Consider the following 57671-nt stretch of genomic DNA (forward strand, 5'->3'; position numbering starts at 1 on the left):
GTTTCAGGAAGAGTCATAGATAAAGAAACAAAACAACCTTTAGAATACGCTACTGTTGCTTTTTTTAGTAAAAAAGAAAACAAAATTATCACTGGAGGTATTACAGATACTAATGGAAACTTTAATATTTCAATAGAAAAAGGTATTTATGATGTTTCAATAGAATACATCGGATTTAAAAAACTTACAATTCCAAATAAAAAAATTGCAGGTTCATTAAGCTTAGGAACATTTTCATTAGAATTAGATACAGAATCTTTAGGTGAAGTTGAAATTATCGCAGAAAAAACCTCTGTAGAAATTAAACTCGATAAAAAAATCTATAATGTTGGTAAAGATTTAACTGTTAGTGGTGGTAATGTTAGTGATGTTTTAGATAATGTACCATCAGTTTCAGTAGATGCAGAGGGTAATGTGGCTTTAAGAGGTAACGATAATGTACGTATTCTTATTAATGGAAAACCTTCAGGTTTAGTTGGTTTAAATTCCACAGATGCTCTTCGTCAACTACCTGCAGATGCCATTGAAAAGATTGAGGTTATTACCTCCCCTTCTGCTAGGTATGAAGCCGAAGGAACCGCTGGTATTTTAAATATTATTTTACGAAGAAGTAAACTTTTAGGGCTTAATGGCTCTATAACTGCTAACGTAGGACATCCAGATGCTGCGGGTATTTCTGGTAATATTAATTACAGAACTGGTAATGTTAACATCTTCAATACAACATCGTATAGATACAACGAATCTATAGGACATTGGTATAATAATGTTATGTACAATGATATTAATACGCCAGATTTAGATGAAAAAAGAAATTGGACAGATATTAGAAAAGGATTAACAACTAACTCTGGTATAGAATGGTATATTAACGATTCTGCTTCACTTACAACAGCTTTAGTTTATAGTAATAATGATAATAAAAGTAACTCTGTAAACAACCTGGTTTACACCAATAAAATTGATAATACAACTAGTAAAAGTATTAGATTAGACCCAGAAAATGAAGATGGTGAAACCATTCAATACTCAGTAAATTTCACTAAGAATTTCAAACAGACCGATCATAAATTAACTTTCGACTTTCAATATGAAAACACGAATGATAATGATTTATCTTTAATAAATACAAATGGTATCAATACCGAAATCGCTAGTAATTTTGAAGATCAATCTAAAATATTATTACAATCTGATTATGTATTACCTATAGGAGAACAAAGTCAAATAGAAATAGGATATCGTGGTGATTTTGATAACCGATCTACCGATTATAGAGTAGAATTAATCAACACAGATACTGGCAATTTTGAAGTTAATAATGATCTTACAAATGTCTTCAACTTCAAACAATATATAACGGCTATTTACGCACAATATGGCAGTAAAATAGATAATTTTTCGTATTTATTAGGATTGCGAATGGAAAACACGAGAACTACTTTAGATCAGCCTACAAGTGGTGATTTTAACAAAAAAAACATAACAGGATTATTTCCAACAATAAATCTAAATTATGAGATTACTGAAGAAGAAAGTATAATGCTTGGTTATAGCAGAAGATTGCGAAGACCTCGAGGTTTTATGTTAAATCCGTTTCCTTCAAGATCTAGTTTAACTAATGTGTTTCAAGGAAATCCAGACTTAGATCCTACTTATACGGGTAAATTTGAACTTGGGTATTTAAATAGATTTGGAAAATTTACATTAAGCACAGCTTTATATCAATCTCATTCTACTAACGTCATGACTTTTGCTAGTAGAGAAACAGGAGAAATAGTTGAAATTGATGGAGAAAATTTTCCTGTTATAGAAAGAGGCCCTCTTAATTTAGCAACTGATGATAGGTATGGTTTTGAATTTAATTTAAATTATAATCCTTCAAGAAAATGGAGAATTAACACCGATTTTAATCTTTTTAAACTAAAAAGAGATGGCGCGTACAATGGTATTGATTTAAGCTCTAACGTAACGACATGGACAGCCCGCTTAACAAACAAACTTACTTTACCTTATAAAATTGATTGGCAAACTAATATGAATTATAGAGCACCAAGCTCTGATGCACAAAATAATAGAAAAGGAAGGTTTTCTACCAATGTAGCCTTTAGCAAAGATTTGTTTAAAGAGAAGGCTTCAATAGCTTTTAATATTAGAGATGTATTTAATAGCCGAAAGTTTAAAAATTTTATTACTGCTGAAACTTTTACAACCGACCAAGAGATTCAATTTAGAGGTGGTCGTACTTACAATTTATCATTTACATACCGTTTTAATCAAAAGAAAAAACAAGAAAGAAATGGTGGTTTTGAAGGAGGCGGTGTTGAAATGTAATATTTAAAATTAAATTGATTGTGCTATAACGTGGCCTTTATTTCATCAAAACCCTTGACTTCAACTTTGCCTTGTGTAGGTGTCATGTTTCTCCAAACCCAATTGTAATGTTCAATAATTTTTACAGCTGGTAAGTGTGGCCTTTCGCCAGTTGTATGCCCATTCTCAACAACAGTTACGCTATATTTTTTTGTTAAAGCAGACTGAATAGTTGATTCTACACAAAAATCGGTAGCACACCCCGTAATAATCAATTCATTTACACTCAATGCTCTTAATATATCTTGAAGCTTTGAATTATAAAAAGAGTCATTAGCATACTTATCAATTAAAACATCATTTTGTTCAATAATTAAGGCATCTAAATTCTCCCATTCTAAAGAATTCTTTTCAAACTCCCCTGTTCCACTACCATCATGCTGAATATAAATTACAGGATAATTATGTCTCCTAAAAATTGAAGCAAGCTCATTTATTCTACTAACGACTCCATCAGTATCAAATCGAGGTGTTTTAGATGTAAAAGATCCCTTTTGCATATCAATTACTAAAAGTGCTTTTCTATGTTTCATTTTCAATAGTTTAAGTAAAAACAGATGTAAACTAAAAAAGGGAAACTATCTAAATAGTTTCCCTTTTTTATATATCAAAAATATATCTTAAGCTTGACGCTTAGCTTTCTTTTCTTCTTTAATTTCTTTTAACCTTTCAATTATAGAACCTCCAATCCAATAAGGAATTGCAAAGGTTAATAAAAATATCATTAACCAAAACCCTATTGTTAATATGGTTAAAAATGCTAAAAATCCTAAATATTGGTCAAAATCAAACATAAATATAAGTGTCTATTAAAATCTACTGCAAATATAATGCAAAGGTATTTGTTATACAATATCAAATTAAATTTTATTAACAGAGTTTTTAACCATATTCATTTATTAAAAAAAACTTATAAAAACTGATACATATCATACCAATAGAAAGCATAAAACAATTAACTTTACATCTTTAAATTTAATCATTATTAAGATGAGTTTTAGAATAGAAAAAGATACCATGGGCGAGGTAAAAGTACCTGCCGATAAACTTTGGGGAGCACAAACAGAACGCTCTAGAAACAACTTTAAAATAGGCCCTTCGGCGTCTATGCCTCTTGAAATAATTTATGGTTTTGCTTATTTAAAAAAAGCAGCTGCATATACAAATTGTGAATTAGGTGTTTTACCTATTGAAAAACGCGACTTAATAGCTGCCGTTTGTGATGAAATACTTGAAGGAAAACATGATGACCAATTCCCTTTAGTTATTTGGCAAACAGGTTCTGGTACACAAAGTAATATGAATGTGAATGAAGTTGTAGCTAACAGAGCGCAACAATTAGCTGGAAAAGTTATTGGTGAAGGCGAAAAAGCTATTCAACCAAATGATGATGTTAATAAATCGCAATCATCGAATGACACCTTCCCTACTGGAATGCACATTGCTGCTTATAAAAAAATAGTTGAAGTAACTATTCCTGGTGTAAAACAATTACGTGATACACTAAAGAAAAAGTCTGAAGAGTTTAAAAATGTTGTAAAAATTGGACGTACGCATTTAATGGATGCAACGCCTTTAACACTTGGTCAGGAAATTTCTGGTTATGTAGCGCAATTAGATCACGGTTTAAAAGCTTTAGAAAACACATTATCTCATTTAAGCGAATTAGCTTTAGGAGGAACTGCTGTTGGTACTGGTTTAAATACGCCTAAAGGCTATAGCAAACGTGTTGCTGAATATATTGCTGAATTTACAAGTTTACCATTTGTTACTGCTCCTAATAAATTTGAAGCTCTTGCTGCTCATGATGCCTTAGTTGAAACACATGGTGCTTTAAAACAACTAGCTGTTTCTTTAAATAAAATAGCAAATGATATTAGAATGATGGCATCTGGACCAAGAAGTGGTATTGGTGAAATTATTATTCCTGCAAACGAACCAGGTAGTTCTATTATGCCAGGAAAAGTAAACCCAACACAATGTGAAGCCTTAACTATGGTTTGTGCTCAAGTTTTAGGTAATGATGTTGCTGTTTCAGTTGGTGGATTACAAGGACATTATGAGCTAAATGTATTTAAACCTGTTATGGCTGCAAACGTTTTACAATCTGCCGAATTAATTGGAAATGCTTGTGTTAGCTTTGAAGAAAATTGTGCAATTGGTATAGAACCTAATCAAGAAGTTATAACGAAGTTATTAAATAACTCACTAATGCTTGTTACGGCTTTAAATACTAAGATTGGATATTATAAAGCTGCCGAAATAGCAAATACCGCTCATAAAAATGGAACGACTCTAAAAGAAGAAGCTGTACGTTTAGGTTACGTTACTCCTGAAGATTATGATGCTTGGGTAAAACCTGAAGATATGGTAGGTAGTTTAAAATAACTACTCTTTAATATAGTGTATAAAAAAACAGGTAAATAAATTTACCTGTTTTTTTTGGTTGGTTAGCTATCAATCCTTTGTATTTTAAACAAAAGGAAATCAAATCAAATATATCATTTAACTAGTTATCAACTATTAACAAATGTTAATGACTCCTATTTTTTTTCTAATTCGGCTTAATTGAACAGCTGTAATTCCTAAGTATGAAGCAATATGGTACTGAGAAATAAGCTTATCTACGTCAGGATAATGCTTTCTTAATTCTAAATAACGCTTTGTAGCATCCATTGAAATTAATTCTACTAAACGTTTTTCATATTGAGCAAACAGAATACCTAATATATTGATATGCATATCCTTAAGAGCTATATTATTTTCACACAGGTCTAACAACTCATAATAATCAACTTCATAAACCTTACAATCTGTAAGTGTTTCAAAAGTAAAATTAGATGGTTTTTTTTCTCTTAAAGCTGTTAGAGAACCAACAAAACTTGTTGGCAAATAAAAGCTTTTATTAAACTCTTTACCTGCTTCTGTAGATATATAACATCTTATAACTCCTGAAACTAGCATGTAAATTTTAGTTGTCATTTCATCTAACTTAACAATTTGAGTTCCAGCAGGAATTCTTTTAAATTCAGAAATACTTTTAATTTCTTCAAAAGTTTCTTCAGAAATCTTTGAAATAGAATTTAAATAATCAAAATTTATATTCATTCTACTTATTACTTATAGATAGGTTAAATGCTTTCGTTGCATGAATTGTTGTAGTATCAAAAGCTGAATCTAAAACATCGTTCAAATTTATTGCTTTAATTCAGTAAACCCAATTTTTTATTTCGGTATAATTTGATTAACTATTAAGCAAAAAAAAGTCTCAAGCTATTAACTTGAGACCTTAAATTAAGTGTTGTTTTTTTATTTCAAAGTAAATTCAGAAGTTGAAACTAAATATTTTTCATTAAAAACATTAACTATGTAGCGTCCTTTTTCAAATTTATCCTTTCCTTTTGAAGCAACAAACTCACAAATATTAAGAGTTGATTTTTCATAATTAAACTTACTAATAATACTATAGTTTAATGTTTTATCTTCAAACTGAACTTGTTCGTTTAATCCTAATGTATTGTTTTTAGGATCTATTACTTGTACATATAACTCTTGTTCTCCTTCTTGCACTAAAACATTTTTAGCAACAGTAAAACAAACTCTAATTTTGTCTGAACGACTAGCTCTTTCAGTAGGAATTAATTTCCCTGAAGTTCTTTCTATAACTCCAAATCCTTTTAAACCTACAGTTGTTAATAAAGATGCATTTTCAACAACTTCAGCTAAAGCTGTATTTTGTACCAATAAAGAATCTGTAAACATATTACGCTCTTCTAAACGAACACGTGTACTATCCAAAGATGTAGCTAAATATGAATTTTCAACTCTTAACGAATCATTTTGAGCTAATAACACATCCATTTCTTTTTGTAATGATTGATATTTCTTTTTATATCTAAATAAACTGTTAACATTAGTTTCTGCTATTTTTAAAGAATCTATTAATCCTTGAATACGGTCTCTTGCTTCAACTAAACTAGCATTAGCAACTGTATTATCGTTAATAGCTTCAGTATATCGCTTATTCATAGCGGTTAAATCTTTCATTACAGATTGTTTTTCCTTTGTAAGTCTAGCATCATTTTCATTTTTTTCATTTACTAAATTCATTGTATAAAATGCTGTTCCTAAAAATAATACTAAAGCTATTCCCAAAGCTATTTTAAGTCCTTTACTACTTGTGTTGTTTTCCATAATTACTTGTTTTTAATTCTAACGTTATTTAATTCTTAATACTTGTTTTTTTATAATGCTATAAATAAATAATGATGTATTTTTATTCTTCAAAATTTATTATACTCTTATGGATAAACTTGTTTTATTTAATAATACCACTCGAAATAAACTATTAAACAAACGCTCTGGTGAATCCAAATTTGGCGAACATGTTAAAATATTAACCAGCATTTCAAATATATACGAAAATCTTAATAATTTAGATGTTACACATGTAATAATTGGTCTTCCTGAAGATGTAGGTGTATTTGCAAACTATGGAAATACAGGAACTTCAAAGGCGTGGGAAGCAACTCTTAAAGTTTTATTGAATATTCAAAGCAACCAATTTACTAAGGCTAACAAAGTACTCATTTTAGGTCACTTAGATTTTACAAATGAATTATTTAAAACTTCTATTTTAGATCCTTCTAAGAAAAAAGATATTGAAAAAGCCCGAAAAATAGTAGCAGAAATAGATACATATGTGTCTCATATCATTAATCAAATAGTTTTAGCGGGTAAAAAACCTATTATTATTGGTGGTGGTCACAACAACGCTTACGGAAACATTAAAGGCACATCATTAGCTTTAGGCAAACCTATAAATGTGGTTAATTTTGATGCCCATTCCGATTTTAGACCAGAAGAAGGGCGCCACAGTGGTAATGGTTTTAGCTGCGCTTACGCGGAAGGTTTTTTAGAAAAATACTTTGTGTTTGGTTTACATGAAAACTATACTGCTGATACATTACTGCAATCTTTAACAAAGTTCAAGTTTATTAAATACAATACTTTTGAAGCTATTGAAATTAGAAAAGAATTAAAATTTAAAGCAGAAATGGAACGTGCTTTAAATCATATAGAAGAAAAACCTTTTGGTATTGAAATAGATTGTGATGCTATTGAAAACATTCCTAGTAGTGCCATGACACCTAGCGGATTTAGTGTTAATAAAACACGAAGCTTTGTAAATTATTTTGCAAAACATAAAAACGCGAGTTATTTACATATATGTGAAGCTGCACCAACAAAGAAAACAAAAGCTCAGGTTGGAAAATTAATTACATATTTAATTACAGATTTTATTAAAGCGTATGACAATTAATATTATTCCTTTTGAAAAAGCATACTCAAAAGATTTCTATAAATTAAATATAGAATGGTTACAATCTCTCTTTTATGTAGAACCTTATGATGAGGAGGTTTTAAGTAACCCTGAAACCTATATTATAAACAAAGGCGGACATATCTTTTTTGCTAAACTAAATGATACTATTGTTGGTACGGTTGCATTAATGCCTATGGAAAATGAGGAAGATTTTGAATTAACAAAAATGGCTGTTTCACCCAAACACCGCGGATTTAAAATTGGACAACAACTCATGCAACATTGTATAGCTTTTGCAAAAGCTAATAACATGCCAAAACTTGTTATTTATTCTAGTACAAAATTAGATAATGCTATTCACATTTATAAAAAATATGGTTTTAATGAAATAGACATAGAACCTAATAGCCCTTATAAACGAAGTGATATTAAGATGGAATTGGTGTTTTAAGTTCTTTGTCATGTCGACGAAAGGAGACATCACATTACAAATATTTGACGCCTATTGATGAGATTTCTCCTTTCGTCGAAATGACAATCATTTAATTTCCTACCGCCTTCAAAGAATCAATCTGTTTTTGTAATCTTTTAATAGCTTCAGCTTTTTCATCAACCATAGGTATTACACTAACAGAATCTTTTACAATTTCAGGTAAATCAATTTCTTTTGTTTCTTCAACAAAATAATAACCAATTTTTTCGCTAGAACGCCATGCTTCATTTAATTGATCGTAAACCGTTTTATCCCATTGACTTGGGTGTTTTACATCAATCCAAACGACATCACGATACTCACTATCAACCAAAACTAAATCGGGCGTTGCAGAGCCATCAAACTGTTGCGAATCTTCTTTACTTATAGAAGATACGGTTCCCATAAAAAACATACGCTTTTTACCAGCAATATCTTTAATATAGGGTCTAAACTCTACAGGTGTATTTGCCGACCAATCGTATTCTTTTCTAGATTCTTGCACTTTTAATGGCATAGCCGAAACGCCTGCATAACCTTGTTTTTTAGCGGCATGGTTGTAATAATACAATGTATTTGTTCCATCTGATGGTACAAACACACTATAGCTTAAACTAGTTCGCTCACTACCTACAGGCTCTAAACCAAACCAATGATATAATCCGCTATAAGCTCCAGAATTGGTGTCTGAAAAATCAAAATCAGTTACATAAGGTTGCTGATTTTGGTCTTTAGGCATTTCTGGTATTTTCACTGCCGTTTCCATATTCCAAGGTAATGGATCGCTAAAACCTCCTAAAAATTTTAAAGATTCTGCTTGTAACTGAGATACTTTTTCAGATAAAGTATTTTGACGTGTTAAATACGGATGATTTTTCATATCTTCAGGACTAATAAATGTGCCCATACCTATTAAAATACGCTCTATATAATCATTAAAATCGTGTTCGCCATTTTCAATTACCATAACACCTCCAAAAGTTGGATACGGAAATAAAAAACCTTTCCATTTAATTAAACTTACAACTTCTACCCACTGCCCAGTATCATTCTTCATGTAAAACGTATCACTTGGCTCATAATTAAACAGCATCCAAGGATTGAAACGTTGCACAACTGCATTATATGTGTTTCGACTAAATTTTAAAGATTCACCGATAGAAAAAGTAACCGGAATTCTATTTTCACTAGAAAACCTAGGAAACGGTGTGGTACTAGACACTGCAAAAATCTCTTCAGTATTATCAGTCATACCTTGCCACATATACTTTTCGGTAGGTTGAATGGCCATTGTCCATTTATTTTCATCTTCAATTCTTACCAAGTGAGGCAATGATACATCCTTGGTTTCCCCTACACTTTCATTCGCCATAGAAAATATATTTCGTAATGGCTGAATACGTTCATTTTGTGTTAATGGTAATTCATTAATTTCAATTCTATTCAAATTATTAAAAACGTTATATGTTTTCATATAATCATACATTTTAAAATGCCAACCTACAGCATATAAAATCCCAAAGAAAATCACTAATAAAGCTAAAAGACCTAATCTACCTCCTGTAGTAGCCGATTTTCTGAATTTTCGTAAACCAAGAAACAAAACAATACCACTTAATAAAATGATGAAAATGAACTTTCTAACAAATAACAAAGCTGGCTGATAATCGTCGCGCATTACAAATAATACGATTAACAAAATCAACAAAACAATGATGGTGATTGTTTTTTGTTTTTTTCCTTTATTCCAATAATTTTTAATCATTTTATACTTTTTTTAGCACGAATTCACTAATATTTTAAACTGAATACTGTTTACTGCCACTGAAGACTTTACATAAGTCCTTTATCTTTTAATCGCTCTCTAGCACTCTTCTCTACCTTTTTTGGAGCTTCTTTTGGCTCTTGCTCTTCAATTACTTCTGCTTCTTTGGTTTTTAAATCTTCAATAAAGTCTTTTCCTTTATCAATAGTATCACTTACTATATCCTCCAAAGAATCACTTTTTTCTTCAATAACTTTAGAAGATTTAATTACAAAATTAGCAATATAAGTACCTATTAGCGTTCCTGCTGCAAACGAAGCAAATGCCGAAATACCATAATAACTTGCAAATACAGAAATTGGTGTTAAAAATTCGATAATTAAAGCAGCTATTAAAACTAAACTAACAACAAAGATTAACCGAGGTAAAAAGGCTTGTTTAAAAACAAAACCTTTTGGATTATCAGCTGTCATTTGTAGTTCTTTACTATTAACAATTTTATTTAAAAATCGATATGCTCCATTGCCATTAGATTCTCTCCAGTACAAAAAGATTCCAAATAATATGGCTGCAATAAAAATTACTAATTCTAGTCCCATGATGTTAAGTTTGAAGCATGAAGTTGGAAGCTTGAAGCCTCCTACACTTATGCATTAATTTTTTATTTTATTTCTGAATGCTATTGTCATATTCATTAAATCAAAACAGTCTTTATAATATTTTAAAAATTCATCTTCAGAAAAATATTGCCTTCTTTTTGCTTTATGCAAACAAGTAACAACTTCTGCTATTGACCGAATTGAATACCCTAAAAACCTTCTGTATTCTGGTCCAGACTGCAAAATAGAGCCCTCAGAAATATTTAATGCAATAGAATCTGCAGCCCTTTTTAATTGAGAAGATAAATTATAAAGCTCATCTTTAGGAAATTTACGGGCTATATTATTCATATCTTCTCCTAAATCCATTCCTTTTTGCCAAATAATTAAATCTTCAAATTTAAATTTCATGTCCTAAATTATATTCATAAAGATAAAAACTTCTAACTTCATTCTTCTAGCTTCGTCCTTAATTTATTAGTCTATAATCATTAAATATTGTTACTAATTGTTTCAATAGTCCAATCTTTTAGCGAATCGTCCCAAGTTTTAAAACTAGAATAAAACGCTTCTTTATCGTACCAATACCAAAACAACACATCTTTAGCCGATACATTAACTAACAGTTTCCAAATTAAATCTTGATGCTTCGCATCTAACGATGAATGTGGTTGGTGTAGGGCTTCAAAAAGTTTTAAATCGACAATATCGGCTATTTTAAATTCATTGTTTGTTTCTATCTTTTCAAGATAACGTTCTACACTCATTACCTTTTTACGCGATTGTATATCTAATTTATTTAGATAACTTTTATATAAAATAGGATCGTTTAAAATGTCTTTTATAGGGTGTTGTGTATCTTTTAAATATTGAGACATTTCGAATTTCTTAATGCGCTCATATCGTTTGGTTTTAACAACTTTTTCTAAATCGTACTCAATTATTACGTGATCGCGCAATTTTTCCATGAGTTCTGGTTGCTCAATATGATAAATCAACACTTCATAATTAGTGTCTTTTATAGCTTCTTTATACCATGTTTTATCTTCAAAAACAATGATAGGCGTTATAAAATCGCGTAATACATACACACCTCCAAAAGCTCTCGTATAAAAAGAATCTGTAGTGTATTGTAATTCATGTAAATCTAAATCTCTATGACGTAAATCTCCATACGCTTTCGCGGAATTTAATAATTGCTCATGTATGGTTTCATCAATAAAATTATTATCTCTATTAAAAACATTAATAAGTTCTAATTGTTTTTTTTGAATATTGACTAAATCATTGATTAAATGAAAATGAATTGTAACCTTATTATATTTTAAAACATCTAAAGGCTCGTAAAAAGCATCAATTCCTTGATCGAAATCTAAACAAATAGCGCAATCGCGAGTAATGTTCTTTATCTTATCTTCATGAACTTTAAATACATATTTCATGATATCTCTATCAAACGTATGAAAAGGCAAATACACAGGTTTCCCTTTTTGTAAAGGAGAAATAATAATTCCGTGTGGATTTGCTTCTCCATTATTTAGATAAAGAACTTCTTCTTTTTCTTCAGCTATTTCAGGGCTCCAACCTATACCGTCAATATGAAAAGTTGTTAGCTTCGTTTCAGTAAAACCAAGTTTTACTAAGCATTTATTATAACGCTCAACTAACTTTCCGCTTACGGAAATAAGTTCACTTCTGTATAAATTGGATTCTTTTAATTTGTTCATTTTTGTCATTCCTGCAAAGGCAGAAATCTCATTATTTATTGTTACTTATTATTTATTTAAAAATCACAAATAATAAATTTAATCATTTTTAATATTCTCTTTTATTTTAAAACAGATTCCTGCCTTTGCAGGAATAACAACGTTTTACGCCAATAACTTATGAATTATCGCATATTGCAATAATACAATGGTTCTTGTATCTTGAATATCTCCATTATTAAGCATGTCAATTGCTTTTTCAAAAGGAAGTTCTAATACTTCAATATCTTCATGTTCACTTTCTAAACCGCCACCATCATTAACTTTCATGTCATCGGTATACTCGCCAACAAAAAAATGCATTTTCTCTGTCATAACCCCTGGCGATGAATAAGCTTCGTATACTTTCTTTACCTCTTTTAATCTGTACCCTACTTCTTCTTCGGTTTCTCTTATAACACAGGCTTCAGGATTATCTTTATCTAACATACCTGCAGCAATTTCGACTAAAAAGCCATCCTTATTATCATTTTGATAAGTTGGCATTCTAAACTGTTTCGTTAAAATAACCGTTTGTTTTTCTTTATTATAAAGCAAAATACCAGCACCGTCTCCTCTATCATAAACCTCACGCATTTGGTTTACCCAAACACCACTACTCATTAAATAATCGAATTTTACTCTATTAAGAATATAATAATTATCTGAAAGTAGTTTCTTTTCTATATTTTTAATATGATTATCGCTCATTTTCAAATGATCTTCTTGCTTCCGTTTCTATGTTTAATTGATTAACGCGAGCATCTACTTTTCGTTTAAAATCGGTATCAGCAATAGTTGCTACATTATCTAAATAGCGCACCACTTCTTGACGACGAATTTCAGAAAAATTTAAACCTTTCATATTGGCACGCATCAATTCTTGAAGCATATTAAACTTTTTATCATATTCTTGTTTAAAGTAGATTTCTGGATTTTCAAACCAATCTTCTTCCAAATCAAAATCGGTTAAACGTAGTGACACCGTACTTTGAATATTTCTAACATCACGTGATGAAAAGAACGGAAACGCCTTTTGCATTTCTTTATACAAATTAGCATAAAATAAATGTTGATTTGATTTAAACTGTTTTTCTACTCTATCATAAATCTCATGAACACGCGCCTCTGTTGGTTTATCGCTTACATTTAAGATTTCCCCCATGTTTTTTGCCAAACCTTGATCTTGTAGATACGCATAATTTTCTGGTCCTTGCATGTTTACAAAATCGGGCATAGTTTCATCTAGTTTACGCCACCATAAATGATCTTGATCTAAAAAATCATGCTCTGTTCGTGCACCATCAATTTTAAAACGTCCTTGCACACGTGAAATCACTGCTTTATCTAGCATTTCTGGTAAATTTGTAAATAAACCAATAGAACTATTACCGTAATTTACAGCATAAGCACCTTCGGTATACCTTAAAAAGACACCAATAACTTCTTTTACACCTGCAGAAACACCTTGAGCCGTACGCTCTTGTAAATTATTTTCGGCATCATCAATAGGTGCGAAAATTAATTTTGTGGGATCTTGTAATGGTTTCATCCATTCTACCATTTTTTCAGCAGAACCACCTTGAAAGGTACTAATTAAAGTATCTGGCATGGGGTGAAACAAAAACGGAATATCTAAGGTATCGCAATGCTCTTTTAAACGCGTAGCAATTGCAGCAATAAGCATACTTTTTCCTGTTCCAGGAATACCGTAGCCCATAAATACAGGCATAAAACCACCTAGTTCTTGAAACGGATTCTTTTTGGCTGTAAAATCGTAACTCAACATGCGTTCAGTTAAACGACGTGCAAAATGCTTCGCATCACGATTACCTACAATTTGTTCGAACTTAATTTTATTGAATTCGATGCTTTGTGCAGTCCCTTGAAATACATTATTCCAACCTGAAACAGCAAACTCTGAATTTTCAAGTTTATAGGTTCTATCTTCTATACTTGTGGTATATTCTAACGAGCTTTTACGTAACTGAATTTCATCAATTAAAGCTTCAAAATACACGACGGTAAAATCAATCACATCTTTATCGGACTTTACAATTTCTGGATGCCCTAAATATTTGTCATAATAGAACAAACTACATGAGAATCCTTTTATAGGCGACATTAATGAAACCTCTGGAATACCAGCAAATTTTTGCTTCATTACAGATAAATCATCAGATGCATGCGGTTTTAAGTCGTTTAATATTTTATACGAAGCAGCAAATAACATAAATGCTGTTGCTGTGTGCATCTTGCTTTCAAACTCTCGTTTTCCATTATTATCTAATGCCGATTTGTTTTCGTTTAAAGCCGATAATCCAGACGCATCATAATAGCTATCTTTAATCCAGATACCCAATGTAATACCTTCTTGTACTGCGTAAAGCGTTTGATTTAAGTAAATAGGAATGGCTACCGAATCTGGCAATAATCGCTTTTTTAAAGCTAAAATGGTTTTTGAAACCGAAGTTACTTCGGTAGAACTACCATTATTTGCACGTGATAAATACAATAAAATAGATTCGTCTTTAGCGTCCTTGTCTTTATTCTTAGCACGAGAACCTTGCTCCCATTGAATACTTTTTAAATACGATGCTGCTTCATCACGAAGCATATCAAGTTCACTTAATTTTATTGGGAATGTTGAGTTGTGTTCCATTTTCTTTTAGTTTTCAGTCTCAGTCGCAGTTTACAGTAACTGAATACTGCTACTGTTTACTTTTTCAAATCTATTTTCAATCCAGCTACTTCAATAGGTACTTTTGCTAAGCTATCTAATATTTCTGGCGTTTTATTGTATAATAATTGAATAATACGATGCGGTGCAAACACATATTTTTGTTTAAATACATCGTCCCATTTTTGAAGTGTTTGTTTATTAAAAAAACTACCTTCTTTAAATTCGCTTCCCGACTTTACTTCGTTTATTCTTAAAGAAATGGCATACGATTCTAACGGTATTTCTTTTTTTGCAATACTTTGTAAAATAGCATGTGTTACCTCGTTTTCATCTTTTGCAAATACATTATGTATGGGACCTAAATCTATTCGTTTTATAAACTTTGGCGATACTTTTGATAATCTTTTATCAATAGTATACGCCATGGTGTCTAAACTCATATCTCTATCAGATGTGGTTTTTAATACCTCATAAATCTCATCTTTATCATCATTTATACGTTTGCCATCATAATTAAAATACATGAAACATATAAAAGGTCGGTTATGAGATACATCGTAAAAACTCCAACTAACCATTAAATCGGCATCAGAATCTTTTGGTGCATTTATAATTTTTCCTTGAACAAATCGGTTAAATATATATTCCTTTTTTACCGAAGAATAATACACTATTGAAGATGCTTGAAACAACTTACTTTTTTTAATAGGTTGTTTTTTATGCATTAAGGTTTCTAGAAACTCTTCTTTTAAAGTAGAAATGGGCGTTAATTTATTTAAATACTCATTTCGTAATTCTAAATCGTTGAATAAGTATCTAAATTCTAAATAATTAGGAAAACCAGATTCGGTTAAATCTACCTTCATATTATCCTCTTCGTCATACATATATTTAATACGCATGGCTTCAATAGAATACAAAAGTAAATCGCAATATTGTTTGAATAATAACACTTCTTGTTCGTTACAAAGTTGCTCTTTTTGAACAGCAACAATCAATTCTTTAAAAGCAAAATCTATCATTTTATGATAAAAAACGTAATGCTCTTTGGAATCGAGTATGGCAGAATCTAAAGGTGTTACAATGCTATTTATGGACATTTTTTCAATTGATAATTGACAATTGTTAATTAATTTGGGCGTTACTTTTTACTACTCGCTTCCTCCTTTGTCGGTGAGCTCAAACATACCGTTCAATCCCTAACGCAAAACAGAAATAAGATTTAAACTTAAGGCTTATTTAATGAGATTCCCGCCTTCGCGGGAATGACAAAAATTATTTTAACTTAACAAATCGTCGTCGTTAGCTTCTGGTTTTGGTTTTCCTTCTGGTTCGCCATCATCTCCAGATGGTTTATTAGCATCTGCTTTATAGTAATCTTCAAAAATCTCTTTCATATCGATACCGTAACGCTCTGCAAAATTCTTTTGAATCTCGCCATCTTTAGCACGAATTTCTTGTAAAGCCTCGGCATAACTGCTGTAAACACCTTGCATTACTTTTTCGTGTACTGGAATATTATCCATCATATCTTGACGTGCTTTGGCACTTGCCGTATGCATAGATGCTAGGGTTTCTCCAATATGCTCATCGGTTTTTACACCTAAATGCTCTAAAATAGCTGCAAATTCTTGATCGGTTCTTGCTTTTAAAGCCACTACGTAACCATCGTAATATTTAAGACGCTCTTCTGTGTCTGACTTAAGTTTAGCACGATGTGTTTGCAAATTGCTACGTAAAGAGGTTAACACTTTAATAGTTAAATTGTGCTTGTGCACAAAACTGTCTTTACTGGCAGCCAAGGTTGTATACGCATTTTTAAGACCTTCGAGCTCTTCTACTTTTTGTTCTAAAGCAGTCATTTTACCAATAGCCTCTGAATATTCGGTAGATTGTTTATCGGCAATATCTTCTAATTCTTGACGTGCTTGTTTTAATAACGCATATTGCTCTTCTAACTTAGCTTCTACTTCTTTCTTCTTTTCTAAAGCTTTGGTATGATTTTTAGAAGCTTCGACAATCGCATCTTTTAGCTTTTCTTCTACTTCTTTAATCTCTACTTCACGGTTTTTTAAACGTGTAACTGCTGCTTGAGATTTATATGATAATTCGCTTAAAAGCGTTTGCACATCGGCACTTTCTATACGCTCTTGAAACATGGCCTTTGCTTTATTATCGGCACCAGCTCTTACTTTTTCGGCAGCTTTATATTCTTCTTGCTCTTTTTTAATTTTACTTTTTCGTCCCCAAAGGTTATTCCACCAAGTGTCTGGTTTAGCTTCAGCATCTTCTAACTCTATTCTGGCACGTTCTAAAGCTTTTTGAGCATCGTCAATTACTTTTTGCTCTGTAGCATTAAGTGACGAAAACTTCTCGAACATGATTCCAACCTCATCTTGATAATCGGTTAAATCTTTAATAGCATCTAAAAGCGATGTTCTGTCCTTTTCTGCCATATGAACTACATCATCTAAAGTGGCATTTAATATTTTTTGACGGACTTCTGGATCGTCTTCTTGAGACAATTTAGATTTCATAGTGTCTATGGCTTTGCCCCAATTAACATCTACTTTTTCGGTTTTTTCGTTTAAAGAGGTTTCTAATAAATCAAAATCGTCTGACATGTTGATACTCGTTATTTAAAGTTGAACTTATTTTATGGTAAGCAATTTCGTTAAAAAATATCATTTCTAAAAGTAAATATTTACTTTATAAATAATATTTCTAAGTTATCTTGTTTAATCTATTTGTATAATAAATTTTTAAAATGTTACATTTTAAACAACCACTTTAATTTATTTATAGGTAATATATTTATACTAAATATAACCTGCCTTAATTATCTTACTAATTGTGTAATAATAAAAATATAGTATATTTGATTCGTTATTAACATTATTTATGCCTTATATGCTATCTGCATCTTATCCTTTATCCATATTTCTTATAGACCAAGCTACTGTTGTTGTGGTTTTAGCTATAGTAACTGCATTTTTTGCTATTATATTGATTTTAGGGGTTAGAAAATCTTATCTATTAAAAAAAGAAAACAAACGTCTTGATGAAATAAGCGAAAAACTAGCTAAAGAAAAAGAGGAATACAAAGATTTTACTGATGGCCATATGTATGGTGGTAATTAAAGTCTAATTATGAATACAAGATTCAAATCTTCAATTATATTAATTTTTCTATTTTACTCTCTTTTTAGTTTCTCACAAAAATTGAATTGTAAAAATTTCAAAAACGGAGAGTTTTATTACCCTGGATTACCTGATAAAATCACTATTAGAAAAGACAGTATACAAGGAAGTTACAGCAGTGGTAATTTAGAAATGATGTGGGATGTATTATGGAAAAATGACTGTGAATACGAAATTGTTTGCTCTAAAGTTTTTAACAAAAAGTTACCTATAGAAGTAGGTGATAAAATGCTTGTTAAAATAGTTAAAACAAATAAGAAATGTTATTATAGTGAATTAACCGTATTCAACAAATCTTTTCCTGAAGGTATGACTTTACCTGGTGGTCCTTATGAATTGTGTTTAAGTGAAGACAAACGCTAAAAACAATTACTTACATTTTACACTTTATCGAAAACATACCTTCAAGTTTTTATTTAACTTACTAATCTAGTAAATTAGCTTAGTATATTGATAATGTTTCTTAAAAAACTTCAACTTATGGATTCAGTGATTTTAATTACAATATTTGATATTGCTCTATTATTGATTATTTTCTTAACAAAAAATAACGATAATCTTATATACGATGTAACTCCAGAAGAAGAATATGCAAAAAACATTAATGCTTTTAATGAAAACATAAAAGCTATTGATGACATAGATCTTTCAGGTTACAAAGTAGAATTAGGACATTTATATAACAATTAATATCGTACCAATTATGGCGTATCTAGTATTAACCTTTTTCGGAACTTATTTTATAGAAATATTATATCGTCGCATTTTTTTAGAAGAACAATTAAAAAAAAGTTTCAAAAAATTTGAAGTAAATAAAGAGTTTATAATGAATCTTGAAATAAATAATTACAAAGTAGGCTCAGGACATATTTATGAATAGAATTAATACTTATTTATAAAACACAAAAAACCTGCAAATGCAGGCTTTTTGTGTGTCCAATTTTGAAATATATTATCGAACTAATTTCTTGTATTTAATTCGTTTTGGCATTAAATCGCCACCAAGACGTTTCTTCTTATTTTCTTCATAATCAGAGAAAGAACCTTCAAAGAAATATACTTGAGAATCGCCTTCAAAGGCTAAAATATGTGTACATATTCTATCTAAAAACCATCTATCATGCGATATTACCACTGCACAACCTGCAAAGTTTTCTAAACCTTCTTCTAAAGCACGTAATGTATTCACATCAAGATCATTAGTAGGCTCATCTAAAAGCAATACATTACCTTCTTCTTTAAGTGTCATTGCTAAGTGCAAACGGTTACGCTCACCACCAGAAAGTAATTTTACTTTTTTGTTTTGCTCGCCTCCAGAAAAGTTAAAACGACTTAAATAAGCTCTAGAATTCACTTCTTTTCCGCCCATTAAAATTAGTTCTTGTTCATCACTAAAGTTTTGCCAAATGGTTTTCTCTGGATCTATATTAGAATGTTTTTGATCTACATATGCTAATTTAGCAGTATCACCAACTTTAAACTCACCTTTATCTGGAGTTTCTTCTCCCATTATCATTCTGAAAATAGTTGTTTTACCAGCACCATTAGGACCAATAACACCAACGATTCCTGCTTGTGGTAAGTTGAAGTTTAAGTCATCATACAACAACTTATCGTCATAGCCTTTTGCTACACCTACAGCATCAATAACATTGGTTCCTAAACGTGGTCCGTTAGGAATGTATATTTCAAGCTTTTCATCAAGTTGTTTTTGATCTTGACTCATTAACTTATCGTAATTCTTTAAACGCGCTTTTTGTTTAGTTTGACGTCCTTTTGCTCCTTGACGTACCCAATCTAACTCACGCTCTAAAGTTTTTTGACGTTTAGAAGCTGTTTTACTTTCTTGAGCCATACGTTTAGACTTCTGATCTAACCAAGACGAATAGTTCCCTTTCCAAGGAATACCTTCACCTCTATCTAATTCTAAAATCCAACCAGCTACATTATCTAAAAAGTATCTATCGTGCGTTACGGCAATTACAGTTCCTTTATATTGTGCTAAATGATGCTCTAACCAATGTACAGATTCTGCATCTAAGTGGTTGGTAGGCTCATCTAATAGTAATACATCTGGTTCTTGTAAAAGCAAACGACATAACGCTACTCTACGCTTTTCACCCCCAGAAAGTACGCCTATTTTTTTATCACCATCAGGCGTACGAAGCGCATCCATGGCTATTTCTAATTTAGTATCTAATTCCCAGGCACCAGCAGCATCAATTTGATCTTGAAGTTCGGCTTGACGGTTCATTAGTTTTTCCATCTTATCGGCATCAGAGTATACTTCCTCTAAACCAAACATGTCGTTAATCTTATTGTATTCATCAAGAATAGCAACCGTTTCTGCGGCTCCTTCTTTTACAACTTCCATTACCGTTTTATCATCATCAAGTTGAGGCTCTTGTTCTAAATACCCAACTGAATAGTCTTGTAAAAAGGTAACATCACCTTGAAAATTCTTATCAACGCCTGCTATAATTTTTAATAAAGTAGATTTACCAGATCCATTAAGACCTAAAATACCAATTTTAGCTCCGTAAAAGAAACTTAGATAAATATTCTTTAAAACAGGTGTATTTGCACCTTGAAATGTCTTGGTTAAACCAGACATTGAAAAAATTACTTTTTTATCGTCACTCATTATACTCTACCTTTTAAAGCGTTAAATACCCATGCGATTGCAAAAAAACCAAAACCAACAGCTGCAAACCCCCAGCCCGCAACATCATCGTATCTAAAAGCACCTAATGCTATTAATCCTAATCCTACTAAAATCATAATAGTTGTAGCCCAAGCTAAAACCGTATTTTTATTCATTGCCATAATCTTTTGTTTTGATGGTTAGTCGAAACGCAAATATCGTATTTTTATACAAAAAAGCACCTAAAATAGGTGCTTTTTGCAATCAATATAATTTCTGTGTATTCTTTTCTGTTAATTCATAGGAACTTCTATGATAATTAACTCAGCATTTTTAGTTGCTTCTATTAAGATGCTATCCGTTTCTGAAACACCAATAGCATCTCTTTCTTGTAACTTATTATCAGCTACAGTAACCTCTCCATCTACAACAAACACATAAAACCCATTATTTTCATCTTTAGATTCCAATGATATGGAATGACCTGCATTTAAATCTGAACGATAAATATAGGCTTGTTGACTTATTGGCAATGCATCTCCTTCTAATTTATCTTTAGGCGCTACAACAGTTTGAAGTTTGTTTTTTTGATTTACACGTTCAAACTTTCGTTGCTCATAATTTGGTGTTACGCCCATTTCTTCTGGGATAATCCATAATTGCAAAAAGTTTGTTTCATCAGTTTTACTATCATTGAATTCTGAATGTGTTAAACCTGTACCCGCACTCATTACTTGCACTTCTCCAACTTCAATAGCACGTTTATTCTGCATACTATCTTGATGCGATAAAGCACCTTTTAATGGAATAGAAATAATTTCCATGTTTTGATGTGGATGTGTTCCAAACCCCATTTTTGGTTGTACTAAATCATCATTAAGCACTCTTAGCATTCCAAAATTCATACGTTCTGGGTTTTGATACCCTGCAAAACTAAAACTATGGTACGATTTTAACCAACCATGGTTTGCATAACCTCGTGTATCTGCTTTGTGAATTATTGTTTTCATTTCAATCACTTTTTATATCTACAAGGTTAAAAAAACCTTGCTAGACAATTAACTTACTGGAAGAAAGCCCATTTTACCTGCCTGATAATCGCGCATAGCTTCCAAAATTTCTGTTTGTGTATTCATTACATACGGTCCGTAAGTTGCTACGGCTTCGTTAAAAGGTTCTCCAGATAAAAACAACAATTTACTATCTGCTTTTGCTTCAATTACAACACCTTCTCCTTCTTGATTAAATGTTATCATTTGATTTTTATCTAGTTTTAACATTTCAGAGTTATTTACTAAAACACTTCCATTAACTAAATATAACATAGACTGATGTGTTTTTGGTATTTCAAGATTGTAAAGACCTCCTTCTTTAGCGTCTATAACAAAAGCATTTACTGGTGTTTGAGTTTGAATACGTCCATAAACAGCTTGTAACTCACCTGCTACAATTTTAATATTAACTTTTTCATCTTCAGAAGTAACCACTCTAAAATCTTCACTTTTAACATGCTGATAATTAGCAGGAATCATTTTCTTTTCAGCTGGTAAATTTAGCCATAGTTGAATTCCTTCTATATAACCACCTTGCTTCACAAAGTCTTTTGAAGGTCCTTCGGCATGAACAATACCTCGTCCGGCTGTTGTCCATTGTACATCACCTGCCTTCACAATACTTTCATTTCCTAATGAATCGCGGTGCAACTGCTCTCCTTGAAATATAAAAGTAATGGGTTCAAAACCACGATGTGGATGCGGCCCCAAATCAAAAGGATTTTGATCTTTTGAAATATGATAAGGTCCGTAATGATGTAATAATATAAATGGATCTACCATATCAATATTCTGAGTTGGTAGTGGTTGTCTTAATCTTATAGGGCCCATATTTACAAAATCGCTACGCCCTACTGATTTTATTCTATTTGTTTTCATTTTATTTCTTTTTAGTATTTATTTTCCATGGAAAATAAATATGTAAATTTTTTTATCTTATTTTATCTAATAAGTCACTTAACTGAATAGCTTCTGCTTCATTTAAGTTTTCTAAAAGATCGTCTTGAAAGTTTATAGAAATAGCTTCCAAAAGCTCTAAACCTTTTTTAGTAATTTCTATATGTACTACTCTTCTATCTCCAGGACAAGGTAATCTATTAATTAGCTCTTTATCACAGAGCTTATCCATGAGTCGTGTAGCATTAGGAGCACGTTCAACCATACGTTCCTTAATGGTTTGTACATTAATAGCTTCACCAGCACCTTTAAGGATTCTTAAAATATTAAACTGTTGCGGAGAAATTCCAAAAGGTTTAAAAAACGCATTTTGTTTACTACTTATCCAATTAGCTGTATAAATAATATTTAACAAAGCTTTTACCTTATTATTTACAAATTTTGAATTTATATCTTTTGAAAGATCCCCCATTTATCCAGTTTTCAGTTTAAATTCTACGTTTTAAATTATAGTGCTTTCTGTAAAAGCTCTACTTGACTTTTTAATGCTGAATTTAACTCTTCATTGATAATCTTTCCATCAGAAAAATTATCTCCAAAAGATGGAAAAGAAAAATCTGAAACAATATTTCCTCCCATATAAGGAAAACGTCCTTTTGCTATTTCTAAAACTGTAGCACCTCCTCTAGCTCCTGGAGATGTTGCCATTAAAAGCATTGGTTTATCGCTCCATAGCTTACCATCTATTCTAGACATCCAGTCGAACAAGTTTTTAAAAACTGTTGCATAGGCTCCGTTATGTTCTGCTAATGATAAAACAATCCCATCAGACGCCTTTATAATATCTAAAAACTTCTGAGCATTATCTGGAATTCCATGTGCTATTTCATAATCAATTCCGTAAAGCGGTAATTCAAAATCATTTAAATCTAAAACGTTTGTATTTGCGTTTTCAACTAAACTAGCAGCATAAATAGCTAATTCCTTATTAATTGAATTTTTACTATTTGATCCTGCAAAAGCGATTATATTTTTCATGTGTTTCTATTTTTATAGTACAAATGTAAATAAAAAATATTTATATTCCAAGGAATATATTACCATGTAATATTATTTGTGATTTCATTAACATAATATGAATTCAAATAATAAAATTCTTGTTTCACAGGAATGTCAACTTTTGTACATTAGCAACAAACTATTATTATATACATGGACATCAACTTCAATAAAAACGAAGATCATAACAAACTTTTTATTTCCGAACTAAATAAACGTCTAACAAAAGTAAGTTTAGGAGGCGGAAAAAAGCGTATTGAAAAGCTACACAATAAAGGCAAAATGACTGCTAGAGAGCGTATTGATTATCTGTTAGACTCTAAATCTAAGTCTATTGAAATTGCTGCTTTTGCAGGAGAAGACATGTATATAGAACATGGTGGCTGCCCTTCTGGAGGTGTTGTTGTTAAAATTGGATATGTTAAAGGCAAGCAATGCATTGTTGTAGCCAATGATGCTACGGTTAAAGCAGGTGCTTGGTTTCCTATTACTGGAAAAAAGAATTTAAGAGCTCAAGAAATTGCTATTGAAAACAAATTGCCAATCATTTACTTGGTAGATTCTGCTGGTGTGTATTTACCATTACAAGATGAGATTTTTCCTGATAAAGAACATTTCGGACGTATTTTTAGAAACAACGCCATAATGAGCAGTATGGGAATCACTCAAATTGCTGCTGTTATGGGAAGCTGTGTTGCTGGAGGCGCTTACCTGCCTATTATGAGTGATGAAGCTTTAATAGTTGATAAAACAGGGAGTATATTTTTAGCTGGAAGCTATTTAGTTAAAGCTGCTATAGGAGAAACTATAGATAATGAAACGCTAGGAGGTGCTACAACGCATTGTGAGATTTCTGGTGTTACCGACTATAAAGCTAAAGATGATAAAGATGCTTTAGATACCATCAAAAATATTATTGATAAAATTGGTGATTACGATAAGGCAGGATTTAATAGATCGGAAACTAAAAAACCAAAAGAGAACCCTGAAGATATTTACGGAATTATCCCGAAGTCTAGAGCAGACCAATATGATATGTATGAAGTTATTAAACGCTTAGTTGATAACTCGGAGTTTGATGAATATAAAGCGGGTTACGGACAAACAATTATTACTTGCTACGCCCGAATTGATGGTTGGGCAGTTGGTATAGTTGCTAACCAACGTAAATTAGTGAAAACAAAGAAAGGCGAAATGCAATTTGGTGGTGTTATTTATAATGATAGTGCCGATAAAGCCACGCGTTTTATTGCTAATTGTAACCAAAAGAAAATTCCGTTAGTATTTTTACAAGATGTTACTGGCTTTATGGTAGGTAGCAAAAGTGAACACGGAGGTATTATAAAAGATGGTGCTAAAATGGTGAATGCAGTAAGTAATTCGGTTGTTCCAAAATTCACCATTATTATTGGAAATAGTTACGGTGCTGGTAATTACGCGATGTGCGGAAAAGCATACGACCCAAGATTAATAGTTGCATGGCCAAGTGCAGAACTTGCAGTTATGAGCGGAAACTCTGCCGCCAAAGTACTTTTACAAATTGAAAAAGCTTCTTTACTAAAAAAAGGCGAAGAGATTACACCTGAAAAAGAAGCAGAATTATATAATAAAATAAAGAATAGATACGACAACCAAGTATCTCCTTATTATGCGGCTGCTCGTATTTGGACGGATGCTATTATTGACCCATTAGATACCAGAACATGGATTTCTATGGGTATTGAAGCTGCTAACCACGCTCCTATTGAGAAAAAGTTTAATTTGGGAGTTATTCAGGTTTAAATAAAAAAATCGCCTTACAAATATGTATAGGCGATTTATGTTAAAACTATAAGCTTTGATAAGAAGACGCCAACCTTATAAATTCTGCTCTATAGCCATCTTCATCATTTCCTCTTCCTGTTTTAGCTAAAGCAATAACATCATCTATTTTTGAATTGTTATGATATTTTGATTGTCTCAATTGCATACCAAATAACGCCAAAGCCGATGCAAATTTCAAATCTTCAGAGGCTTCTGTAACTTCATCTTTTTGAACATGAACCATTTCAATACTTTTGTCTTCGTCTGGTTTTTTGTATCTAAATTTTACCGTAAACAATTCATCAGAATGGTTATCTTCTACTTGTATTTTTGTGTATTTTAAATCTGAAACATCTTTTAAATATTCACTTTTAACTCCAACAGGAACTATTTCATATAAAGCTGTAACTGTGTGTCCGCTCCCCAATTCACCTGCATCTTTAGTGTCATCTACAAAATCTTCATCTTCAAGCATTCTATTCTCATAACCAATTAATCTATAAGCTTGTACTTTATTAGGATTGAATTCTATTTGAATTTTTACATCTTTAGCAATAGTAAACAGAGTTCCTCCAAATTCTTTTCCAAATACCTTTTGGGCTTCTTGCATATTATCTATGTAAGCATGATTGCCATTTCCTTTATCTGCTAATGTTTCTAGTTTTGAATCTTTATAATTTCCATATCCAAATCCTAAAACAGATAAAAACACACCTGATTTACGTTTTTCTTCAATAAGTTTTCCCATCGCCTTATCACCTGATGCTCCTACATTAAAATCGCCATCTGTAGCTAATATCACTCTATTGTTTCCTCTCTTTTTAAAATTTTCTTCTGCTAGTTTATAAGCCAATTTTATGCCTGCTCCACCAGCTGTTGAACCACCTGAATTTAAATGATCTAAAGCTGCTATTATTTTCTCTTTGTGCTTACCAGAGGTAGGTTCAAGCACCACTCCTGCTGCACCAGCATATACAACAATTGATACTTTGTCTTGCTCCCGTAATTGATTAACCAATAATTTAAACGCCGATTTTAATAATGGCAATTTGTTTTGAGCCCCCATAGACCCCGAAACATCAATTAAAAAAGTAAGGTTTGATGCTAGCAATTCCTCATTTAAATATGTTTTTCCTTGTAGACCTATCTTAACAATTTTAGTATCATCATGCCAAGGTGTTTTTGCTACTTCTGTATTGATTGAGAAAGGATGATCTCCTGTTGGTTGCGGATAATCATAATTAAAATAATTAATCATTTCTTCAATTTTAACAGCATCTGGTTCTATTGCCATTCCATTATTAATCATACGTCTAATGTTACTATACGAAGCTTTATCTACATCTATTGAGAATGTTGATAACGGAGCTAAAGACGTTCTTTCAAAACTGTTCTCTTCAATAACTGAATAACTTTCATTATTATTGATTCTAAAATTACCTTGATGCGTTGTTATAACAATACAACCGTTTTTTGCTATTTCACCAAACTTCTTTTTTGCTTCTGTTTTATTGTATTGTTTTTGTTTATCAATATCATCTTTTTTAAAACTCTCAATAACATAATTATTTTCTTTTTTAATTGGCATACCATCAACTATATACAAAGTCTTTTCTTTATTGTTTTGCTTGCTGTTTTTAGTTGAAATAAGAATTACCCCATTAGGTGCTCTATTTCCATAAATTGCTGACGCATTTGAGTTTTTTAATACATCAATAGCTTTAATATTATTTGAATCTATATTTTCTAATACTTTATAAGAAGAAACAACTCCATCAACAACAACTAATGGTTCTTTTTTATTTGAAATTGAAGCTATTCCTCTAATGCGAATTTTAGATTCTTTACCTGAAGTATTAACTACCGAAACTCCTGCTAAGCTTCCTTGTAAAGCTTTTGGAACAGAATTATTAGATTGAATTTGATTTGCTAATTGACTATGATATGCTTTTTGTTTTTGACGTTTGAGCTCTGACTTAGAAACGGAATGAGAACTTACTGCTGATACAGAACCCGTAATAGAACTTCGTCTCTGTGAACCATACCCAACAATTACAACTTCATCTAAAGACTGAAAATCTGCTTGTAAAGAAAATGATATTGTAGTTAATTTACCCACTGTTCGCTCTTCTGTTACGTAACCTATAAACGAAAACACCAAAACATCTGAGTCTTTTGCTTTTATCTGATATAATCCATCAAAATTTGTTGATACCCCTGTACTACTTCCTTTAATTAATACTGAAACACCTGGAAGTGGTAATCCCGATTCATCTGAAATTTTTCCTGTAACTAATCTTTCTTGCCCATGAATTTGCATTGAAATTGTCAATGCAATAATAAATTTAAAGAGTGCTTTCATAATAGTTGATTTTTATGTTTAGCATAAAACTAAACCCAACTACTCTATTTTAAAACCACCAATGAGTGAAGTGCCTTTTTGAATGAGTGAAAGCATAAAAAAAGAGACTTTTATAAAAAAGTCTCTTTTTAGTTTTTAAGATCCCTGTTTTCACAGGAATTAATTATTTTATATCCGTACCAAAAGGAAACAATAATTGTATGCCTTTTTTCTCAGACATTCTTTTCACCTGTTTAAGCATTTTATAATTTTCTTCGCCTAACTCTTCTTTTAGAAGTGTTTCTTTAGCTTTTACTAAGCCAAAATCCTGTAATATTTTATCTAAATCCTTTTCAAAAACAGGGAATTCTTTAATTTTATAATCCTGTATTTCGGTTGCTTCCGCGGCATATTTTAAAGCTAAATCTAATCCGCCTAATTCATCAACCAAACCATTTTCTAAAGCATCAGTTCCTGTCCAAACACGCCCTTGTGCGATGTTCTCTACTTGCTCTCTAGTTAGATTTCTTCCATCGGCAACACGTTTTGTAAATAAACCATAAACATCAATAATGCCTTCTTTAATAAACGCACGTTGTTCATCATTTAAAGGTTCGAAAAAACTATATGAAACCGCATTTTTATTGGTAACGACTTGTTCTGCATTAACACCTATATTATCAGCTAGCTCCTTTCCGTTTGGTAACATACCAAATACACCAATACTTCCTGTAATAGTTGTTGGTTCTGCAATTATTTTATTAGCATTAGATGCTATATAATAACCGCCTGAAGCTGCGTAATTACCCATAGAAACAATAACAGGTTTTACTTTTTTAGTTAATTCTATTTCTCTCCAAATTAATTCACTTGCAAGCGCACTTCCACCTGGAGAATTAATGCGTAATACAATGGCTTTTATCTTATCATCGTCTCTTGCCTTTTTAAAAGATTTACTCATGCTACCTTGTCCAACATTGTTCTCATCGCCCTCTCCATAAATAATATCTCCTTCGGCATAAATAACAGCAATCTTATTTTTACTTGAATTTGCTTTTAGTTTAGAAGCTACTAATTCGGCATAATCAGCTATTTCTACGGTTTTTAAATCATCATCGAACTCAACATCAATGGCTTGTTTTATTCCGTTTATATATTCATCATGATAGGCTATTTTATCTATAAGTCCTGATGCTTTTGCTAAATTAGAAGTTCTACCTAACAAACTATCTGCAATTGTATTCAAACGTTCTTCAGAAATATTTCGACTTAAAGAAACATCATGCTTTATCTCATTCCAAAGCGAATTTAAATACACCGTAATTTGCTCTCTGTTGTTATCACTCATTTCGTTTGCTAAAAAGGGTTCAACAGCACTCTTGTACTTACCCAATCTAATTACTTCCATCTTAACTCCAGTTTTCTCTTGAAAGTCTTTAAAATATAAACGTTCAGAAGATAATCCTTTAAATTCAAGCACCCCAACAGGATTCATATAAATAGTATCTGCCACCGAACTTAAATAGTAATCTTTTTGGGTATAAATATCGGCGTAAGCCACAATAAACTTACCTGATTCTTTAAACTTAATTAAAGCGTCTCTTAATGCCTTTGTTTGTGAAATACCTGCATCAATAAAGTTATTATCTATTGAAATGCCTTTAATTTTATCGTCGATAGCTGCGTAATTGATAGCATCAATAATATTGAAAAGTCCATTTTTTTCATCGTGATCTAAAACTGGTAAATCTTTAAAAACAGTTTTACCTGCATAGTCTTTTATAGGGAAATCTAATTTTAGTTCTAAAATTGAATTATCCTTAACATGAACAAGTTCTTCAGAATTTGACCCCAAAAGTGCTCCTAAGAAAATTAATCCGAAAAAACAGATGATTAGAAATACAAAAAGACCGGTTATGGTTGATAAAACACGCTTAAAAAAATTCATAATTACTAATTTTCTATTGGTAGTAAAATAAGATAAAACGTTACAGTTTTAATTTAAAAACTGATAGCTTCTAGAGTTTTGGTTCTATGAATCTTTCCTGAAGATGTTTCGATAAACTTATCTATTACAAATACTTCTTTTGGTTTTTCATATTTTCCTAAAGATTCAAAAACCGACGGATCTAAAGTATTTGATTTACTTTCTAAAACCAAAACCAATTTATCGCCTAAAGTATCATCTGGTATAGATGTAATAAAAAATTGTTCTTTTATTTTGCTTCTAAGGTTTTTTTCTATTTGTTCTGGATATAGTTTAATACCTCCAGAATTGATAACATTATCAAATCGTCCTAACCAATCAAAACTAGTATCTGAATGAATTTTAACCAAATCGTTAGTCACTATTTTTTCTTCAGAAAGATGCGGTGCATTAATAACCAAACAACCTCTTTCATCTGTAGAAACCTTAATATCTGGTAAAGTATTAAAACTAGAATTTAAGTCTGTATCTTCAAAATTATTCAACTTTTTTACCGCTATATGAGACACTGTTTCTGTCATTCCATAAGTTTCATAGATATGAGTTTTTTTGTCTTTAATAGACTCTACAATAGCCTCTGACACCTGACCACCACCAACTATAACAGTTTTAATACTCTTTAAATACTTGGCAAAGTATTTAAGTTGCATAGGTGTGAACGCACAAAAATCATAATCTTTTTCGTAATCTATTTGTGGAAGTGCAGTTGGTTGTACCATATCTAACTCTAAACCGAGTACAATAGCTCTAACAATCATCATTTTACCAGCAATAAAATTTGATGGTAAACAATTTAATATTTTATCTCCAGGCTTTAATTTAAAGAAATCTCCCGTTGCTATAGCAGAATTAACCATAGCTTGTTTTTGTATCTTTATATTTTTAGGTTTCCCTGTAGACCCAGATGTTTTAACTATAATATACTCATGTCTATCTAACCAATCTAGTAAAAAATTCCCCAATTCTTGTTGATAAGGCAAGCCTTCTTTTACATAACTATAAGCAACCTCCATAAGGTCCTCATACTTATAACTTAAATTATCTAACTTGAATTTTAAATGTACATTGGTATAATTAGGTATCATATTTTATAATTTATTATTGAATATCGCTTCCTGTTTCGTCAATAAATTTATAGTTTTCTTTCGGTGGTTCCACTACTTTTCCTAATAATTTATCCTTCCAGTTGTCCCATTTATATATTTTAGAAAGAATAAATAGTAAAATTGGAAAAACAACAAAAACAGGAACAACAATTTGAGAAATTCCCATTTCTGAAGGATCAGACAAATCTTTTAAAATAGAATGCGTTTGAAATGCGGTCCAATCTGCTGTTACTAAAAGTGCTGTAAACAAATTATTAGCTGCATGAAACCCTAGCGAAAGCTCTAAACCATCATCCATTAAAGTCATAATTCCTAAAAAGAAACCAGTACCTATATAATAAATCATAATAATTGGCCCTAACTTTTCTACCTCAGGATTCATTATATGCATTAAACCGAAACCTACTGAAGTTATAACAAGTGGCAACCATTTATTTCTGAATATAGTTCCAAAACCTTGCATTAAGTAGCCTCTAAAAAAGTACTCTTCAAAGCTTGTTTGAAGCGGTATTAATACAATAGCTATTATGCAGAGTATTAAAAACGGTTGTAACTGAAAGTTTATTTGATAATCATCTGGTGTTGTAAAATATTCAATTAAAACAAAACTACTTGAAATAACTCCCCAAGCTATAAACATAAGCCAAAAGCGTTTCCAATCTATCTTTCTTCTTGAAGTTGTTAAACTAGTTATTGACTGTTTATGAATTACTTTTGAGGAAAGAAAAACACCAAGTAATCCAAAAGCAAATGAAAGTAGCATTAAAAATAAAAACAAATTACTCCCCAAAACCTCACTCATTTGAGGAATTGTAGTTGGCATATCACCAGATCCCATGACTTTAAAAACTAAAGCAACACCTAAAGGAATCATGCCTATAAATTGCCAAGCAAAAAATATAACAATTAAACCAATTAAATAACGCCACCACTCATGTAAACCCTTAAATGCTTGTTCTATATACATATTTTATATATTAAATTTCCAATTATTATTTTTATTGTAATGTAATGATCCTTTTTTTACCTGTAATGGTGAATCAAAATTATTAGTAAACAATCCACCAGTTCCTAAACCTTGTGGCAAACTACTTTGCTTAGTGTATGTATATTGAGCAATAGCATTAAGTCCTATATTACTTTCAAGTGCACTGGTAATCCACCAACCCATTTTATGCTTTTCAGCTATTTCAATCCATTCATTACTGCCTTTAAATCCGCCAACCAAACTGGGTTTTAAAATAATGTATTGCGGATTTATAGTTTGTAGCAATGTCTCTTTATTTGTTACAGAAAAAATGCCGATTAATTCTTCGTCTAAGGCAATTGGTAAAGGTGTATTTTTACATAAGCTTGCCATAGCTTCTATTTGACCTTGTTTTATTGGTTGTTCAATAGAATGCAAATCAAAATCTGATAATATTTTTAATTTTTCTAAGGCTTCAGAAGGTAGAAAAGCACCATTGGCATCAACACGTAATTCTATATCTTTTGAAGAAAATTCTTTTCTAATCGACTTTATAAGATTGATTTCTGTTTGAAAATCGATGGCGCCAATTTTCATTTTAATACACGTAAAACCCGCTTCAATTTTTTCAATAATTTGTTGTTTCATAAAAGCTTCGGTTCCCATCCAAATAAGACCATTAATAGGAATTGAATTTTCGCCTTCTGTGAATTTAGAAGGAAATAATTCAAATTTATTTTGACTTTCTAAAGATTTTAAAGCTGTTTCTAATCCAAATTGGATACTTGGGAATTCAATTAATTCATCTAATAAAACAGCTAAGCCTAAATGAATGTTTTGGCAAGTCCATTTTAACTTTTCTTCATAATCAGGTCTATCATCAACAGACAAACCTCTAAACAAGCCACACTCACCTATGCCTTGTTTTTCTTTAGATTCTAAAATAAGAAACCACGTTTCCTTTGTTTTTAATATGCCACGAGATGTTCCGCTAGCTTGTTTAAAATTGAGTATGTGTTTTTTATATGAAGCCTTTATCATTTATAATTCTATAGATGCTCCAATTTCTAAAAGCATTAAATCTTTATCTTTTTCGAAGAATTTTCTTTTTGCTGCTTCATGATCTATTTCAATATATCCAAAAGTATCATAATGGCAACCTAAAATTTTATCGCATGCAACAAAATCACTAGCCAGTATCGCATCATCAATACCCATAGTAAAATTATCTCCTATTGGAAGAATAGCTAAATCTAATTTTGTTTGCATAGGTATCAACTTCATATCAAAAGACAAAGCGGTATCGCCTGCTATATAAATATTTTTATGCTCGCCTTCAATAACAAAACCACCTGGTTGACCGCCATAACTACCATCTGGAAAAGATGATGAATGTATAGCATTTACGTATTTAACGGTTCCGAAATCAAAATCCCAAGTACCTCCATGATTCATTGGGTGACCTTCAAGTCCTAAATTACCAAAATGTGTTATAATTTCATAATTAGAAATAATAATAGCCTTAGTACGTTTTGCTATGGCTTCAACATCTAAAATATGATCTTGATGCGCATGTGTTACTAAAATATAATCGGCTTTAAGCGTATTTATATCAATACTAGAAGCATTTGGGTTTCCTGTTATAAAGGGATCGACAAGAATATTAACGTCATCTATTTGAATACCTAAACTAGCATGACCATAAAAAGTAATTTTCATAACTATAGAATTTAAAAGATTAAAACATGACAACTAATATACTACAACAAATGCCCTATTCCCATTAAAATGGCTAATAAGACTGTTGTTAGCGCTAATTTCTTTAATTCAGGATCTAATAATTTTGGATCGGTATTATTATGTACCTTTTTTAAATGAATTAATAAAGGGATATAAGCTATCACAAAAATTAAATTATATGGAGACGTATAATATAAAAGTCCGAATAAACCAGAAAGTATTATTGCTAAACCAATTAATACTTTATGATATATTTTAGATTTTTCACTACCCAACTTAACTGCTATGGTAATTTTATTTGCTTTAGTATCAGAAATAATATCTCGCATATTATTAAGGTTTAATACAGCTGTACTTAATAAACCAATAGTAAGTGCTGGTAAAAAAACCACATGATCTACTTGTTTTGCATAAAGTACATAACACCCTATTATACTTACTAACCCAAAAAATATAAAAACAAAAATATCGCCTAAAGCTCGATAACCATAAGCATTATCGCCTACTGTATAACGCATTGCTGCTACAACAGATAAGGCTCCTAATAAAAAAAATAAAATTGTTAAAAGGAAGTTTTTCACACCAAATGCACTAAAAATTAGTGCTATAGATAAGCCTATACAAATTAAAACGTTTATTTTAATAGCATTAAACATGTCGTCTGGCGATATTTTACCAGATTGAATAGCTCTTTGAGGCCCTACTCTATCGTCATTATCTGTACCTTTTACGCCATCGCCATAATCATTTGCGAGGTTAGATAGTATTTGAAAACTTAAGGTAGTTAAAATAGCTAAAAAACAAACTTTCAAATTAAAAACCCCATTATATTCAGCAAAGCAAGAAGCCAAAATAATTCCTGAAATTGATAAAGGCAAGGTTCTTAAGCGCATGGCAGAAATCCAAAGAAAAAAATTTTTCATCCCCATACTATGGAATCCATTTTTTTACAAAGTTAGGTTTACGTTTCTCTAGAAACGCATTTCGTCCTTCAACAGCTTCTTCTGTCATATATGCTAATCGTGTAGCTTCACCTGCAAATACTTGTTGTCCTACCATGCCATCATCTGTTAAATTCATTGCGAATTTAAGCATCTTAATAGATGTTGGTGATTTTGCTAATATTTCTTGAGCCCATTCATAGGCAGTACTTTCTAACTCGTCATGTGGAATTACGGCATTTACCATTCCCATTTCAAAAGCTTCTTGAGCATTATAATTTCTTCCTAAGAAAAAGATTTCTCGTGCTTTCTTTTGTCCCACCATTTTTGCTAAATATGCCGACCCATAACCACCATCAAAACTCGTAACATCTGCATCCGTTTGCTTAAAAATAGCATGTTCTTTACTGGCTAAAGTTAAATCGCAAACCACATGTAAACTATGTCCGCCCCCAACAGCCCAACCAGGCACCACGGCAATAACCGCTTTTGGCATAAAACGTATTAAACGTTGTACCTCTAAAATGTTTAATCGGTGATAGCCATCTTTACCAACGTATCCTTGTTTTCCTCTTGCTTTTTGATCGCCTCCACTACAAAACGAATACACACCATCTTTAGTAGAAGGGCCTTCAGCAGACAATAAAACAACGCCTATATTTACATCTTCATTAGCATCATAAAACGCATCATAAAGCTCACTCGTTGTTTGAGGTCTAAAAGCATTTCTAACATTTGGCCTATTAAATGCTATTCTTGCAACACCATTACTTTTTTTATAAGTAATATCTTCATATTCTTTAACTGTTTCCCAGTTTACTTGATCCATTTTGTTTATTTTAGTCAAAAATAAATTTTATTTTATTAATAGCTATGTTTAATTTAAAATTTAAGCTTACAAAAGCTTTTATTTAATAGTTTTTATACGATTTTAATCCCCCATTATGAAGCACTTTTTTTTAAACTTTTCACTTTTATTATCTACATTTTTTACCTTTTCACAAGAAACAATAACTCAAAACATATCAATTCCGGCAGAACAAACATATGAATTTACGCCTGTAATTGATTTAAAAACATCTCCTGTTAAAAACCAAGGAAAAACAGGAACATGTTGGAGCTTTTCAACCTCTTCTTTTATTGAATCTGAAATTTATAAAAATTCAAAACAAGATATTGATATTTCTGAAATGTTTAATGTAAGAAAAACATATGAGGACAAAGCATGGAATTATGTTATGAGACAGGGAAAATCTCAGTTTAGCGAAGGCGGATTAGCGCATGATGTAACAAATTCTATTAAAAAATATGGCTTAGTACCTGAAAGCGCATACAATGGTTTTGTAAATAATGAGAATAAGTATGATCATTCAAAAATAGTTTCTGCCTTAAAAGTAGTTTTAGACGCCTACATTAAAAATGGAAAAGATTCTAAATACCCTAACTGGAAACAATCAACTGATTCTATTTTAAATATATATATAGGAAGAACCCCTGATACATTCATTTATAATGGTCATAATTATACGCCAAAATCATTTTTAAAAATGACAAAGTTTAATCCCGATGACTACATCACTTTAACATCATTTACCCAAGTCCCTTTTTACTCTAAATTTATTTTAAACATTCCAGATAATTTTTCTAACGGATCCTATTATAACCTGCCAATAAATAAATTAGTTGAAATAACTGATTATATCTTAAAAGAAGGCCATACTATAGCTCTAGATATCGATGTTTCAGAGAAAACTTTTTCACAAAAATATGGAGTTGCTGTGATTCCGAAAGACATAGAAAACACAAAAAAATCATTAACTTATATTGTGACAGAAAATGATGTAACACAAGAATACAGACAAAACGAATTTGAAAATTACAATACTACTGATGATCATTTAATGCACATAACAGGTATAGTAAAAGATCAAAACAATAAAATGTATTATAAAGTTAAGAATTCATGGGGTTCTAAAGGAAATAGAATAGGAAATGGTGGTTTTATATACATAAGTAAGGCTTATTTTAAATTGAAAACTATTTCTATTTTACTAAAAAAGGATAAACTCCCTAAAAAAACTTATAAAATTTTATCAAAATCTTAAAAAATGGAAGCGTTATTTAAAGTTTTATTACAAATTAAAAATAAGTATAACTACTTATAGCTTTGTAGTCTTTTTTTTAGTAAATTTGTATTGTTAACATTTTTAAACGATGAATTATTGCATTTCATCGAATAATAATGTATTTTAGCAGAATATAAAATCCCAAAGCCTATGTTATTAACAATTACTATTTCAATTTCAATCTTAGTAGCAACTAACTTATTACTTTTAATGTTTAGTTGGAATAAAACAGAAAAAGCAGCCAAAGTAGACAAAAAACCTGTAGTACTTAGACCAGAACTACATCTTGAAGAACAACGTTTAGCTCCAACTGGTAGTTAATTTTTTCAACTATTAACTAAAGTAAATAATAAACAACATATATTCTTTTAAAAATATATGTTCATACTATTCTTTTATATTTCCTGATATAAATTAGTAATTAAAACTACCAAGATATTAATTTTGCACCTAATTCATTTAGAATCACATTAGTCTCACTAAAACATTTATTACCAAACCAATACCCTCTATTAGCACTTAACGGTGAAGGATGACCACTAGTTAAAACATGATGTTTACCTGTATCTATCAATTTTGTTTTTTTCTTTGCAAAACCACCCCAAAGTAAGAATACAATATTTCCCTTTTTCTCACTTATAACTTTAATGACTGCATCAGTAAATTGCTCCCACCCTTTTTTTTGATGACTTCCAGCTTCATGCGCTCTTACTGTTAATGTTGCATTCAATAATAAAACACCTTGTTTAGCCCAATGTGATAAATCACCACTTTCAGGATACGAAATACCCAAATCTGTTTCAAGTTCTTTAAAAATATTAACTAAAGATGGTGGATGTTTCACTCCTTTCTTTACTGAAAAACAAAGCCCATTCGCTTGACCAACATCATGATAGGGATCTTGACCTATAATAACAACTTTAACAGCATCAAAAGCACAATAATTAAAGGCATTAAATATTTCATTTTCAGGCGGGAAACATTCATATGCATCATATTCAGACTTAACAAATCTTAATAAATCTTTAAAGTAAGGTTTACTAAATTCATCTTGCAAATAATCCTTCCAACTCTTTTCTATCTCTATATTCATTCGAAAAATTTAAAATCATACTAAAATAATACTATCTTTAATCCTAATAAAATATTTACCGATTGAAAAAAATAAAATTCCCTACAGCCCAAACTATTTTACTTGTAATTGCTGGTTTAGTAGCCATCTTAACATGGATTATCCCTTCTGGAAAATTTGATTCTTTAGCTTACAATAAAGACAACAATACATTCACCAAAACACATTTAGAAGAAACCACCACCTTAGATGCTACACAAAACACTTTAGACGCCTTAAACATTAAAATTCCATTAGAAAAGTTTACGAATGGTGATATTTGGAAACCTATTAGCATCCCTAACACCTATAAGGAAGTTGAAAAAACACCACAAGGCGTCGCAGCATTTATACAATCGCCCATAAAAGGTATTATTGAAGGTGCCGATATTATTTTTCTCGTCCTTTTTATAGGAGGTCTTATAGGTATTATGAATTACACAGGCGCCTTTGATGCTGGTATTTCATGGCTAGCCGTTGCCTTAAAAGGAAAAGAATTTTTACTAATTATTCTTGTAACAATACTCATTGCCATTGGAGGTACTACTTTTGGTTTAGCTGAAGAAACCATAGCCTTCTACCCCATTCTTATTCCTATATTTCTTGCTGCTAAATATGATGCCATGGTGGCATTGGCGAGTGTTTATATAGGTTCATCCATTGGAACGATGTGTTCTACAACAAATCCGTTTAGTTCTATAATAGCTTCTGATGCTGCAGGTATTAACTGGACAACAGGTTTAACAGGACGATTTGTTATGCTTATTCTAGGTACACTAATTTGTATTATTTACATCATCAGATATGCACAGCGTGTAAAAAAAGACCCATCAAAATCTGTTATTTTCGATCAAAAAGATTCTATAGAAAAAATGTTTGGCAGTAATACCGACTCTTTAATTGTATTAACTTCACGTTTACGTCTTATACTTTTCATTTTCATTATGTGCTTTATCATTATGGTTTATGGCGTATCACAATTAGACTGGTGGTTTATAGAAATGACTGCTGTATTTTTAGTCGGTTCTATTTTAATTGGATTCATAGCTAAAATAAACGAATACATTTTTGTTGACACCTTTATAAAAGGCGCTAGCGATTTGTTAGGTGTTGCCATAATAATAGGTATTGCTCGTGGTATTACGGTTTTAATGGAAAACGGACAAATAAGCGATACCATGCTGTACTATGCAAGTAATGCTACAAACGGCATGAATAAAGGTTTATTTATAAATGTGATGCTTTATATTTATGGAGGCTTATCCTTTTTTATTCCTTCATCGTCTGGAATGGCTGTATTAACCATGCCAATTATGTCGCCTTTAGCCGATGGCGTTGGTATTGGTAGAGAATTTGTTGTTAACGCCTATCAATATGGTATGGGCCTATTTGCATTTATAAATCCTACGGGCTTAATATTAGCATCCTTAGCTATTGTAAAAGTTGGCTATAATAAATGGTTGAAGTTTGTAATGCCGTTAGTAATTATACTATTAGTATTTACTATGCTTGTACTTACTGTGTCTGTGTATTTATAGAATAATTAATATAAGTGTTATACCCAAGCTGACAAAAATGATGAAAGAATACCGAAATAATGGTTCAATTGGAGCTATATTAGATGAATATGAAAAGGCTTTAACTGAAATGGAATATTTAATAACTGATTTGAAAAATGAAGATTTAGCCTTTATTGTAGATAACAAAACGGATGATTCTGATTGTAAATCTATCCAAACAATTTTGACTCACGTTATTAGAGCTGGTTACAACTATGTCATTGAAATCAGAAAGTCTTTTGGAGAAAAAATAGATTTTATTGAACATAAAACATTTAAAACAGCAGAGGAATACGCTCTAGAATTGAAAAAAATGTTTGAATATAATGAGAAACTATTTAAAGATTATCCGAATTTGAACTTTGAAGCATATAAATCTGAAAGAAAAATTTTAACCAAATGGGGACAACTATATGATATTGAACAATTGTATGAACACGCTATTGTTCATGTTTTAAGACATAGAAGACAAATAGAGAAATTCATAATTACACTGAATTAAAAAAGCCTGTGTACAAAAAAGCATAAAATTAATGGCTAGTTTTAGCTTACTAAATTAGTGAACAAACGCACAACTAATATTATAAGTAAACATTCTAGATACAATTTTCTATTGAAAACCACTCAAACTCCCTATTAAAACATACAACAAGTTAATTTAAAATCTTAACAAGTAATTCTTTTAACAAATCACCTTGAGGGACGGCATTCGAGCCTACACCCTTACTTTTTACATCAAACTCTCTAAGGGTTGAAACTACCATACTTACTTTTCGCATCGGATAATTTCTAGCAGCTGATATATATTCATTTACAAAATACGAATTCACCTTTAATGCAGACGCAACATTTCTAGGCGACTTGTCTTTTAATCCATGAAAATGAAGTAATTGCGAGAAAAAATTAAACAACAAAGACACCGTAACAACTATAGGGTTATCCTTTGGGTTGTTAGCAAAATAATTTACAATTTGGTAGGCTTTAACGGTGTTTCGCTCCCCTACAGCTTTACGTAATTCAAAATTATTAAAGTCTTTACTAATACCTATATTTACTTCAATAATCTCTGGTGTAATCTGACTTCCTTCAGGTAAAATAATTTGAAGCTTCTCTAATTCATTATTAATCTTACTTAAATCGGTTCCTAAAAACTCCACAAGCATTTGAGCTGCTTTAGGCGAAATAGTATATTTCTTAGGCGATAAAACCCGACGAATCCAATCGGCTACCTGGTTTTCGTAGAGTTTTTTACTCTCGTAAACAACGCCTGTTTTTTTAAGCGATTTATACAACGCTTTACGCTTATCTAGTTTTTTATATTTATAATTAAAAACGAGAACCGTTGTAGGTTGCGGATTTTGCGCATAAGAAGCCAGTTTCTCAATAGTTCGCGATAAATCTTGAGCTTCTTTAACAATAATAACCTGGTACTCTGCCATCATAGGGTAACGCTTCGCATTTCCTACAATATCATCAATAGATACATCGCGACCATACAAAACCGTTTGGTTAAATCCGCGTTCCTCTTCACTTAAAACACTAGCTTCAATATAATCTGAAATTTTATCAATATAATAAGGTTCTTCGCCCATTAAAAAATAAATAGGTTTCAGTTTGCCTTGTTTTATATCGGTAGCTATTTGTTTTACTTCGTCCAAATCAATAAAAATTTCAAATTATAAAATCCAAAACCCAACATTTTTAGTTTGCTGCTTGGATTTTGATTTATGTAGTTTAACTTTGAAAAAAAATCAATGTGCATTCATGCAAGCATTAAACTTTCCTAAGTTTTCATTTCGATTCAAAAATAGCGAAAATAAAGTTTCTATTTTTGATCCTATTCGTAAAAAGTTTGTGATTCTTCAACCCGAAGAATGGGTGCGCCAGCACTGTGTTTTGTATTTAATTAATGAAAAAGGCTATCCAAAATCATTAATAAATGTAGAAAAAGAACTCACAGTTAACTCATTAAAAAAACGATACGATATTGTGGTTTTTAATCCAGATGGAAGTATTCATCTTATTGTAGAATGTAAATCGACAAAAATTAATGTCGATCAAACCACATTCGATCAAATTGCACAATACAATTTAACCCTAAATGCCAGCTATTTAATGGTTACTAACGGATTAAATCATTATTATTGTCAAATGGATTTCGAAAATGAACGCTATCAATTTTTAAAAGATATTCCAGATTATAAATAATGAAATTTGCCATCGTCATATTAAATTGGAACGGAAAAAAACTACTAGAACAGTTTTTACCATCGGTTATTGAATACTCTCAAGACGCCGATATTTATGTTGCCGATAACGCTTCAACCGATGATTCTATCTCCTTTTTAAAATCAAGCTTCCCTTCTGTAAAAATTATTCAGAATAAAGAAAACGGTGGTTATGCCAAAGGCTATAACGATGCTTTAAAACACATTAAAGCAGATATTTTCTGTTTATTAAATAGCGATATAGAAGTTACAAAAAACTGGCTCGCTCCTATTAAAGACACCTTTACAGGCGAAGCAAACACAGCCATTATTCAACCCAAATTATTAGATTATAAAAACAAAGTCTATTTTGAGTATGCTGGTGCTGCTGGCGGATTTATAGACAAATACGGTTACCCGTATTGCCGCGGTAGAATTTTTGATACCATTGAAAAAGATTCAGGACAATACAACGACACGTCTGAGATATTTTGGGCATCAGGAGCCTGCCTCTTTATTAGAAGTCAGGTATTTCAGGAATTAAACGGATTAGACGCACATTTTTTCGCACACATGGAAGAAATAGACCTGTGTTGGCGTGCTAAAAACGCAGGATATGCTGTAAAATACGTGGGGCAATCTACAGTGTACCATGTTGGCGGTGCAACCTTAAGTAGTTCAAGCCCTAAAAAAACATACCTAAACTTTAGAAACAGCCTATATACACTTACAAAAAATGCCAAAGGCCATATAGCATCTAAAATTTTTGTCAGACTCCTTTTAGATGGCGTAGCAGGTGTCAAGTTTTTATTAGAATTTAAACCCAAACACATCTTAGCCATTATAAAAGCCCATGCTAGTTTCTACGGGCATTTAAAGCACTTATTAAAACAACGAAAGCTTACAAAAAACAAAATTAAATACTACCAAAGAACATCTATAGTCTTTGATTATTTCGTAAATAAAAAAGACAATTACAAAAGATTATAAAAAGTTCGTAAAAGTTTTGTTAACTATGTTAAAAACGGCTTTTTTTTGTATATTTTTGTTACTGTTTAAATTTTAAAAGTTAATCCTATAACAATTATGAAAAAAGTTTTATTACTTAGCGTATCTGCAATGATATTATTAAGTTCATGTGTATCAAAAAAACTATACACAGATCTTCAAGCAAAACAAAAAGAAACTCAAGATTTACTTAATTCTGCAACTGTAAAATTAAACTCTTGTTTAGAAGACAGAGCATCAGCTACAGCTAAAGTATCACTTTTAGAAGGTCAAGTAGACGATTTAAAAAAGTATAACGATAACTTACAAGTATTATCTGCAAAAGGTGCCTCTAACGTAGAAAAAACATTAGAAAGCATTAAAGAAAAAGAATTAAAAATTACACGTTTACAAGATGCATTAACTAAAAAGGATAGTGTAACACTTGCAGTTGTAACAAGCTTAAAACGCGAAGTTGGTATTAACGATCCAGATATTGAAATAAACGTAGAAAAAGGTGTTGTGTTTATCTCAATTGCCGATAAATTATTATTTAAAAGCGGAAGCTACAACGTAACAGCTAGAGCTAAAGAAGTACTTGCTAAAGTAGCTAAAGTTGTAAACAGCAAACCAGATTTCGAATGTATGGTAGAAGGTCATACAGATAATATTCCTTATAAAAAAGATCCTTTACTAGACAACTGGGATTTAAGTGTTAAACGTTCTACATCTATTATTAGAGTATTACAAGAGTTAAATGTTAACCCTGCACAATTAATTGCTGCTGGTCGTAGTTCTTACGTACCTTTAGTAGATAACGATACTGCAGAGAACAGAGCTAAAAACAGACGTACGCGTATTGTAGTTTTACCTAAAATTGACCAATTCTACGATATGGTTGAAAAAGAAATGAAAAATCTTTCTGCTGGTGGAAACTAGTTAAATTTTCAACATAAAATATTTAAAAGCTCAACTATAAAGTTGGGCTTTTTTTATGCGTGTAATTTGGGCGTTATTTTTATTCTGAATTTAGTTCAGGACCAAGGTCAGGCTGGAGTTTATCTTGAGCGAAGTTGAAAGGCTGTATCTTTTGTTTTTTTGTCATTCCTGCGCAGGCAGGAATCAATTCCAAAATCAGAAGTACTTTTAATTATTTGTTTTTAGCCGAAAAAGAAAACAAAAGGATACCGCTCAATCCTTAACGCGGGCTTAGTAACTAGGTTGATAATTTGTAATATAGATTCTACATATCACTTTAATTTATCAGAAAAAATAACTAAATTCGTTTAACGTATGATATTAAATATTCATGCTGAATTTATTTCAGTATTAAAATGATTTCATATCAACGTCGTTATGCATAATACCAAAACAAACTATGAACTATAAAGAAAAATGGAGCTTATTACTTGGAGAAAAAAGGTTTCGAGAAAAATCATCAACAATTAAAAGCGATGGACGAAACACATTTGAAAACGATTATGGTCGACTAATTTCAAGTGCTCCAATTCGAAGATTGCAAGATAAAACCCAAGTATTTCCTTTAGAAGAAAGTGACTATATAAGAACAAGATTAACACATTCTTTAGAAGTCTCTTACTTAGCAAGCTCAATAGGACAAAGTATAGAAAACCTATTACTAAATAAGAACGAACTTGAACCTGAATTAAAAGGCAATATGAGTTCACTATTACGAGTTGCTGGTTTGGTTCACGATTTAGGCAATCCACCTTTTGGACATTTTGGAGAGGAAGCAATAAAAAAATTCTTTAAAAGATATTTTAAAAAGAACAAAAACACAACTCTTACTGAACTTGAAAAAGCAGATTTTGAAAACTTTGATGGAAATGTACAAACACTTAGAATACTTTCTAAACTTTATTATTTTGGAGATGAATATGGATATAATTTAAATTATTCAAGTTTAGCTACTGTTATAAAATATCCCTCTAATTCAATAAACGGAAACAAGAAGTTGTTACCTCAAGATGAATACAACGAATTAGATTCAGAAGAAAAAAAGAAACATACTTATGAAGTGTCTAAGAAAAAATTCGGTTTTTTTCAGTCCGAAAAAGAAACTTATAAAAAAATTGATAATCATCTAAAACTTGGTCACAGAAGACATCCTGTTGTCTATTTATTAGAAGCTGCTGACGATATTGCTTATAGTGCAGCAGATATTGAAGACGGAATTAAACTTGGAAAAGTTGATTTAAATGATATTGAAAGAATTTTCAGCAAACATCTTAAAGAAAATAAAGATATAGTTCTTAAAAAATTAAAAGATCTAAGAAAAGAATTCGAAAACAATAATAACGTTGACTCTTCTTTAATCGTTCAAAAATTTAGAATTTTCACTCAGCAAATAATGATTGGCAGTATTGTAAAATCATTTGAAGAGCATTATGATGTTATAATGGAAGGAAAACTCGAAAATGAAATAATTGACATATCTGCTGCTAAAGATATTAGAAAAGCTTATAAAAACTTACAATATATTGTATTTGATGATAAATCTATTCTTAAGAAAGAAATAGCTGGATGGGAAGCTATTTATGGTTTATTAGATATCTTTGTCGAAGCATCAAAAAGCAAATCATTTAAAGCAACTGGTAATAATTTAGAATCAAGATTATATAAAATTATTTCTACGAGTCATAGAAAAGTATTTGAGGATATCGAAAAATATTCAAATGATGAATATAAAACTTTACAATTAATTGTAGATTTTATTAGTGGAATGACAGATAGATATGCTATTAGGTTGTTTCAAGAACTAAAAGGAATAAAAATTTAAATATTGGACTATAAACATATTAAATCACAATTCAAATTACATTTTAGTTATGAATTAAATAATAATCCAGAACTAAAATTTCTTCTATTCGAAATATTCGTTTATGGAAGCGCTTATATTGTAGGTGGATATTTTAGAGATTTTTTAAACTCAAAAAAATCAAGAGATTTAGATATAATAATAGATTTAAACAATGAAAGGTTATTAGACATTGTAAAGAAGTCAAAAGCCAAATATACTATAAATAGACATAAAGGAATTAAGTTCCAATTTGAGAACATTGTTGTAGATATGTGGAGTATTGAAAACAATTGGGCTTTCAAAAATGAATTAGTGAAACTTAATGAAAATGACAAATTAAATAGTATTGCAAAAGGTTGTTTTTATAATTATGATTCACTAGTAATAAATCTTCATACATTTAATTTAAATATTCAAAATTATAAAGACTATTTAGAAAATGGAAAATTAGACATTTTATTAAAATCACCTATCTATAAAATTCTCAATCCAACAACAGAAGCCAATATCTTAAGAGCATTTTACTTAAAGAAAACTCAAAACATTCAATTTTCATCAGACACTAAAAAGTATTTAATAAAAAAAATAGGTCAAATGAAGGACAATGGACTTGACCCGGTTAATACGCTAGAAAAAACGAAAGAAAATTACACAAAATACCAAAGTTCACTCGGAGTAAAGGATATAGAAATATTTATAAACGAATTGTATTCTGCAAATCAATTTGACAATCAGATTTATTTAGATTTTTAGTAAAGTACTATGCACAACAATGTGTATAATTCATTGCTAGTTATAGCCTACTTACGAAAGTCCTCGTGGACTTTCTATCTGTGATTTATTTACTAACTTTAGTGCTTAAACACGCAACGAAATCATACATTAGACCGTTAAACGAACTCTCTCCAAAATAAAAAAACTTAATTAAAATTCTTTCTATTAAGATTCCTGCCTGCGCAGGCATTTAGAAAATCTCTAAACTCCCCTTGCCTTCTCTTACAATAATGGGTTCGTCTTCAGATAAATCGATAACGGTAGAGGCTTCGTTATCGCCATAACCACCATCAATAACTAAATCGACCAGGTTATCCCATTTTTCAAGAATAAGTTCTGGGTCTGTGGTGTATTCTAAAACTTCATCCTCATCGCGTATAGAAGTTGATATGATAGGATGCCCTAACTTTTCAACAATGGATAAAGCAATATTATTGGATGGCACACGAATACCAACCGTTTTTTTCTTTTTAAACGGATTGGGTAACGATTTAGAACCTGGAAGAATAAAGGTGTAAGGTCCTGGAAGCGCACGCTTTAATATTTTAAAGGTAGACGTGTCTATTTGCTTAACATAATCGCTTAAATGACTTAAATCGTGACAAATAAATGAGAAATTAGATTTCTCGAGCTTTACTTGTTTAATTCTAGCAACACGCTCTAAAGCTTTTAAATTGGTAATATCGCAGCCTAAACCGTAAACGGTATCGGTTGGATAGATAATTAAACCGCCTCGTTTTAGAACAGCTACCACCTTCTCAATCTCTTTCGGATTGGGATTTTCTTCATATATTCTTAAAAACTCAGCCATAATGCATCAACTTCTAACTAATTTAACCAATAACTTCCAACTTCGCAAAACGTAATAGTAATTTCTTAACTCCACCATGCTGAAAATTGATTTCAGCTTTAACATCGGCACCTTTACCTTCTATTTTTAAAACTTCACCGGTTCCAAAACGAATATGCTTTACAAGATTACCAACCGTTAGTGTATTATCAAATAAATTGGCATTAGCACTTTCGTTGGTTGCAGCAGCAGAAACACGTTTTAAATTTTTAGGTGCTGTAACTTGAAACTTTGGTTGCTCTTTTTTTATAGATTTTGTAGGCTTTTTTAAAACCGCTTGTTTCGCTGGTTTATACCTAATTTTATTAGGTTCTACATCGCCAAAAATATCGGCAGACAGCATCGGGTTGATGCGTCTTTCTAGTTTTGGTGTTATATTCTCAATAAACTGCTCGTCTATTTCTTCAATAAAACGACTTGGCTCAGAATCTACCAATTTCCCCCAACGGTAACGTGATAGCGCATAGGTTAAATAGGCTTGCTTTTCGGCTCTTGTTAATGCTACGTAAAATAAACGACGTTCTTCTTCAAGTTCGCTACGTGTATTCATACTCATAGCACTCGGGAATAAATCTTCTTCTAAACCAACTACAAATACATGATTAAACTCTAATCCTTTTGCTAAGTGAATAGTCATTAACGCTACGGCATCTTCATCGCCTTTTTCGTTATCTAAATCGGTTGCTAAAGCAACATCTTCTAAAAATTCAGCTAAATTACCTGTGGTATCGGCAATTTCCATTTGACCTTCAACAAAATCCTTAATACCATTAAGCATTTCTTCAACATTCTCTAATCTAACAACGCCCTCTGGAGTCCCTTCCTTATTAATTTCACGTAATAAACCGGTTGCTTTTACCACATGTTCGGCTAATTCAAAGGCTGTTGCCGTTTGGTTCATAACCTGAAAACTCTCTATTAAAGTAACAAAGTCTTTCAGCTTGTTTTTAGCACCATTATTAATGTTAATATCTACTTTATCAATATTTTTAAGGACTTCAAAAATGGTTCGTTTATATCCATTTGCTGCAACCACCAATCTATCAATCGTGGTTTGCCCAATACCTCTTGCAGGGTAATTAATAACACGTTTTAAAGCTTCTTCATCGGCAGGATTTAAAATTAATCGCAGATACGAAATCACATCTTTAATTTCTTTACGCTGATAAAAACTCAATCCGCCATAAATTCTATAAGGAATATCGCGTTTTCTAAGGGCATCCTCCATAGCACGCGATTGTGCATTCGTACGATACAAAATAGCAAACTCTTTATTTTGTAATTGGTCTTGCATTTTAGCATCCCAAATGGTACTTGCTACATAACGTCCTTCATCACCATCGGTTAACGAACGGTGTACTTTTACTTTTGGACCTTCGTCATTAGCCGTCCAAACCACTTTATCTAACTTGGTTTTATTATGCTCTATAACAGAATTTGCTGCACCTACAATGTTTTTAGTAGAACGGTAATTTTGTTCTAATCGAAACAGTTTTACACCATCATAATCTTTCTGGAAATTCAATATATTATTAATATTCGCACCACGGAAGGCATAAATACTTTGCGCATCATCACCAACCACACAAATATTTTGAAAACGATCGGCCAAAGCCCGCACAATTAAATACTGACTGTGGTTTGTATCTTGGTACTCATCGACCATGATATATCTAAATCTATCTTGATATTGAGCTAAAACAGCAGGAAAACGCGTTAGTAACTCGTTGGTTCTTAATAACAAGTCATCAAAATCCATAGCACCCGCCTTAAAGCATCTATCTACATAGGCTGCATATATTTCTCCCATTCTTGGGCGACGCGTCATAGCATCGGCTTCCTTTAACTCAGGATTATTCATATAAGCCTTTACAGTAATTAAACTATTCTTGTAAGACGAAATCCTGCTATATACCTGCTTGGTTTTATAAATATCTTTATCTAAGCCCATTTCTTTTATGATAGATCCCATTAGTTTTTGAGAATCTTGAGTATCATAAATAGTGAAATTGCTAGGAAACCCTAAATGATGTCCTTCAAAACGTAAAATTTTAGCAAAAACGGAGTGAAACGTACCCATCCACAAGTTTTTTGCTTCACTAGTACCCACTATATCTGCAATACGCTCTTTCATTTCGCGTGCTGCTTTATTTGTAAATGTTAATGACAAAATGTTAAAAGCATCAACACCCTGACTCATTAAATACGCAATTCTATAAGTTAACACACGTGTTTTTCCCGATCCTGCACCTGCAATAATTATCATAGGGCCTTCTTTTTGTATGGTAGGCTCTAATTGTGCGTCGTTTAACTGACTTAAATATTTCTCCAAATTAATTTCAATTTTTAAAAGTTAAAAATAACCATTGTACGGCGTTTAACAGTATGTAATTATTAATAATTATAAACAATTAAAATATAACTTTGGCTTTATTAAAATTTAAATATCTTTAGCACTCATTTTTAAAAATTAAAAAATTTCTATGTTCGAATTTTTATCAAATATTACTTGGTGGGGTTGGGTTTTAATAGCCTTGGCAATTGTAGCTATACGCGATATCTTTTTTCAAAAAAAACATACTATAAGTCATAACTACCCTATTGTTGGACATTTACGTTACTGGCTAGAAAGTATTGGACCAGAAATGCGTCAGTATTTTGTAGCTAATAATAGAGAAGAATTACCTTTTAATCGTATTGAACGCGGTTGGATTTATGCTTCGGCAAAACATGAAAACAATTATGAAGGGTTTGGAACGGATAGAGATATTTATGCACATCAACATATTTTTATAAATAATGCGATGATGCCTTATAAACTTCCTGAAAATCATCCTAATAAAATTGATAAAACATTTTTACCCTGTGCCAAAGTTATGGGGGCATTTAATAAACGTAAAAGACCATATAGACCAGCTTCTATAGTTAATGTATCTGCCATGAGTTTTGGCTCGCTTTCCGCGAAAGCCATAGAATCCTTAAACAAAGGAGTTAAAATTGCTGATGCTTACCATAATACTGGTGAAGGTGGCTTATCGCCTCATCATAGCCATGGTGGCGATGTTATTTTTCATATAGGAACAGGGTATTTTGGAGTGCGCTCTAAAGATGGCGGTTTTTCTTTGGAAAAATTGATAAAACTAGTTGAAGAAAACCCATTTGTACGTGCTATAGAAGTTAAATTATCACAAGGTGCTAAACCTGGAAAAGGCGGCGTTTTACCTGGTGCTAAAATAACGAAAGAAATTGCTGAAATTAGAGGTGTTGAAGTTGGTAAAGATGTACTGTCACCTCCAAATCATACTGCTTTTTCTAATGTTCCTGAAATGGTTGACTTTATTGAAAAAATAGCAGAGGCTACTGGCTTACCTGTTGGTATTAAAGCTGCTATTGGGAAACTAGAACAATGGGAAGAACTAGCTGACATCATGCTTAAAACAGGTAAAGGTCCCGATTTTATAACTGTTGATGGTGGCGAAGGTGGTACAGGTGCTGCACCGCCAAGTTTTGCCGATCATGTTAGTTTACCTTGGGTGTATGGGTTTAGCGATTTATATAGGTTATTTAAAAACAAAGGACTCTCTGAACGCATAGTATTTATTGGTAGTGGTAAACTTGGTTTTCCTGCTAAAGCAGCAATGGCATTTGCTATGGGAGCAGATTGTATTAATGTTGCTCGTGAGGCGATGATGAGTATTGGTTGTATACAAGCTCAAGTATGTCATACAAACCGCTGCCCTAGTGGGATTGCTACTCAAAGTAAATGGCTACAAAGTGGAATTGACCCAACTTTAAAATCGGAACGATTGGCTCAATATTTCAAAACATTTAGAAAAGAATTTATTGAAATTACACATGCTGCTGGTTATGAACATCCGTGTCAGTTTAAAATGAGTGATATTGAAATTAATGTAGACGACCATAACCTTTCTAAAGAGCTAAACAGAACTTATATGTATGAGAAAACAGTTGTTCCTTTTAATTCTATGCAAGACTTAAAAGATTGTTTATATTTGGGAGGAAAATCTTAACCAAGCATTTAAATTACATTTATGGATACCCAAAGAATCATCGACCTTTTTCTTTTTGCAATTCCTTCATTAATTACAGGAGTTATTGCTTATTATTTTTTTAAAGAGCATACCAAAAATGAAGATGGAAGAAGACGCTATTTACTAAAAAAAGATATGCAAGTAAATGCGATGCCTTTGCGATTACAAGCATACGAACGTATGGCTTTGTTTTTGGAACGTTTATCTCCTTCAAAACTTTTAATTAGAGTTAACCCAACATCTTCAAATAAAGAAGATTACGTAAACTTACTTACACAAAGTATTGAACAAGAGTTTGAACACAATTTATCGCAACAAATATATGTAAGCGAAAAATGTTGGAGTATTATAACGACTGCAAAAAATGCTACAATTCAACTCATTAGAAAGGCTAGTATATCTGAAAAAACAGATACAGCCAATAAGCTTCGCGAAGTTGTTTTAACCGAAATGATGGAACGTCTTTCTCCTAGTGATGCTGCCTTGTCTTTTATAAAAGAAGAAGTCTCAGATTTATGGTAAGTCGTTTAATCGCAATTCATTTGAATGCGCTTCCTTACATTTTTCCTTAGCATAATTATAACCTTGATCCCACCAAGAAGTCATTAGCTTTTTATTGAATATTAAAGAGTTTTCGGTTAATTTTGATGGTGTATAATATAAATTTAGCTTTACATTATTATTCTTTGCTGCTAACTTTCCAATCGTGATATCATTACGCTCTACCTGATCTGATAAATGTCCGAACAAATTAATCATCAGCGAAAACGGATTTTTCCCCAAGACTTTATTGTATTCCATTTGCTCAGATTCTAAAATAATAGCATCAACCTCGGTAGCACCACGTAAAATAGCTTCTCGTATTGGCACTACACAACCTAAGCCTCCATCGGCATATTCAAAACCGTTTTTTTTAACCAAAGACATGAACGGTATATAATTACAGGAAATCCAAATCCAATCACAAAACTCATCATAGCTAAAATCTTTTATAGACTTATACTCTACTCTGTTTTTTGACAAATTAGATACTGTTACCACAACATCGTGTTTATGTTCTTTTATATAATGATATTCTTCTTCAATAAAATGCCTTTTTATATAACGCTTTAAAGCTTTACTCTCTCCAAAAGTTCTTTTACTTTTAACAAATTGAACTATAGTATTCAAAAAATTAATAGAAACAAATTCTCTATTTCCCTTTTTACGAGTACGAAAAGGGTTTATGCTGAAAATATTACTCTGTTTAACATTCGTAAAAACTCCGTGAATTTTTTCAATCTTATTTGCTGCCAAATGAGGCACCAACAAACCACCAGTAGATGTACCTAAAAACATATCGTAATCACGTCCTTCTTCTTGCATTAAATACTGCGCAACACCTCCTGCGTATGCACCTTTACTACCACCTCCTGAAATTACTAATGCTTTCAATCTAAAAATTTTATTTGTAAATATAATCAACTAACTATAGAACATAAAAATTAAAAGCCTTAAAAAAATTAATCATTATTATTAGCTGTTTTTATACCCATTATTAGGTATTTTACAGAAAATAAGCGATTTAAATCATTAATAAATGTCGTTACCTTAAAAAGAATATATATTTTAGTGACAGCTATTAATATAATTTCATTACATGAGAAAGGATTCTTTTCTTACTATACTCCTATTTTTTATAATTAGTATTTCAATTTTTGCTTTAAAAAAAGTTGATGCTAAAAAAGAGAACACAAACACACCAAACTACACAATATTAGATATTGAAGACACGCCTCCTCCTGCCGCAACCATATCAGGAACGACACAAGTTTGTAAAGACGAGAATCCAGCACCACAAATAACGTTTACTGGCTCTGGCGGCAATGCGCCATACACCTTTATATATACTATAAACTCAGGTGCAAATCAAACAGTAACCTCATCTGGATCTGGTAATACAGCTACAGTAAATGCTAATACAGGAACTGTTGGTGTTTTTGTTTATAGACTTGTTTCTGTAGAAGATAATAATGGAGATATAACAAGCGAAAGCGGGACTGCTACAATTACTGTAGGCGAACCAACAGTAGACTTTACTTTTAATAATGATGGCGCATGTTCTGGAACATCAGTAAGTTTTACATCAAACGCAACAGGCAATGGTTCTTTTACTTATAGTTGGAATTTTGGAGATACTACAACAAGTAATATTGCTAACCCTTCTCATATATTTACATCATTAGGCTGCGGCTCTCAAATTTTTAATGTCACACTTACCGTAACCGATTCAAATGGATGTTCAAATTCTATAACAAAACCTATTTCAGTGCAACAAAAGCCTCTATTAGAATTTGAAGATACAGATAATAGATTCGATCCTTTTAATAATTGCGGAAACAACACTACAGACCCTTCATACACTATTAACGTTGGTATTAGTAATGTTTCAGCCTCATGTATAACTTCTTACAATTTAGATTGGGGAGATGGTAGCCCTTTAGAAACTAATGTTACTTTTCCCGCAACACACACCTACACCCAATTAGGTTCTTTTAATATGAGAATTACAGGTATAGGAACCAATTGTGATAACACCGTTACTTATTTAATTAAGAATTCTAGCAATCCAACAGGATCTATTGTAAACCCCGGAAATACGGTTAATTTATGCACCCCAGTAAGCCCTTTAGAATTTGCTATTGGGTCTTGGGCAACGAATCCTCCTGACACAAATTATTATGTTGATTATGGAGATGGCACTACTGAAAACTATACACAATCACAATTAGAAGCTTCAACTTACTTTAATGCTTCAGACCCTATAAATTCACAAAATTTTCCAATACCCCACACCTACACCGCAAGCAGTTGTCCTGATTTTTATACCGTTATTTTATCAATAACAACTTCATGCGGACAAACAAATTTAACCGCTGGCCCTATTATAATCTTAAGAAAACCAGAAGTTGCTTTTGAAGATCCTCCTATAAGTTGCGTAAATTCTTTGGTTCAATTTAACAATACATCATTAGATGGATACAGCAATAATTGTAGCGTTAATGATGGCTATTATTGGGATTTTGGAGATGGTTCAACTTCAATATTAAGAGACCCCAGTCATGTTTATACTGCTCCAGGAACCTATACTGTATCATTGTATGCTGAAAATTCTTGTGGCGTTACAAATACGATAACTAAAGATATCTGTATCGAACCAGAACTCATTGCTGCCTTTACATTAGACTCCAACAACGGATGCTCTCCGCTTGCTGTTCAAACCACAAATACAACAGATTTAACTGATAGCTGCGGTGGAGAAACTTACCTTTGGCAAATCTCTTACACTTCTGGATTTTGTGGAACAGCACCTGCTCAATGGAACTTTAGTGGTGGCACAGATGAAACCTCAGCTGCTCCATCAATAAATTTTATTACCGCTGGCACTTACACATTATCACTAACTACAACTAATTCTTGTGGAAGTAATACAACATCAGAAACCATAGAAGTAAAACAACCACCTACAGTAGCAATAAACCCTATTCCTGATGCCTGTGGTTCTGTTTCTATAAATCCTGTATCCAATGTAGTATCATGTGCACCAGCATCAGAGACAATAACATATAACTGGAGTTTCCCTGGAGGCACACCAGCAACAGCGAACACTTTAAATCCAGGAACTATTACATATGCATCTCCAGGAAATTATCAAATATCACTTAGTGTAACTAGTAGTTGCGGAACAACTACAGACACCGAAGATTTTGTAGTAAACCCCATTCCAACAATTACAAATACCAATTTAACACAAACCATTTGCTCTGGGACTGATACAGCCGAAGTTACTTTAACTTCTGACATTCCTAATACAACGTATTTATGGACAGCTACTGGACTTGTAGGGACTTCAGGATTTATTACTTCAGGAAATACAAATACAATTCCCGTACAAACCCTTTTTAATTCCAATAACACTTCAGGAGATGTTATTTATGTAATTACGCCTTCAGTTGGAGGTTGCGACGGCGCTCCAGTAAATTTAATTATTACTGTAGATCCTGCGCCATCATTTACAAGTCAACCTCAATCAGAAACCATTTGTGTTAACGGTCCAATAACGACACTATCTGTTAATGTTAATGGCCCAGGAACACCAAGTTACCAATGGTACAGTAATACGGTTGATGCTACTACTGGTGGCACTGTAATTTCTGGTGAAACAAATTCAACATTCAATCCTTCAAACACACCTGTTGGTGTTATTTATTATTACTGCATAGCATCTTTTACATCTGGAGCTGGATGTAATGAAATTACTTCTAATACAGCAAGAATAGAAATTGTTGATGGTATTCAAATAGATGCTAATCCAACAGCTACACAGAGTATATGTAATGGTGGTGATATTCCATCAGCACTCTCAATAACACATTCTGGAGGCACAGGTACAATTACTTACCAATGGTATAGCAATACAACAAACTCAAACACAGGAGGCGCTATTATTTCTGGAGCCAATAATATAAATTATACTCCCCCTACGTTTAATACTTCTGGAAGCTATTATTACTACGTCGTTATTTCTTCTAACGGAAGTGGTTGTGCAGACGTTATTAGTGATGTAGCTGAAATAATAGTAGTTGACGATCCTATAATTACAACACAACCAATAACTACACAAACACTTTGTCAAGGTATTACACCTCAAAATTTAGAAGTTATAGTCTCAGGAGGCTTAGGCACTGTTTATAATTATCAATGGTATAGTAATACTACAAACATAAATTCTGGTGGCACACTAATTCCTAGTGAAACAAACAATATATTCACACCTCCTACAACCACTACAGGAACATTGTATTACTATGCTACCATATCTCAACCTGGTGCTGATTGCAGTGTCGTTAGCAACACTTCAGAAGTAAACATTAACGCTGCTCCTAGTTATACTACTCAGCCTATTTCAGAAACTATTTGCTTAGGCGAAACCCTAAATACACTTTCTGTATCCTATTCTAACGGCGTAGGCACACCAACGTATCAATGGTATTCCAATTCTGTAAACGATACAGCAACTGGAACTGCAATAACAGGCGCAACAAACGCTACTTACACACCGCCATCAGGAACTGTTGGCACTACCTTTTATTATATTATAATCACTTTTTCATCTGGTGGTTGTACAGAAATCACCTCACAAGTTTCTGAAAACACCGTAAACCAAACACCTAGCATTAATACCAAAACAGAAACTATTTGTAGTGATACTGCTTTTAACATTACTCCTAACACATCTGGTGGAGATACTGCTCCTTTAGGAACAACATATACTTGGACAAACCCAGTTATTAATCCTGCAGGCTCAATAATTGGTGCATCAAACGAAACAACACCACAAAGTAGCATTAGTCAAACACTAACAAATACCACCACAAATCCAGCAACGGTAACCTATACAGTTACTCCTGTCTCTGATATTTGTACTGGTACAGATTTCACTATTGAAATAACCGTCAACCCTTCAATTAGTACAACAGAAAATATTACAAATAGCGCATGTTACTTAGCAAGTAATGGATCTATTGAAATAGTAGTTACTGGAGGCGTACCTTTTTCAACAGGAAATCCATATTTAATTTCATGGACAGGGCCAAATGGTTACACAAATAATAATGAAGACATTTTTAACTTAGAACCTGGCAATTACGAGCTAACAATTACTGATGATGGAGGTTGTCCTTTTACAGATATACTTACTGTAACCGAACCTGATGAATTAATTTTTAGTACTACTGATTTTGATCCTGAAACCATAACTTGTTTTGATGCTAATAACGGTAGTATTGGTATTGATATTTCTGGAGGAACAACACCATACGCTTATAGTTGGACGCTAAACGGTAATCCTTTTAGTAATACTGAAGATTTATCTAATCTTGGTCCAGGTGATTATGAAGTTACTGTGGTAGATGCTAACAACTGTACTCCAATTGTTCAAGATTTTTTAATTATTGAACCGCCTTTATTAGATACTAGTTTAATCAATCAAGTTGATGTTATTTGTTTTGGAGACGCTACTGGAGAAATTAACATTAATACTACCGGAGGCAGACTTATTGAAACAAATCCAGGTGTTTTTGATTATTCCTATTCTTGGACAGGACCTAACGGGTTTACTAGCGATCTTCAAAATTTATCTAGTTTAATTGCTGGAACTTACAACTTAACAGTAACAGACAAATCTGGTTGTACAGATACCCTTGAAGTTATACTAAATCAAACCGATGAGATTATAATAGATTACACAGATACAAAAATTGAATGTTATGGCGATAATAATGCTTCTATAACAATAAATAATATTTCAGGAGGCAATCCTCCTTACACTATAGCTTGGAGCAATTTAGGTTCTGGAATGATTCAAAACAACCTATCTTCAGGAACCTACATCATCACAGTAACAGATATTACAAATTGCGAAAAGCAAGCAACCATAATTAT

The 57671-nt window shown here is 31.7% G+C and carries 52 protein-coding genes (2 of these 52 cut by a window edge); 21 read left to right on the top strand and 31 right to left on the bottom strand.

All coding sequences use genetic code 11. The features are described 5' to 3' along the window. Positions 1–2334, top strand: partial view of a TonB-dependent receptor gene (locus ACH5TX_RS06400; RefSeq protein ID WP_439338702.1) — the 3' portion only. It extends 117 nt beyond the left edge of the window; the window shows 2334 of its 2451 coding nt (coding positions 118–2451); the start codon falls outside the window, past its left edge; its stop codon occupies positions 2332–2334. Between the two features lie 23 nt (positions 2335–2357). Here ACH5TX_RS06400 and ACH5TX_RS06405 read toward each other — a convergent pair whose 3' ends face one another. Then, a complete protein-coding gene (locus ACH5TX_RS06405; RefSeq protein WP_439338703.1) occupies positions 2358–2906 on the bottom strand; it encodes an isochorismatase family protein in 549 nt (182 codons plus the stop codon). A gap of 87 nt (positions 2907–2993) precedes the next feature. Then, positions 2994–3167: a hypothetical protein gene (locus ACH5TX_RS06410; RefSeq protein WP_439338704.1), complete on the bottom strand. Its 174-nt coding sequence runs from the start codon at positions 3165–3167 to the stop codon at positions 2994–2996. 196 nt (positions 3168–3363) lie between these two features. On the opposite strand from ACH5TX_RS06410, the gene fumC reads away from it, so the two are divergent. Beyond that, a complete protein-coding gene (fumC, locus tag ACH5TX_RS06415; RefSeq protein WP_439338705.1) occupies positions 3364–4761 on the top strand; it encodes a class II fumarate hydratase in 1398 nt (465 codons plus the stop codon). A 135-nt stretch (positions 4762–4896) separates the two neighbouring features. Here fumC and ACH5TX_RS06420 read toward each other — a convergent pair whose 3' ends face one another. Continuing rightward, positions 4897–5481, bottom strand: a complete 585-nt coding sequence (locus ACH5TX_RS06420; protein WP_439338706.1) for a Crp/Fnr family transcriptional regulator — start codon at positions 5479–5481, stop codon at positions 4897–4899. A gap of 201 nt (positions 5482–5682) precedes the next feature. Beyond that, the gene (locus ACH5TX_RS06425) at positions 5683–6567 is read right to left on the bottom strand and encodes a DUF8428 domain-containing protein (RefSeq protein WP_439338707.1); all 885 of its coding nucleotides are present in this window, start codon (positions 6565–6567) and stop codon (positions 5683–5685) included. A 109-nt stretch (positions 6568–6676) separates the two neighbouring features. Here ACH5TX_RS06425 and ACH5TX_RS06430 point away from each other — a divergent pair, with 109 nt between their 5' ends. Together ACH5TX_RS06430 and ACH5TX_RS06435 are read left to right on the top strand one after the other, a co-directional pair. Then, on the top strand, positions 6677–7696 hold the full coding sequence (locus ACH5TX_RS06430; protein WP_439338708.1) for a formimidoylglutamase: 1020 nt from the start codon (positions 6677–6679) through the stop codon (positions 7694–7696). Then, positions 7686–8150 carry a GNAT family N-acetyltransferase gene (locus ACH5TX_RS06435; protein WP_439338709.1) on the top strand — a complete coding sequence of 155 codons (465 nt, stop codon included), beginning with the start codon at positions 7686–7688 and terminating at the stop codon, positions 8148–8150. The genes ACH5TX_RS06430 and ACH5TX_RS06435 overlap by 11 nt, the downstream gene beginning before the upstream one ends. Positions 8151–8241: 91 nt before the next feature. On the opposite strand, the gene ACH5TX_RS06440 is transcribed toward ACH5TX_RS06435, so the two are convergent. From ACH5TX_RS06440 to ACH5TX_RS06475, 8 genes are all read right to left on the bottom strand, one after another. Beyond that, the gene (locus ACH5TX_RS06440; RefSeq protein ID WP_439338710.1) at positions 8242–9936 is read right to left on the bottom strand and encodes a hypothetical protein; all 1695 of its coding nucleotides are present in this window, start codon (positions 9934–9936) and stop codon (positions 8242–8244) included. A gap of 68 nt (positions 9937–10004) precedes the next feature. Then, complete coding sequence (locus ACH5TX_RS06445) at positions 10005–10535, bottom strand: hypothetical protein (protein WP_439338711.1); 531 nt, start codon at positions 10533–10535, stop codon at positions 10005–10007. 54 nt (positions 10536–10589) lie between these two features. Then, entirely contained in the window at positions 10590–10946 is a 357-nt protein-coding gene (locus ACH5TX_RS06450) for a four helix bundle protein (RefSeq protein WP_439338712.1), read from the bottom strand. A gap of 80 nt (positions 10947–11026) precedes the next feature. Further along, a complete protein-coding gene (locus ACH5TX_RS06455; RefSeq protein WP_439338713.1) occupies positions 11027–12262 on the bottom strand; it encodes a DUF6638 family protein in 1236 nt (411 codons plus the stop codon). A gap of 144 nt (positions 12263–12406) precedes the next feature. After that, complete coding sequence (locus tag ACH5TX_RS06460) at positions 12407–12991, bottom strand: NUDIX domain-containing protein (RefSeq protein ID WP_439338714.1); 585 nt, start codon at positions 12989–12991, stop codon at positions 12407–12409. Further along, positions 12981–14942: an AAA family ATPase gene (locus ACH5TX_RS06465; protein ID WP_439338715.1), complete on the bottom strand. Its 1962-nt coding sequence runs from the start codon at positions 14940–14942 to the stop codon at positions 12981–12983. The genes ACH5TX_RS06460 and ACH5TX_RS06465 overlap by 11 nt, the downstream gene beginning before the upstream one ends. 56 nt (positions 14943–14998) lie before the next feature. Beyond that, on the bottom strand, positions 14999–16063 hold the full coding sequence (locus ACH5TX_RS06470; RefSeq protein WP_439338716.1) for a hypothetical protein: 1065 nt from the start codon (positions 16061–16063) through the stop codon (positions 14999–15001). 180 nt (positions 16064–16243) lie between these two features. After that, positions 16244–17587: a microtubule-binding protein gene (locus tag ACH5TX_RS06475; RefSeq protein ID WP_439338717.1), complete on the bottom strand. Its 1344-nt coding sequence runs from the start codon at positions 17585–17587 to the stop codon at positions 16244–16246. A 277-nt stretch (positions 17588–17864) separates the two neighbouring features. Between ACH5TX_RS06475 and ACH5TX_RS06480 the strand changes: the two genes are divergently transcribed. From ACH5TX_RS06480 to ACH5TX_RS06495, 4 genes are all read left to right on the top strand, one after another. Further along, positions 17865–18104, top strand: coding sequence for a hypothetical protein (locus ACH5TX_RS06480; RefSeq protein ID WP_439338718.1), 240 nt, complete (start codon positions 17865–17867; stop codon positions 18102–18104). An 81-nt stretch (positions 18105–18185) separates the two neighbouring features. After that, a complete protein-coding gene (locus ACH5TX_RS06485; protein WP_439338719.1) occupies positions 18186–18527 on the top strand; it encodes a hypothetical protein in 342 nt (113 codons plus the stop codon). 117 nt (positions 18528–18644) lie between these two features. Further along, complete coding sequence (locus ACH5TX_RS06490; protein WP_439338720.1) at positions 18645–18854, top strand: hypothetical protein; 210 nt, start codon at positions 18645–18647, stop codon at positions 18852–18854. Between the two features lie 13 nt (positions 18855–18867). Then, positions 18868–19044, top strand: a complete 177-nt coding sequence (locus ACH5TX_RS06495) for a hypothetical protein (RefSeq protein ID WP_439335452.1) — start codon at positions 18868–18870, stop codon at positions 19042–19044. 72 nt (positions 19045–19116) lie between these two features. On the opposite strand, the gene ettA is transcribed toward ACH5TX_RS06495, so the two are convergent. The 6 genes from ettA to ACH5TX_RS06525 all read right to left on the bottom strand — a co-directional run bounded on the left by ettA (position 19117) and on the right by ACH5TX_RS06525 (position 23795). Continuing rightward, positions 19117–20808, bottom strand: a complete 1692-nt coding sequence (gene ettA / locus ACH5TX_RS06500) for an energy-dependent translational throttle protein EttA (RefSeq protein ID WP_439335451.1) — start codon at positions 20806–20808, stop codon at positions 19117–19119. Then, positions 20808–20990: a CAL67264 family membrane protein gene (locus ACH5TX_RS06505; protein ID WP_439335450.1), complete on the bottom strand. Its 183-nt coding sequence runs from the start codon at positions 20988–20990 to the stop codon at positions 20808–20810. The genes ettA and ACH5TX_RS06505 overlap by 1 nt, the downstream gene beginning before the upstream one ends. A gap of 111 nt (positions 20991–21101) precedes the next feature. Next, entirely contained in the window at positions 21102–21818 is a 717-nt protein-coding gene (locus tag ACH5TX_RS06510) for a pirin family protein (RefSeq protein WP_439338721.1), read from the bottom strand. 48 nt (positions 21819–21866) lie between these two features. Continuing rightward, positions 21867–22739, bottom strand: coding sequence for a pirin family protein (locus tag ACH5TX_RS06515; protein ID WP_439338722.1), 873 nt, complete (start codon positions 22737–22739; stop codon positions 21867–21869). Between the two features lie 52 nt (positions 22740–22791). Next, positions 22792–23229, bottom strand: coding sequence for a MarR family winged helix-turn-helix transcriptional regulator (locus ACH5TX_RS06520; protein ID WP_439338723.1), 438 nt, complete (start codon positions 23227–23229; stop codon positions 22792–22794). A gap of 35 nt (positions 23230–23264) precedes the next feature. Beyond that, positions 23265–23795 carry an NADPH-dependent FMN reductase gene (locus ACH5TX_RS06525; RefSeq protein ID WP_439338724.1) on the bottom strand — a complete coding sequence of 177 codons (531 nt, stop codon included), beginning with the start codon at positions 23793–23795 and terminating at the stop codon, positions 23265–23267. A 174-nt stretch (positions 23796–23969) separates the two neighbouring features. On the opposite strand from ACH5TX_RS06525, the gene ACH5TX_RS06530 reads away from it, so the two are divergent. Beyond that, a complete protein-coding gene (locus tag ACH5TX_RS06530; protein ID WP_439338725.1) occupies positions 23970–25598 on the top strand; it encodes an acyl-CoA carboxylase subunit beta in 1629 nt (542 codons plus the stop codon). 46 nt (positions 25599–25644) lie between these two features. Here ACH5TX_RS06530 and ACH5TX_RS06535 read toward each other — a convergent pair whose 3' ends face one another. From ACH5TX_RS06535 to ACH5TX_RS06570, 8 genes are all read right to left on the bottom strand, one after another. Beyond that, the gene (locus ACH5TX_RS06535) at positions 25645–27981 is read right to left on the bottom strand and encodes a vWA domain-containing protein (RefSeq protein ID WP_439338726.1); all 2337 of its coding nucleotides are present in this window, start codon (positions 27979–27981) and stop codon (positions 25645–25647) included. A gap of 163 nt (positions 27982–28144) precedes the next feature. Next, positions 28145–29908, bottom strand: coding sequence for a signal peptide peptidase SppA (gene sppA, locus ACH5TX_RS06540; RefSeq protein WP_439338727.1), 1764 nt, complete (start codon positions 29906–29908; stop codon positions 28145–28147). Positions 29909–29961: 53 nt separating this feature from the next. Next, a complete protein-coding gene (locus ACH5TX_RS06545; protein WP_439338728.1) occupies positions 29962–31032 on the bottom strand; it encodes an AMP-binding protein in 1071 nt (356 codons plus the stop codon). A gap of 13 nt (positions 31033–31045) precedes the next feature. Beyond that, on the bottom strand, positions 31046–32020 hold the full coding sequence (locus ACH5TX_RS06550; RefSeq protein ID WP_439338729.1) for a CPBP family intramembrane glutamic endopeptidase: 975 nt from the start codon (positions 32018–32020) through the stop codon (positions 31046–31048). A 3-nt stretch (positions 32021–32023) separates the two neighbouring features. Next, entirely contained in the window at positions 32024–33061 is a 1038-nt protein-coding gene (locus ACH5TX_RS06555) for an o-succinylbenzoate synthase (protein WP_439338730.1), read from the bottom strand. Continuing rightward, positions 33062–33739, bottom strand: coding sequence for a metal-dependent hydrolase (locus tag ACH5TX_RS06560; RefSeq protein ID WP_439338731.1), 678 nt, complete (start codon positions 33737–33739; stop codon positions 33062–33064). Positions 33740–33780: 41 nt separating this feature from the next. Beyond that, the gene (gene menA, locus ACH5TX_RS06565; RefSeq protein ID WP_439338732.1) at positions 33781–34683 is read right to left on the bottom strand and encodes a 1,4-dihydroxy-2-naphthoate octaprenyltransferase; all 903 of its coding nucleotides are present in this window, start codon (positions 34681–34683) and stop codon (positions 33781–33783) included. Between the two features lie 7 nt (positions 34684–34690). After that, positions 34691–35530, bottom strand: coding sequence for a 1,4-dihydroxy-2-naphthoyl-CoA synthase (locus ACH5TX_RS06570; protein ID WP_439338733.1), 840 nt, complete (start codon positions 35528–35530; stop codon positions 34691–34693). A 115-nt stretch (positions 35531–35645) separates the two neighbouring features. Here ACH5TX_RS06570 and ACH5TX_RS06575 point away from each other — a divergent pair, with 115 nt between their 5' ends. Further along, complete coding sequence (locus ACH5TX_RS06575) at positions 35646–36806, top strand: C1 family peptidase (protein ID WP_439338734.1); 1161 nt, start codon at positions 35646–35648, stop codon at positions 36804–36806. Positions 36807–36977: 171 nt separating this feature from the next. Then, positions 36978–37148: a hypothetical protein gene (locus tag ACH5TX_RS06580; RefSeq protein WP_439338735.1), complete on the top strand. Its 171-nt coding sequence runs from the start codon at positions 36978–36980 to the stop codon at positions 37146–37148. Between the two features lie 106 nt (positions 37149–37254). On the opposite strand, the gene ung is transcribed toward ACH5TX_RS06580, so the two are convergent. Continuing rightward, positions 37255–37920 carry a uracil-DNA glycosylase gene (gene ung, locus ACH5TX_RS06585; protein ID WP_439338736.1) on the bottom strand — a complete coding sequence of 222 codons (666 nt, stop codon included), beginning with the start codon at positions 37918–37920 and terminating at the stop codon, positions 37255–37257. A gap of 62 nt (positions 37921–37982) precedes the next feature. Between ung and ACH5TX_RS06590 the strand changes: the two genes are divergently transcribed. Both ACH5TX_RS06590 and ACH5TX_RS06595 read left to right on the top strand, forming a co-directional pair. Then, positions 37983–39476: a YfcC family protein gene (locus tag ACH5TX_RS06590; RefSeq protein ID WP_439338737.1), complete on the top strand. Its 1494-nt coding sequence runs from the start codon at positions 37983–37985 to the stop codon at positions 39474–39476. 37 nt (positions 39477–39513) lie between these two features. Further along, positions 39514–39999: a DinB family protein gene (locus ACH5TX_RS06595; RefSeq protein ID WP_439338738.1), complete on the top strand. Its 486-nt coding sequence runs from the start codon at positions 39514–39516 to the stop codon at positions 39997–39999. 151 nt (positions 40000–40150) lie between these two features. On the opposite strand, the gene holA is transcribed toward ACH5TX_RS06595, so the two are convergent. Further along, positions 40151–41155, bottom strand: a complete 1005-nt coding sequence (gene holA, locus ACH5TX_RS06600) for a DNA polymerase III subunit delta (protein WP_439338739.1) — start codon at positions 41153–41155, stop codon at positions 40151–40153. Positions 41156–41261: 106 nt separating this feature from the next. Here holA and ACH5TX_RS06605 point away from each other — a divergent pair, with 106 nt between their 5' ends. From ACH5TX_RS06605 to ACH5TX_RS06625, 5 genes are all read left to right on the top strand, one after another. Further along, the gene (locus tag ACH5TX_RS06605) at positions 41262–41705 is read left to right on the top strand and encodes a type I restriction enzyme HsdR N-terminal domain-containing protein (protein ID WP_439338740.1); all 444 of its coding nucleotides are present in this window, start codon (positions 41262–41264) and stop codon (positions 41703–41705) included. Beyond that, positions 41705–42694 (top strand): glycosyltransferase family 2 protein, encoded by a 990-nt coding sequence (locus tag ACH5TX_RS06610; RefSeq protein WP_439338741.1) that lies wholly within the window; start codon positions 41705–41707, stop codon positions 42692–42694. The genes ACH5TX_RS06605 and ACH5TX_RS06610 overlap by 1 nt, the downstream gene beginning before the upstream one ends. 96 nt (positions 42695–42790) lie before the next feature. Continuing rightward, positions 42791–43630: an OmpA/MotB family protein gene (locus ACH5TX_RS06615; protein WP_439338742.1), complete on the top strand. Its 840-nt coding sequence runs from the start codon at positions 42791–42793 to the stop codon at positions 43628–43630. A gap of 439 nt (positions 43631–44069) precedes the next feature. Further along, entirely contained in the window at positions 44070–45491 is a 1422-nt protein-coding gene (gene dgt, locus ACH5TX_RS06620; RefSeq protein WP_439338743.1) for a dGTP triphosphohydrolase, read from the top strand. Positions 45492–45494: 3 nt separating this feature from the next. Then, the gene (locus ACH5TX_RS06625) at positions 45495–46265 is read left to right on the top strand and encodes a nucleotidyltransferase family protein (RefSeq protein WP_439338744.1); all 771 of its coding nucleotides are present in this window, start codon (positions 45495–45497) and stop codon (positions 46263–46265) included. A gap of 211 nt (positions 46266–46476) precedes the next feature. Here ACH5TX_RS06625 and ACH5TX_RS06630 read toward each other — a convergent pair whose 3' ends face one another. Further along, positions 46477–47097: an L-threonylcarbamoyladenylate synthase gene (locus ACH5TX_RS06630; RefSeq protein WP_439338745.1), complete on the bottom strand. Its 621-nt coding sequence runs from the start codon at positions 47095–47097 to the stop codon at positions 46477–46479. 22 nt (positions 47098–47119) lie between these two features. Further along, positions 47120–49468 carry an ATP-dependent helicase gene (locus tag ACH5TX_RS06635; RefSeq protein WP_439338746.1) on the bottom strand — a complete coding sequence of 783 codons (2349 nt, stop codon included), beginning with the start codon at positions 49466–49468 and terminating at the stop codon, positions 47120–47122. Positions 49469–49619: 151 nt separating this feature from the next. Between ACH5TX_RS06635 and ACH5TX_RS06640 the strand changes: the two genes are divergently transcribed. Then, positions 49620–51167, top strand: coding sequence for an FMN-binding glutamate synthase family protein (locus ACH5TX_RS06640; RefSeq protein WP_439338747.1), 1548 nt, complete (start codon positions 49620–49622; stop codon positions 51165–51167). A 21-nt stretch (positions 51168–51188) separates the two neighbouring features. Beyond that, positions 51189–51710 (top strand): DUF7935 family protein, encoded by a 522-nt coding sequence (locus ACH5TX_RS06645; RefSeq protein WP_439338748.1) that lies wholly within the window; start codon positions 51189–51191, stop codon positions 51708–51710. On the opposite strand, the gene ACH5TX_RS06650 is transcribed toward ACH5TX_RS06645, so the two are convergent. Then, entirely contained in the window at positions 51702–52622 is a 921-nt protein-coding gene (locus ACH5TX_RS06650) for a patatin-like phospholipase family protein (RefSeq protein ID WP_439338749.1), read from the bottom strand. The two genes, ACH5TX_RS06645 and ACH5TX_RS06650, sit on opposite strands and share 9 nt — an antisense overlap. 205 nt (positions 52623–52827) lie before the next feature. Here ACH5TX_RS06650 and ACH5TX_RS06655 point away from each other — a divergent pair, with 205 nt between their 5' ends. Then, positions 52828–57671, top strand: the 5' portion of a protein-coding gene (locus ACH5TX_RS06655) for a PKD domain-containing protein (RefSeq protein WP_439338750.1). Its footprint extends 1252 nt past the window's final position; the window shows 4844 of its 6096 coding nt (coding positions 1–4844); it begins with the start codon at positions 52828–52830; its stop codon lies beyond the right edge, outside the window.

This window comes from Thalassobellus citreus, assembly GCF_044385915.1.
Lineage (GTDB): Bacteria > Bacteroidota > Bacteroidia > Flavobacteriales > Flavobacteriaceae > Thalassobellus > Thalassobellus citreus.

What these genes read in the sequence shown, in the direction of transcription:
- ACH5TX_RS06405 (WP_439338703.1), bottom strand. Translation starts at nt 2,906, where the DNA reads ATGAAACATAGAAAAGCACTTTTAGTAATTGATATGCAAAAGGGATCT.
- ACH5TX_RS06410 (WP_439338704.1), bottom strand. Translation starts at nt 3,167, where the DNA reads ATGTTTGATTTTGACCAATATTTAGGATTTTTAGCATTTTTAACCATA.
- fumC (WP_439338705.1), top strand. Translation starts at nt 3,364, where the DNA reads ATGAGTTTTAGAATAGAAAAAGATACCATGGGCGAGGTAAAAGTACCT.
- ACH5TX_RS06420 (WP_439338706.1), bottom strand. Translation starts at nt 5,481, where the DNA reads ATGAATATAAATTTTGATTATTTAAATTCTATTTCAAAGATTTCTGAA.
- ACH5TX_RS06425 (WP_439338707.1), bottom strand. Translation starts at nt 6,567, where the DNA reads ATGGAAAACAACACAAGTAGTAAAGGACTTAAAATAGCTTTGGGAATA.
- ACH5TX_RS06430 (WP_439338708.1), top strand. Translation starts at nt 6,677, where the DNA reads ATGGATAAACTTGTTTTATTTAATAATACCACTCGAAATAAACTATTA.
- ACH5TX_RS06435 (WP_439338709.1), top strand. Translation starts at nt 7,686, where the DNA reads ATGACAATTAATATTATTCCTTTTGAAAAAGCATACTCAAAAGATTTC.
- ACH5TX_RS06440 (WP_439338710.1), bottom strand. Translation starts at nt 9,936, where the DNA reads ATGATTAAAAATTATTGGAATAAAGGAAAAAAACAAAAAACAATCACC.
- ACH5TX_RS06445 (WP_439338711.1), bottom strand. Translation starts at nt 10,535, where the DNA reads ATGGGACTAGAATTAGTAATTTTTATTGCAGCCATATTATTTGGAATC.
- ACH5TX_RS06450 (WP_439338712.1), bottom strand. Translation starts at nt 10,946, where the DNA reads ATGAAATTTAAATTTGAAGATTTAATTATTTGGCAAAAAGGAATGGAT.
- ACH5TX_RS06455 (WP_439338713.1), bottom strand. Translation starts at nt 12,262, where the DNA reads ATGAACAAATTAAAAGAATCCAATTTATACAGAAGTGAACTTATTTCC.
- ACH5TX_RS06460 (WP_439338714.1), bottom strand. Translation starts at nt 12,991, where the DNA reads ATGAGCGATAATCATATTAAAAATATAGAAAAGAAACTACTTTCAGAT.
- ACH5TX_RS06465 (WP_439338715.1), bottom strand. Translation starts at nt 14,942, where the DNA reads ATGGAACACAACTCAACATTCCCAATAAAATTAAGTGAACTTGATATG.
- ACH5TX_RS06470 (WP_439338716.1), bottom strand. Translation starts at nt 16,063, where the DNA reads ATGTCCATAAATAGCATTGTAACACCTTTAGATTCTGCCATACTCGAT.
- ACH5TX_RS06475 (WP_439338717.1), bottom strand. Translation starts at nt 17,587, where the DNA reads ATGTCAGACGATTTTGATTTATTAGAAACCTCTTTAAACGAAAAAACC.
- ACH5TX_RS06480 (WP_439338718.1), top strand. Translation starts at nt 17,865, where the DNA reads ATGCCTTATATGCTATCTGCATCTTATCCTTTATCCATATTTCTTATA.
- ACH5TX_RS06490 (WP_439338720.1), top strand. Translation starts at nt 18,645, where the DNA reads ATGGATTCAGTGATTTTAATTACAATATTTGATATTGCTCTATTATTG.
- ACH5TX_RS06495 (WP_439335452.1), top strand. Translation starts at nt 18,868, where the DNA reads ATGGCGTATCTAGTATTAACCTTTTTCGGAACTTATTTTATAGAAATA.
- ettA (WP_439335451.1), bottom strand. Translation starts at nt 20,808, where the DNA reads ATGAGTGACGATAAAAAAGTAATTTTTTCAATGTCTGGTTTAACCAAG.
- ACH5TX_RS06505 (WP_439335450.1), bottom strand. Translation starts at nt 20,990, where the DNA reads ATGGCAATGAATAAAAATACGGTTTTAGCTTGGGCTACAACTATTATG.
- ACH5TX_RS06510 (WP_439338721.1), bottom strand. Translation starts at nt 21,818, where the DNA reads ATGAAAACAATAATTCACAAAGCAGATACACGAGGTTATGCAAACCAT.
- ACH5TX_RS06515 (WP_439338722.1), bottom strand. Translation starts at nt 22,739, where the DNA reads ATGAAAACAAATAGAATAAAATCAGTAGGGCGTAGCGATTTTGTAAAT.
- ACH5TX_RS06520 (WP_439338723.1), bottom strand. Translation starts at nt 23,229, where the DNA reads ATGGGGGATCTTTCAAAAGATATAAATTCAAAATTTGTAAATAATAAG.
- ACH5TX_RS06525 (WP_439338724.1), bottom strand. Translation starts at nt 23,795, where the DNA reads ATGAAAAATATAATCGCTTTTGCAGGATCAAATAGTAAAAATTCAATT.
- ACH5TX_RS06530 (WP_439338725.1), top strand. Translation starts at nt 23,970, where the DNA reads ATGGACATCAACTTCAATAAAAACGAAGATCATAACAAACTTTTTATT.
- ACH5TX_RS06535 (WP_439338726.1), bottom strand. Translation starts at nt 27,981, where the DNA reads ATGAAAGCACTCTTTAAATTTATTATTGCATTGACAATTTCAATGCAA.
- sppA (WP_439338727.1), bottom strand. Translation starts at nt 29,908, where the DNA reads ATGAATTTTTTTAAGCGTGTTTTATCAACCATAACCGGTCTTTTTGTA.
- ACH5TX_RS06545 (WP_439338728.1), bottom strand. Translation starts at nt 31,032, where the DNA reads ATGATACCTAATTATACCAATGTACATTTAAAATTCAAGTTAGATAAT.
- ACH5TX_RS06550 (WP_439338729.1), bottom strand. Translation starts at nt 32,020, where the DNA reads ATGTATATAGAACAAGCATTTAAGGGTTTACATGAGTGGTGGCGTTAT.
- ACH5TX_RS06555 (WP_439338730.1), bottom strand. Translation starts at nt 33,061, where the DNA reads ATGATAAAGGCTTCATATAAAAAACACATACTCAATTTTAAACAAGCT.
- ACH5TX_RS06560 (WP_439338731.1), bottom strand. Translation starts at nt 33,739, where the DNA reads ATGAAAATTACTTTTTATGGTCATGCTAGTTTAGGTATTCAAATAGAT.
- menA (WP_439338732.1), bottom strand. Translation starts at nt 34,683, where the DNA reads ATGAAAAATTTTTTTCTTTGGATTTCTGCCATGCGCTTAAGAACCTTG.
- ACH5TX_RS06570 (WP_439338733.1), bottom strand. Translation starts at nt 35,530, where the DNA reads ATGGATCAAGTAAACTGGGAAACAGTTAAAGAATATGAAGATATTACT.
- ACH5TX_RS06575 (WP_439338734.1), top strand. Translation starts at nt 35,646, where the DNA reads ATGAAGCACTTTTTTTTAAACTTTTCACTTTTATTATCTACATTTTTT.
- ACH5TX_RS06580 (WP_439338735.1), top strand. Translation starts at nt 36,978, where the DNA reads ATGTTATTAACAATTACTATTTCAATTTCAATCTTAGTAGCAACTAAC.
- ung (WP_439338736.1), bottom strand. Translation starts at nt 37,920, where the DNA reads ATGAATATAGAGATAGAAAAGAGTTGGAAGGATTATTTGCAAGATGAA.
- ACH5TX_RS06595 (WP_439338738.1), top strand. Translation starts at nt 39,514, where the DNA reads ATGATGAAAGAATACCGAAATAATGGTTCAATTGGAGCTATATTAGAT.
- ACH5TX_RS06605 (WP_439338740.1), top strand. Translation starts at nt 41,262, where the DNA reads ATGCAAGCATTAAACTTTCCTAAGTTTTCATTTCGATTCAAAAATAGC.
- ACH5TX_RS06610 (WP_439338741.1), top strand. Translation starts at nt 41,705, where the DNA reads ATGAAATTTGCCATCGTCATATTAAATTGGAACGGAAAAAAACTACTA.
- ACH5TX_RS06615 (WP_439338742.1), top strand. Translation starts at nt 42,791, where the DNA reads ATGAAAAAAGTTTTATTACTTAGCGTATCTGCAATGATATTATTAAGT.
- dgt (WP_439338743.1), top strand. Translation starts at nt 44,070, where the DNA reads ATGAACTATAAAGAAAAATGGAGCTTATTACTTGGAGAAAAAAGGTTT.
- ACH5TX_RS06630 (WP_439338745.1), bottom strand. Translation starts at nt 47,097, where the DNA reads ATGGCTGAGTTTTTAAGAATATATGAAGAAAATCCCAATCCGAAAGAG.
- ACH5TX_RS06640 (WP_439338747.1), top strand. Translation starts at nt 49,620, where the DNA reads ATGTTCGAATTTTTATCAAATATTACTTGGTGGGGTTGGGTTTTAATA.
- ACH5TX_RS06645 (WP_439338748.1), top strand. Translation starts at nt 51,189, where the DNA reads ATGGATACCCAAAGAATCATCGACCTTTTTCTTTTTGCAATTCCTTCA.